This window comes from Bacillus cereus group sp. BfR-BA-01349 (genome assembly GCF_022663795.1).
Classification (GTDB): domain Bacteria; phylum Bacillota; class Bacilli; order Bacillales; family Bacillaceae_G; genus Bacillus_A; species Bacillus_A cereus.
This window is the reverse complement of record NZ_JAKUGE010000007.1, coordinates 1-57,671: the sequence shown is the minus strand read 5'-3', so window position 1 is coordinate 57,671 and position 57,671 is coordinate 1. Positions and strand designations below refer to the sequence as shown.

The following is a 57,671-nucleotide window of genomic DNA, read 5'->3' as shown; positions in this document are numbered from 1 at the left end:
GTCATTACAACCAAAACCAGGTCTTGCGTTTTCTTCAGATAAACCACTTTATATTGTGCCTGATATGGCGGTGAAAAAAGATGGCGATCGCCTCGTTTTACAAATGAATGAGAGAAATATGCCGAGAATTGAAATTCACTCTGAATATAGTGCGCTTCTTAATAATAGTGAAAGTGAAGTAGCATCTTACGTATCAGAAAAGTATCAGCATGTGCAGTGGATTATGCGCAGTTTGAAGCAGAGAAAACAGACATTGTTGCAAGTAATGACTATTATTATGGAAAAACAACGTGATTTCTTCTGGAAAGGTCCAGAGTATTTAAGACCTCTCGCTTTAAAAGAGGTAGCGGAAGAGTTAAGTGTGCATGAATCGACAATTAGTCGTGCGACGCGAAATAAATATGTGCAAACACCACACGGTTTATTTGAGATGAAATCGTTCTTTAGCAATGCCGTTTCGACGACTGAAGATGAAGCAGTTTCTACAAAACGTGTAAAACAATTTATTCAAACGCTAATTGGGGCAGAGGATAAGAAAAAGCCACTTTCAGATCAAAAGATTTCAAAATTATTAGAAGAAGAGCATGAAATTGTTATTTCTCGAAGAACAGTGGCGAAGTATAGAGAACAAATGCATATCCCAGCTTCGTCATTACGAAAAACGATCGGATAGGTGAAGAAGATGAAAGTTGTACTGTATACTAAAAAAGATTGTGGCCTTTGCGTGAAGGCAAAACAAGTTTTACAGGAAGTACAATGTGAATATTCTTTTCAAATCGAGGAAATAGATATATATGAAGATAATGACCTTTTAGAAAAATATCACTTAATGATTCCGGTTGTAGAAATGGACGGAAAACAAGTAGAATATGGTAACATTCACAAAGGTGTCATAATAAACTATATAAAGAATGCAGTTAAGAGTTGAATAAGTTTCTATCTCCTGTTACAATAATACACGTAGCAGGGATTATTTTTTTAACCTATGTGGGACACAAAATGTCACTACGGGACGTAAAGTGACCACGAGGGAAAATGAACCGATGTAGTGAGGAGAAAAGATATGCGCTCATGGATTCAGAACACAAAAAAATTATTACCTGATCTGCTACCTGTTATGCAAACGAGAATGCAAATTCTTCAATACATTAGGCTCATGCAGCCGATTGGAAGAAGAAACTTATCAGCAAGTCTCGGTATGACAGAACGAGTATTGCGAAGTGAAGTTCAAGTTTTGAAAGAACAAAACTTAGTTCACGTCGCTTCTTCTGGAATGACTTTGACAGAAGAAGGAACAGCTTTAGTTCTTGCATTGGAAGGCTTTATGAAAGAAATTTCCGGGTTAAAGGTTTTAGAAAAGCAACTTAAGGAAACATTAGACTTGGATGAAGTTTTCGTTGTCCCTGGTGATAGTGATGAATCACCTTGGGTCAAACTGGAGATGGGCCGTGCTTGTGTGACTTGTATAAAAGACCGTCTGACAGCGAATAATATCGTTGCTGTGGCTGGAGGAACTACGCTAGCTGCTGCTGCGGACATGATGCAACTTGATTGCAAAGATTTACATATGCTGTTTGTCCCAGCACGTGGTGGAATTGGAGAAGGTGTTGAATTAGAAGCCAATACCATTTGTGCCAAGATGGCGCAAAATACGATGAGTAATTATCGCTTATTGTATGTTCCAGACCATGTTAGTAGCGAAGCATATGCGTCTATTGTGACAGAGCCTTCCGTGAAAGAAGTTCTTGAGTTGATTCGATCTTCCAATATCGTCATTCATGGAATAGGTGATGCGTTAACAATGGCACGTCGCAGAAGTACTTCAGAAGCAGATTGGTTAAAGATTCAGGCAAGCGAAGCAGTTGGCGAAGCTTTCGGTTACTACTTTAATGAAGAAGGAAATGTTGTTCATAAAGTAAGAACAGTTGGTATGCAACTAGAGGACTTACAAAATGTATCTCATGTTGTTGCAGTCGCTGGAGGTTCTTCAAAGGCAAAAGCAATACAGGCTGTAATTAAACAAGGGCACACTTCAATTCTAATTACAGATGAAGGTGCAGCAAAACAGTTAACAAAGGGTTTTACCCTTTAATATAATCCCCCAAGGAGGAAATTCAAATGACTAAAATTGGTATTAATGGATTTGGACGTATCGGACGTAACGTATTCCGCGCAGCTCTTAACAACTCTGAGGTAGAAGTAGTAGCAATCAACGACTTAACAGATGCTAAAACATTAGCTCACCTTTTAAAATATGACACAGTTCACGGAACTTTAAATGCAGAAGTATCTGCTAACGAAAACAGCATCGTTGTTAACGGTAAAGAAATTAAAGTTATCGCTGAGCGTGATCCAGCTCAATTACCATGGAGCGACTACGGAGTAGAAGTAGTAGTAGAATCTACTGGCCGTTTCACTAAAAAATCAGATGCTGAGAAACACTTAGGTGGATCAGTTAAGAAAGTTATCATCTCAGCTCCAGCTTCTGACGAAGATATCACTGTAGTTATGGGTGTTAACCACGAACAATACGATGCAGCTAACCACAACGTAGTATCTAACGCTTCTTGTACTACAAACTGTCTAGCTCCATTCGCTAAAGTATTAAACGAAAAATTCGGCGTAAAACGCGGAATGATGACAACAATTCACTCTTACACTAACGACCAACAAATCTTAGACTTACCACACAAAGATTTACGCCGTGCTCGTGCAGCAGCTGAAAACATGATCCCAACATCTACTGGTGCAGCTAAAGCTGTAGCATTAGTATTACCAGAACTTAAAGGTAAATTAAACGGTGGCGCTGTACGTGTTCCAACTGCTAACGTTTCTCTAGTTGACTTAGTTGTTGAACTTGACAAAGAAGTAACAGTTGAAGAAGTAAATGCAGCATTCAAAGCAGCAGCTGAAGGCGAATTAAAAGGTATCCTTGGATACAGCGAAGAGCCATTAGTATCTATCGACTATAACGGATGTACAGCTTCTTCTACAATCGATGCATTATCTACAATGGTAATGGAAGGTAACATGGTTAAAGTACTTTCTTGGTACGATAACGAAACTGGTTACTCTAACCGCGTAGTAGACCTAGCAGCTTACATGACTTCAAAAGGTCTTTAATTCTTAATTATATAAGTTATCAATGACAAAACGAGGGAGAGGGTTTGTTCCCTCTCTCTCTTCTTTCGTTTTAAAAGCAAATGTGTTAAGCTTTTGAGTGGGTTTTGTCAATCCTAACTAGTAGTCGGAGGGAAATCCAATGAACAAAAAATCAATTCGTGACGTAGATTTAAAAGGTAAGCGTGTATTTTGCCGCGTTGATTTCAACGTACCTATGAAAGAAGGCAAAATTACAGATGAAACTCGTATCCGTGCAGCTCTTCCTACAATTCAATATTTAGTAGAGCAAGGTGCGAAAGTTATTTTAGCAAGTCACTTAGGCCGTCCAAAAGGTCAAGTAGTAGAAGAAATGCGTTTAACTCCAGTAGCAGCACGTTTAGGCGAGCTTCTTGGTAAAGACGTTAAAAAAGCGGACGAAGCATTCGGACCAGTTGCACAAGAAATGGTTGCAGCAATGAACGAAGGCGACGTATTAGTTCTTGAAAACGTACGTTTCTATGCGGGCGAAGAAAAGAACGATGCAGAACTTGCGAAAGAATTTGCAGCACTTGCTGACATCTTCGTAAACGATGCATTCGGTGCAGCTCACCGTGCTCACGCTTCTACAGCAGGTATCGCAGACTACCTACCAGCAGTATCTGGTCTATTAATGGAAAAAGAGTTAGATGTACTTGGTAAAGCACTTTCTAACCCAGAACGTCCATTTACAGCTATCATCGGTGGTGCGAAAGTAAAAGATAAAATCGGTGTAATTCGTCATCTATTAGACAAAGTAGATAACTTAATCATCGGTGGTGGACTTGCTTACACATTCGTTAAAGCTTTAGGTCATGAAATTGGTCTATCTCTATGTGAAGACGACAAGATCGAACTAGCTAAAGAATTTATGCAACTTGCAAAAGAAAAAGGCGTAAACTTCTACATGCCAGTTGATGTTGTAATCACTGAGGAATTCTCTGAAACTGCAACAACTAAAATCGTTGGTATCGACTCTATCCCTTCTAACTGGGAAGGCGTGGACATCGGTCCTAAAACACGTGAAATTTATGCAGATGTAATTAAAAATTCTAAGCTTGTTGTATGGAATGGACCAATGGGTGTATTCGAAATGACTCCATTCGCAGAAGGTACAAAAGCAGTAGGACAAGCATTAGCAGATGCAGAAGATACATACTCTGTTATCGGCGGTGGTGACTCTGCAGCAGCTGTTGAAAAATTCGGTATGGCTGATAAAATGAGCCACATTTCTACTGGCGGCGGTGCGTCATTAGAATTCATGGAAGGTAAAGAGCTTCCAGGTGTAGTTTGTCTTAACGACAAATAAGTAGCAGCCAAAGAAAAAGGACGGTGCAAAGCATGCGTAAACCAATTATCGCAGGTAACTGGAAAATGAATAAAACTCTATCAGAAGCAGTTAGCTTCGTAGAGGAAGTTAAAGGTCAAATCCCAGCAGCTTCAGCTGTTGATGCAGTAGTTTGCTCTCCAGCTCTATTCTTAGAGCGCCTTGTAGCAGCAACTGAAGGGACTGACTTACAAGTAGGTGCACAAAACATGCACTTCGAAAAAAATGGTGCATTCACTGGCGAAATTAGCCCAGTAGCACTTAGCGACTTAAAAGTTGGCTATGTAGTACTTGGCCACTCTGAGCGTCGTGAAATGTTTGCTGAAACAGATGAGTCAGTAAACAAAAAGACTATCGCAGCATTTGAACATGGTTTAACACCAATCGTATGTTGTGGTGAGACTTTAGAAGAGCGCGAAAGCGGAAAAACATTTGATCTAGTAGCAGGTCAAGTGACAAAAGCACTTGCAGGTTTAACAGAAGAGCAAGTTAAAGCAACTGTTATCGCTTATGAGCCAATCTGGGCTATCGGTACAGGTAAATCTTCTTCTTCTGCAGATGCAAACGAAGTATGTGCGCACATCCGTAAAGTTGTTGCAGAAGCTGTTTCTCCAGAAGCTGCAGAAGCTGTTCGTATCCAATACGGCGGTAGCGTAGAACCAGAAAACATTAAAGAGTATATGGCACAATCTGACATCGACGGCGCTTTAGTTGGCGGTGCTAGCTTAGAGCCTGCTTCGTTCTTAGGTCTTCTGGGGGCGGTAAAATGAGAAAGCCAACAGCTTTAATCATTCTTGACGGTTTCGGACTTCGTGAAGAAACTTACGGGAATGCTGTAGCACAAGCTAAGAAACCTAATTTTGATGGTTACTGGAACAAATTCCCTCACACAACGCTTACAGCTTGTGGTGAGGCGGTAGGTCTTCCAGAAGGTCAAATGGGTAACTCTGAGGTTGGTCACTTAAATATCGGTGCTGGCCGCGTAGTATATCAAAGCTTAACACGCGTTAACGTTGCAATTCGTGAAGGTGAGTTCGATAAGAACGAAACTTTTCAAAATGCAATTAAAAGCGTAAAAGAAAAAGGTACTGCACTTCATTTATTCGGTTTACTTTCTGACGGTGGTGTGCACAGTCACATGAACCATATGTTTGCTCTTCTTCGCTTAGCAGCAAAAGAAGGCGTGGAGAAAGTTTATATCCATGCATTCTTAGACGGCCGCGATGTTGGACCACAAACAGCAAAAGGTTATATCGATGCAACGAATGAAGTAATTAAAGAAACAGGAGTAGGACAATTCGCGACTATCTCTGGTCGTTATTACTCTATGGACCGTGACAAGCGTTGGGATCGCGTAGAAAAATGTTACAGTGCTATGGTGAATGGTGAAGGCCCTACTTATAAATCAGCAGAAGAGTGTGTAGAAGACTCTTATGCGAACGGTATCTATGATGAATTCGTATTGCCGTCTGTAATTGTTAACGAAGATAACACGCCAGTTGCAACAATCAATGATGATGATGCAGTTATCTTCTATAATTTCCGTCCAGACCGTGCAATTCAAATTGCTCGTGTATTTACAAACGAAGACTTCCGTGAGTTCGATCGTGGTGAAAAAGTACCTCACATTCCAGAATTCGTATGTATGACACACTTCAGTGAAACTGTAGATGGATACGTGGCATTCAAGCCAATGAACCTTGATAACACTTTAGGTGAAGTTGTTGCGCAAGCGGGATTAAAGCAACTTCGCATCGCGGAAACTGAAAAGTATCCGCACGTTACATTCTTCTTTAGCGGTGGTCGTGAGGCTGAATTCCCAGGAGAAGAACGTATCTTAATTAACTCACCAAAGGTTGCAACGTATGACTTGAAACCTGAAATGAGCATTTACGAAGTAACGGACGCTTTAGTAAATGAAATCGAAAATGATAAACATGATGTTATCATTCTTAACTTTGCGAACTGTGATATGGTTGGCCATTCTGGGATGATGGAACCAACAATTAAAGCAGTAGAAGCAACTGACGAATGTTTAGGAAAAGTTGTAGAAGCGATTCTTGCAAAAGATGGTGTAGCACTTATTACTGCTGACCATGGTAATGCTGATCAGGAGTTAACTGCTGATGGCGGTCCTATGACAGCTCATACAACTAACCCGGTTCCTTTCATCGTTACAAAAAATGATGTAGAGCTTCGTGAAGGTGGTATTTTAGGAGATATCGCTCCAACAATGCTTACACTTTTAAATGTGGAACAACCGAAAGAAATGACAGGTAAAACAATTATTAAATAATTTGCTTATATAAAAAGGAGAGAATTTATTATGCCAACAATTATTGATGTTTATGCTCGCGAAGTCCTTGACTCTCGTGGTAACCCAACTGTAGAAGTAGAAGTTTATACAGAAAGCGGCGCTTTCGGACGCGCTATCGTACCAAGTGGTGCATCTACTGGTGAGCACGAAGCAGTAGAATTACGTGACGGTGACAAATCTCGTTACCTTGGTAAAGGTGTTATTAACGCAGTAAACAACGTTAACGAAATTATCGCTCCAGAAATCGAAGGTTTCGATGTAACTGACCAAGCTGGTATCGACCGTGCTATGATCGAATTAGATGGCACTCCAAACAAAAGTAAACTAGGCGCTAACGCTATCCTTGGTGTATCTATGGCAGTAGCTCACGCAGCAGCTGACTTCGTAGGTCTTCCATTATACCGTTACCTTGGTGGATTCAATGCAAAACAATTACCAACTCCAATGATGAACATCATCAACGGTGGTTCTCACGCTGATAACAACGTTGACTTCCAAGAGTTCATGATCTTACCAGTTGGTGCTCCAACATTCAAAGAATCAATCCGTATGGGTGCTGAAGTATTCCATGCACTTAAAGCTGTATTACATGACAAAGGTCTTAACACTGCAGTAGGTGACGAAGGTGGATTCGCTCCAAACCTTGGTTCTAACCGTGAAGCTTTAGAAGTAATCATCGAAGCTATCGAAAAAGCTGGTTATAAAGCTGGCGAGAACGTATTCTTAGGAATGGACGTTGCTTCTTCTGAGTTCTACAACAAAGAAACTGGTAAATATGACCTTGCAGGTGAAGGCCGTACTGGCTTAACTTCTGCAGAAATGGTTGATTTCTATGAAGAGCTTTGCAAAGACTTCCCAATCATCTCTATCGAAGATGGTTTAGACGAAAACGACTGGGATGGTCACAAATTATTAACTGAGCGTATCGGTGATAAAGTACAATTAGTTGGTGACGATTTATTTGTAACTAACACTCAAAAACTTGCTGAAGGTATCGAAAAAGGTATCTCTAACTCAATCTTAATTAAAGTTAACCAAATCGGTACTTTAACTGAGACTTTCGAAGCTATCGAAATGGCTAAACGTGCTGGTTACACAGCAGTTGTATCTCACCGTTCTGGTGAAACTGAAGATGCTACAATCGCTGACATCGCAGTTGCAACTAACGCTGGCCAAATCAAAACTGGTTCTATGAGCCGTACTGACCGTATTGCTAAGTACAACCAATTATTACGCATCGAAGACGAACTAGGCGAAATCGCTGTTTACGATGGTATCAAATCTTTCTATAACATCAAACGATAATTGTAGAAAATAAACGACAGACCGTGAGAAATCACGGTCTGTTTTTTTATGCTAAAATTGTTCACCCGTCATAAGTGACATGAAATGTTTGAAGAAGCGGTTATAGTCAAAATCAATTGCAATTTGATGAACCGGCCAATCAATAAATGGCTTCTGGTTCACTAAAGAGCGAAATTCCCCTATGCTTGCTCCTTGTGCAGAGGATTCTGTCATGACAACAATAGGTGATTTATGATACGTGAACATAGAGTTATCAAATAAAGCGAGTATTGGAATTGTGTCATGGAAAGGACTCCCCTTTAAATGTGGTAGAGCGTCTTTATAATATCCGTAGTAATAATGATCAAATAACGGTTTGACAAGTGGAGCTTTTCCTTTCGCCTCAATGTATTCTGCCATTTCTGGTGTAATGATGGAGTATTGAGTGACGTTTAATGGGTATATGTACATGTTAACTGCGGATTGAAGGACTATATTAGCGGCAGTAGGATCGCCATAAAAGTTTGCTTCGGAAATAGGGGTAACATTACCAGGATGTAAAAAGGCACCGCCCATTACGTAGTAAGATTTAATTTGTTTCATTAACTGTTTGCACATGATAAACAAAATTGCTAGGGAGGTAAGTCTTCCTAAACTTACAATGATTAATTCATCTTTATACTGTTCAATAAGAGGAATGACTTCAAAAAAATTCTCCATTTCTCCGTTAGTCACATTCACCTTTGGAATAATTGGACCGAGCCCCTGTTTCCCATGTACATCCGTAAAAAACGCAGGTGGGGCACCAGTAAGGGGACGTTCTGAACCACCGAATATCTTGATATTTCTATTCTTTGTTTCGTTATTAAAAAAATGAGCATTTTCTACGGCTATTTTTTTTGGAACATTGCCGTAATCAGCAACGATACCGACGATTTCTATTTCATCGATAAAGAATGCTAAGAGGAGAGCCATCGTATCATCAATCCCAGGATCACAAAAAATGAGAACTTTTTTGGGCATATGTTCACCACCTATCTTGTTTATCCCGTACAAATCCGCTTGGTGAGGGCTAATAATTAATGAAGATGAGGAAAACCTCATTGATTAAAGTTTCACTTTATATATATGTAAGTTTAAGAATAAAAAGATTATTTTATTGAAATAATAATCTTTTAAATTCAGAAAATAAAAACTTTTTATATTAGGTCAAGGATTTTGACATAATTTTCGTTTGGAAATGTAGTCATATCAAGGTTGTAAGCGTATAACATAGGCTGTTTTTGCTGTCAAGTTGATAAATTGCAGCTTTTTACAATTTATACTATGATAAAGATATTAACAGAAGATCGTATAAACATGAGGGATGATGAACATGAAATTTACAAAGATTCTTGTCCAAATTGCTGCTCTTTACGTGTTTTATATGGTTGGAACTTGGGTGCAAGAAATGCTAAATATTCCGATTCCAGGAAGTTTGATTGGAATGTTCCTCTTACTTGTTTTACTTAGCCTAAAAGTTCTTCCAGTGAAATGGTTCGATTTAGGAGCAGAAACACTCGTTGCTATTATGCCGTTTTTATTAATTCCGCCAACGCTTGGCCTAATGAATTACGGTGCTTTTTTTATGAGTAAAGGAATTTCTCTTTTCATTACAGTTGTAGCGAGTACATTTTTAATTATTATTGTCGCAGGACATACAGGACAATATCTTGCAAATAGGAAGGAAAGAGAGTCGCGATGAGCCAAATATTAATCGGAATCGGTTGGGTTCTTTTTACGGTGCTATTATATCAATTATCTAAAAAAATCTATAAATTATTTCCAACACCATTCACCATTCCAATGCTTGTAGCAACTGGATTAATGGCTTTCCTATTTATCGTGCTTGATATACCATATCAACATTATATGGAAAGTGGTGGTGGCTGGATTGCAAAGCTACTTGGACCCGGTGTTGTAGCATTTGCAATTCCTCTTTATAAACAACGTCATGTTCTGCAAAAATATGTTGTACCGATTGCTGGCGGGGTATTAGTAGGTACAACAGTTGCAATCGCTAGTGATTTTGCGATTGCTTCACTTATGGGAACGGATAAAAGCTTAATCTTATCGTCATTACCAAAATCGGTGACAATGCCAGTTGCGATGAGTGTTTCTGAACAAGTCGGTGGTGTACCTTCCTTAACAGCAGCTTTCGTTGTTATCGCAGGTATTACTGGAACGATTACAGGACCCCTTTTATTAAAATGGAGCCGTGTTACAAACTCAGTTGGTAAAGGTATCGGATTTGGAGGTGCTTCTCATATTATGGGCGTGATGAGAGCGATGAAAAATAACGAGCATGAAGGTGTTATTGGATCGGTAACAATGACATTAACAGCAATTTTGACATGTTTACTTGGACCGTTATTTGCGATGATGTTTATGTAATAGAAGAAAAGCGAGAGCGCCTCTATAGCTCTCGCTTTTCTATAGAATTTATGCTACAGTTACAATAACTGAATCTTTGTAGGAGGTACGCCAAGTGCATACGTTATTATCAGTTTTACTTATTATTGTATCGATTTTAATGATTGTTATGGTACTTATGCAATCTAGTAATAGCTCAGGCCTTTCAGGTGCAATTTCAGGCGGTGCGGAGCAATTATTTGGTAAGCAAAAGGCACGTGGAATTGAAGCGGTATTAAACCGTATTACAATTGTTTTAGCTGTATTGTTCTTTGTATTAACAATTGGTGTTACGTACTTCAATTTATAGAATTGAAAGAAGAAGCGTTAGTGAATGGTACTAATGGTTCTTCTTTTTTTGTTTTGCTATTTGAAAGATGTTTCTAATTAGATTATAGAAATACAAATATGGTACACTAGATATAGAAAGAATACGACTAGATTACAGAAGAGAAAGAGGAGAAATACATGATGAAATTAGCATCTCCGAAACCATTTACATTTGAGGGTGGAGACCGCGCTGTTTTATTACTACATGGATTCACAGGGAACTCAGCTGATGTACGTATGTTAGGGCGTTTCTTAGAAAAGAAAGGCTATACTTGTCATGCGCCAATTTATAAAGGGCACGGTGTACCACCAGAAGAGCTTGTTCATACAGGGCCTACAGATTGGTGGCAAGATGTAACGGAGGCATATCAGCTTTTAAAAGATAAAGGTTTTGAGAAAATTGCTGTTGTTGGATTGTCACTTGGCGGCGTATTTTCTTTAAAATTAGGTTATACAGTACCGGTTTTAGGTGTAGTACCAATGTGTGCACCGATGTATATTAAGAGCGAAGAAACGATGTACCAAGGTATATTGGCATATGCCCGCGAATATAAAAAACGTGAGCAAAAATCACCTGAACAAATTGAACAAGAAATGTTGGAATTCCAAAAGACACCGATGAATACATTAAAAGCATTACAACAATTAATTGCTGACGTACGTAACAATGTGGATATGATTTATGCGCCAACATTTGTTGTACAAGCACGTCATGACGAAATGATTAATACAGATAGTGCTAACATTATTTATAACGGTGTAGAATCTACGTTAAAAGACATTAAATGGTATGAAGACTCTACGCATGTCATTACACTTGATAAACAACGTGACGAGCTACATGAGGATGTATATAACTTCTTGGAGCAACTAGATTGGTAAGATCTAGTTGCCTCTTTTTTTCATAAGGAATTTTTTGTTAAAACTGTAAAAATCATAAGGGGAGTATTGAAGTTTCACTTTATACATCCCCTATCTTTCGGATACACTAAATAATATAAGGTTTTAAAGGAGGTATTTTTGCTTGGAAGAAATCATACAAGAACATATTGATAAGTTGTTATTATTTATGAGAGAAGAAGCGTATAAACCGCTAACGATACAAGAGTTAGAAGAGGCATTTGGAATTGAAGGTTCTGAGGGTTTTAAAGATTTTGTAAAGGCACTTGTAACGATGGAAGAGAAGGGACTTGTTATTCGTACACGTAGCAACCGTTACGGTCTTCCTGAAAAGATGAATTTAATACGCGGTAAATTAATTGGACATGCACGTGGTTTTGCATTCGTTGTACCAGACGAGAAGAAAACAGGAGACGATGATCTTTTCATCCCACCTACAGAATTAAACGGTGCACTTCATGGCGATACAGTATTAGCACGCCTTAGTTCTCAATCGAGCGGTTCGCGTCAAGAAGGTTCAATTGTACGCATTTTAGAACGTGGCACGAAAGAGCTAGTTGGTACATATACAGAATCGAAAAACTTTGGATTTGTTATACCTGACAATAAGCGCTGGACGAGTGATATCTTTATCTTGAAAAGCGCATCAATGGGTGCTGTAGAAGGTCATAAAGTAGTTGTGAAAATTACGAGCTATCCAGAGAATCGTTTAAGCGCAGAAGGTGAAGTTATTCAAATTCTAGGTCATAAAAATGATCCAGGAGTAGATATTTTATCTGTCATTCATAAACATCATTTACCTTTAGCATTCCCTGAGGAAGTGATGGAGCATGCAAACAGTGTACCAGAAACGATTTCAGAAGAAGATTTAAAAGATCGCCGCGACCTGCGTGATCAAATGATCGTAACGATTGATGGTGCAGATGCGAAAGACTTAGATGATGCTGTTACAGTAACGAAGCTTGAAAATGGTAACTACAAGCTAGGCGTTCACATTGCGGATGTAAGTCATTACGTTCAAGAAGGCTCTCCAATTGATGTTGAAGCAGCGGAAAGAGCGACAAGTGTGTATCTTGTTGACCGTGTAATCCCGATGATTCCGCATCGTCTATCTAACGGTATTTGTTCATTAAATCCGAAAGTAGACCGTCTGACATTATCTTGTGAAATGGAAATCAACAACTTAGGTGATGTTGTTAAACACGAGATTTTCCAAAGTGTGATTAAAACGACAGAGCGTATGACGTATGCTGACGTAAGAAGCATTTTAGAAGATGAGGACGAAGAGTTAATTAAGCGTTATGAGCCGCTCGTACCGATGTTTAAAGAGATGGGTCAATTGGCACAAATTTTACGTGAAAAACGTATGCGCCGTGGTGCAATTGACTTTGACTTTAAAGAAGCGAAAGTATTAGTAGATGAAGAAGGAAAACCGACAGACGTTGTCATGCGCGATCGTTCTGTATCAGAGAAGTTAATTGAAGAATTTATGCTTGTTGCGAATGAAACAGTAGCAGAGCACTTCCACTGGATGAACGTACCGTTTATGTACCGTGTCCATGAAGATCCGAAAGAAGATAAGCTTGAGCGTTTCTTCGAGTTTGTAACGAACTTCGGATATGCGGTAAAAGGACGTGCGAATGAAGTGCACCCTCGTGCGCTGCAACAAATTCTTGAAATGGTTCAAGGACAGCCAGAAGAAGTAGTTATTTCAACAGTTATGCTTCGTTCTATGAAGCAAGCTCGTTACGATGCGGATAGTTTAGGACATTTCGGTTTATCAACTGAGTTCTACACACACTTCACATCACCAATTCGTCGTTACCCAGATACAATCGTTCATAGATTAATTCGTGAATACATTATTAATGGTAAAGTCGACAACGAAACGCAAGCAAAATGGCGTGAAAAATTACCTGAGATTGCAGAGCACTCTTCTAATATGGAACGCCGTGCTGTTGAAGCAGAGCGTGAAACAGATGAGATGAAAAAAGCAGAGTATATGGTTGATAAGATCGGTGAAGAGTATGACGGTATGATTAGCTCTGTAACAAACTTCGGTTTATTCGTAGAGCTTCCAAATACAATTGAAGGTCTTGTACACGTTAGTTATTTAACGGATGATTACTACCGTTATGACGAGCAGCATTTCGCTGTGATCGGAGAACGTACAGGAAACGTATTCCGCATCGGTGATGAAATTACAATTCGCGTTATTAACGTAAACAAAGACGAGCGTGCAATCGACTTTGAAATCGTTGGCATGAAAGGCACACCTCGCCGTAAGTTCAAAGATCGTCCAGTCGTTATCGAGCAGCCAAGAACAGGCAGAAAGAAACGCGGTGGACGTAGCGAGCGCAGTAATGAGCGCGGCGGTGAACGTGGCACAGGTAGAAAATTTGACCGTGGTGGTAAAGGAAAAGGAAGAGGATCTGCATCCGCATCCGCTTCTGCTAGCCAGCCAGGAAAAAAAGATGGTAACGGTAAGAAGAAAAAAGCATTCTTCGAAAACGTACCAGGATTCAAGAAGAAAAAGAAAAAGCGTAAGTAAGAAAAGAGTGGCTTCGCTTTGATGAAAAGCGGGGCCTTTTCTTTTTTTATTGGTGGCTTGAGAACGAGCCACTTTCGCTTTTTAATGGAATCTAGCTACAGTGGCTAGAATGTTCGGCGGCTTCGCTTCTTCCCGAGAGGCAAAGAGCGCCTCAAGGTCAGAAGCTCCATCCACCTCACATTCTGAGCGAGCCACTTTCGCTTTTTATTAACATTTGTTACAATAGTAAAAATAGAGGAGGGACGTTATATGCCAAAGGGTACAGGTAAGGTTATTGCACAAAATAAAAAAGCATTTCATGATTATTTCATCGAAGAAACATACGAAGCAGGGCTTGTCCTTCAAGGAACGGAAATTAAGTCGATTCGCGCTGGACGCGTAAACTTGAAAGATGCGTTTGCACGTGTACATAATGGTGAAGTATGGGTTCATAATATGCACATTAATACGTACGAACAAGGGAATCGTTTCAACCATGATCCACTTCGTACGAGAAAATTACTTCTGCATAAAAAAGAAATTGATAAACTAGCGGGCGCTGCGAAAGAAACAGGTTACGCATTAGTTCCACTTAGAATTTATTTGAAAAATGGATTTGCAAAAATGGCACTTGGTTTAGCAAAAGGTAAGAAACAATACGATAAACGTCACGATTTAAAAGAGAAAGAAGCTAAACGTGAAATTGCACGCGCGTTCCGTGATCGCCAAAAGATGTAATACAGATATTTACATTTGTAAAATGGAGCTCGTATGTTATAATAACTTATGTAAGGTTGTTGCACATTGAAAAACAGCTCTTAGTAGCTATCACGATATTTTCTTCGTATGCTCCATTTTTATCATGGGGACGTTACGGATTCGACAGGGATAGTTCGAGCTTAGGTTGCGAGTCGAGGGGATCGGCCTCGTTAAAACGTCAAAGCCTATAATTGGCAAACAAAACAATCTTTCTTTAGCTGCTTAATTGCACTAAAGGTTCCTCCCTCCATCGTCCATGTGGTAGGGTAAGGGACTCAAACTAAGTGGACTACGCCGGAGTTCGCCGTCTGAGGACAAAGGAAGAGAACAACCAGACTAGCAACTTGGAAGCCTGTCGATAGGCCGAAGAGTTCGCGAAATGCTAATATATCGACTACACTCGTAGAAGCTTAAGTGCCGATATTTTTGGACGTGGGTTCGACTCCCACCGTCTCCACCAATACATATTTGGTGGTTTTTTATTTTGTATGATATGAACCATAATTTTGCCAGGTTGGCGAGGTTATGGTTCTTTTTGTTTATGGAAAAGTTATAGTTCTAAAAATAGAATGTATCTAATTCTTTGGTTCTTTCACTTACATCCTCAATGTATCTTGTGTGTTATCCCTTAATGATCACAATTTTATCCCGTCAAAGCCTGAGTGGTGAGGACTGATAATTAGTGGGGATGAACATCCCTGTTTGATTAATTAATACTTCACTTTATTTGGATCTTCATATGTTTTGTGTTTTTATCCATACCTATTGTAAGATTATATAGAGTTCTCCTAATAAACTGTTTTAATGGATTATTTAGGGGGGGGAATTTGTAAATCATAAATTGTTTTTTCGGAATAATTTTTTATATAAATAAGTTATATTGAAGTAGAGGTGAACCATCGGTGAAGCAGGTGTTGGTGATTAAAAATGAACGGTCTTCAGCAAAGAAAATCGTAAGCGGTCTAACGCAAGAAGGCTATTTCATTTTAAAACTTCACAATGAAAACGAAGGTTTAAATATAATATATGAACAAGATTGGGATATTATCATATTGGATTGGGATTCATTAAGTATATCAGGACCAGAAATTTGCAGACAAATACGACTTGTTAAAACGACACCGATTATTATTGTGACTGACAATATTTCTAGTAAGGATTGCGTTGCAGGGTTACAAGCAGGAGCAGATGATTATATAAGAAAACCATTTGCGAAAGAAGAATTAGTAGCAAGGGTTCAAGCAATTTTAAGGAGAAGTGATTGTAACCAGCAAAAGGAGATAAACTTTTTTCAGTTTAAAGATCTCTTTGTTGATGCATCAAGCAATATTGTGAAAAAAGGTGGCGAAAATCTCTCACTTACTAAGCGTGAGTACGATTTACTTGTATTTTTAATCAAAAACAAAAACACGATATTGAGCCGTGAAATGCTTTTGAATCAAGTTTGGGGATATAACGTAGTAGTAAATCCAAATGTAGTAGATTTATATATTGGGTATGTAAGAAAAAAGTTAAAGTGCGAGAAGAAAGACAGATATATTCAAACGATACACGGCAGAGGCTATTCAATGATTGAATGATAAAATAAGGTAATAGAAAACGAGTAAAACTATTTCATTCAGTTTTACTCGTTTTCTATTAAATCTAATAATCAAATAGTTTCTTAGAAGTATTAAAAGACGTAAAAAATGGATTATGAAAATATTAGCTATTAATGGGCGTGTTTTGTAGAGGAAATCATGGTTAATCAATACGCCCGACTTCACATATTACTTTCTATGCCTGATTTTATGAATTCGCACCATTCACAAGATTTTCACAGAATTAATGACTATACTAATTAACAGGATGTTCAAATGAAAATGGTTATCAATAGCGATTCAATTGAATAAAAGTTACTTTCTAATTCAATCTATGGATGTCATCATTTTCGAAATAAATCACACTATAAGGAGTATACATATGAAAAAATCTATGCTTTTAAAATTAGTGAGTATTCTAGCAATTTTCACTTTAATGTTAGTGGCTTGCTCAGATTCAAGTAAAGAAACTTCGAAGGCTAATAATAAAGATAATGGTAGTGATAAGCCAAAAACGGTTGAAATCACTGATGCTCATGGAACTGTTAAAGTACCTGTAAACCCAAAGAATGTAGTTGCTTTGGATAACAGAACTTTTGAAACTTTATCTGATTGGGGAATTAAACTAGCGGCTGCTCCAAAAGATATCATGCCTGCAGATTCAGCATATAAAAAGGATGATTCAGTTCAAAATATTGGAAATCACCGTGAACCAAATCTTGAAATTATTGCAGCGGCAAACCCTGACCTTGTAATCGTTGGTCAAAGATTTGCTGATCATTACGAAGAAATTAAAAAATTAGTGCCAAATGCAGCTGTTATTGATCTTAATTTTGATGTTTCTGAGAAGGCTAATAAGCCTGGAGAAAACTTAGTAAAAGGACTTAAAGATTCTACAACTACTTTAGGTAAAATCTTTGCTAAAGATAAAGAAGCTAAACAATTAATAGCTGATTTCGATAAATCTATTGAAAAAGCAAAATCTGCTTATAACGGAAAAGATAAAGTTATGAGTGTTATCGTTACTGGTGGAAATATCGGCTTTGCAGCTCCACACTCTGGTCGCGTTTGGGGACCTATGTATGACATTTTCGGTTGGACTCCAGCATTAGAAGTTTCGAATTCTACTGCAGGTCATAAAGGTGATGACGTTTCTGTTGAAGCTATTGCACAAACAAATCCTGATTGGCTTTTCGTATTAGATCGTGATGCTGCAACATCTGATGCAGCTAAGTCAGCTCCAGCTAAGGATGTTATTTCTAAATCACCAGCTCTTCAAAACACAACTGCTGTTTCTAAAAAACAAGTTGTTTATGCACCAGAAGATACTTACACAAATGAATCAATTCAAACTTATATAGAGTTATTTGGAGATCTTGCAAAAACTTTAGCTAAGTAGTGTAAAGGGGTACGAAGCAGTGTCAAAAAATATGATTTCTAGGGTTGAGAATATTTCTCAACCCCAGTTTTATAATCAAAATAAAATATGGACAAAACCTTTTATAATAGCAGTTATAGTTGTTATAATTTTAGGGATTATATCACTGTTTACTGGAGTTTATGATATACGTGGACAAGAGGACGGAATGGAGATGTTTTTCATCACTCGTGTTCCGAGAACGGTTGCATTAATGCTTACTGGAGCTGCGATGGCAATGGCAGGGCTCGTCATGCAACTTATTACACAGAATCGTTTTGTTGAACCTACTACAACGGGGACGATTGAATGGTCAGGCTTAGGCCTGCTTTTTGTGTATTTACTATTTCCTGCCCCGACTTTAGTTCAAAGAATGACTGGTGCAATCATTTTTTCTTTTATAGGAACTATGATTTTCTTTTTATTTTTAAGAAGAGTTAAGCTTCGTTCGTCTTTAATTGTTCCGATTATTGGATTGATGCTTGGAGCAGTTATTTCTGCAGTGTCTACTTTTTTAGGACTCCTTTTTCAAAAGACACAAAGTATTGAAACTTGGTTTGTCGGTTCATTTGCTAACGTTCAGGTCGGAAGATATGAATATTTATGGCTGATTGTTATCATTACTTTTCTTATTTTTATGTATGCTAACAGATTGACTTTAGCTGGACTAGGAGAAGATGTCGCAACGAGCCTTGGAGTTAATTACAATAGAATTGTTCTTTTTGGGACTGCTCTTATCTCGGTTGCAGTTGGAATTGTTGCAGCTGTTATTGGACACTTGCCTTTCTTAGGATTAATTGTGCCAAATATCGTTTCAATGTTTAGAGGTGATGACCTTAGGAGTAATTTACCTTGGGTTTGTGTGATCGGAATGGGGGCAATAACTGCCTGTGACATCATTTCTCGAACAATTATACAGCCTTTTGAAGTACCTGTTTCTTTAATACTTGCAACAGTGGGAGCAGTCGTGTTTATTACTATTTTATTGAGAAAAAGAAAACCAAGGAGGCTACGATGATCACATTAGAATATAGAAAAAAAGAAAATGTCGAAATCGATTCTAGCCTTCATAATGAAAGTAGATCAGCTAGTGCTTTTCGGTCTAAGAAGGAAGCAAGACGTTATTGGATTTTACTGATAACATTGATTGCTTTAGGTCTTCTTTCTTCATATGGACTTTTAGTTTATAACAATCCAGTTCCGATAGATTCACCTTCTTTTATCCCAGTTGTTAAGAGAAGGATAGTAGCTATTGTTGCAATGATTATCGCTGCAGTTTGCCATAGCTTGTCGACAGTTGCTTTCCAATCTATTACGAATAATAAGATTATTACTCCGTCACTTTTAGGTTTCGAATCACTTTATTCAGCAATTCAAACGAGTACAATATTCTTCTTTGGTGCTAGTGCATTAATAAATTTTAATGGAATTGGCTCATTTTTATTCCAAGTTGTTGTTATGGTCTTCATGAGTTTGATACTTTATGGATGGTTACTTTCCGGTAAATACGGGAATTTACAACTTATGCTTTTAGTTGGAATTATTATTGGTACCGGGTTAAATTCTGTGTCAACTTTCATGAGAAAACTACTTGCGCCTTCAGAATTTGATATTTTACAAGCAAGATTATTTGGTTCTGTTAATCATGCAGATCCTGCATATTTTCCTATTGTAATTCCGATGATCATAATTGTAGCAGTATTAATTTTTGCTCATTCTAAGAATTTGAACGTTTTGTCACTAGGAAAGGATGTTGCTACTTCTTTTGGGGTTAAATATCAACCTAGTGTAATTTATACGCTTGTATTAGTTGCTATTTTGATGTCCATTTCAACCGCTCTAATTGGGCCACTTACTTTCTACGGCTTTTTAGTAGCAACTTTGAGTTATCAGGCAGCGGCAACTTATGATCATAGATATATTTTTCCGATGGCTTTTGCTATAGGATTTTTAATAATGACGAGCGCATACTTTTTAATGTATCATGTATTCCATGCTCAAGGTGTAGTTTCAGTTATTATTGAATTATTTGGTGGAATTATATTCTTAACTATAGTTTTAAGGAAGAGGGCTTTATGATAAAAATTGATAATGTTAAAAAGTTCTATACTGATAAGGTAAAAATAGGACCTTTGGATATTGAAATACCAAAAGCAGGCTTTACTTCTTTAATTGGACCAAATGGCGCTGGAAAGTCCACGACACTTTTGATGATTGGCAGACTTTTAGATATGGATGAAGGCCAAATTCAGGTAGCAAATATGGATGTTTCTGAATCCAAATCAAAAGACTTAGCAAAAGTTTTGACTATATTGCGACAAGAAAATCATTTTGTAACTAGGCTTACAGTTAGACAATTAGTTGGATTTGGGCGCTTTCCTTATTCAAAGGGAAGATTGACTAAAGAAGATGAGGTTATCATTTCTAAATATATCGATTTCTTAGATTTAACTAGTTTAGAGAATAGATATTTAGATGAGCTTTCTGGTGGTCAAAGACAAAGGGCATATGTAGCGATGGTATTGTGCCAAGAGACGGAATATGTACTTTTGGATGAACCTTTAAACAATCTTGATGTTGCTCGTTCTGTTCAAATGATGGAGCATTTAAGACGTGCAGCTAATGAATTTGGACGAACAATTTTGACTGTTATGCATGACATAAATTTTGCAGCTAAATACTCGGATAAAATTTGTGCTATGAAAGATGGACAAATTGCTGCTTTCGGAATAGTAGAAGAAGTTATGGACCCAACACTTTTGACAGATATTTTTGAAACAAAAATAGAAATTATTAATGGTCCTTATGGGCCAATCGCAGTTTATTAGTTATAAAATGTAAAAAATACCGTAGCCAAGCTACTCTAGTTGAAGTTGCTGTCTATATTTTATAGGCAGCAGCTTTTTTATGTGACTACTCATAAAATGCAAAAGAATGCTTCACCTTTTCAAGTATGTACCAAACGAAAAAAATATCTCTGTATAACTTTTTAAAAGAATTCAGCTTGTTTTTTGTATATGTAATATTGCATATCAGAGTGTATTGATAAAAGTGTAAGGGGTCACTATAATGAGGGCATAAAGATAAATCAAAATTTCGTAGCAATAAAAAGAAAGCATTTATGTAAATTTATTAGTTAGCTATCATTTATCAATCATTATCATATTTTACTAAAAAAAGAACGGGTGATTTTTCTGAATATTAAGAAAAACACTAAAAGAAGAAAGTTCCTTACATGTTTATTAGTTAGTCTATGCACTATTAATTATTCATCTATTTCCTTCGCAGAAACACAAGCAAGTAATGTAACTGATGTAACCAAAAATGCTAGTGGCATTAATACTGGTATAGCAAATCTTAAATATAATAATCAAGAGGTTTTAGCTGTAAATGGTGATAAAGTAGAAAGTTTTGTTCCGAAAGAAAGTATCAATTCAAATGGTAAATTTGTAGTAGTGGAACGCGAGAAAAAATCACTTACAACGTCACCAGTCGATATTTCAATTATTGATTCTGTAGTGAATCGCACGTATCCAGGAGCTGTACAACTTGCAAATAAAGCTTTTGCAGACAATCAACCGAGTTTATTAGTGGCTAAGAGAAAACCTTTGAATATTAGTATAGACTTACCGGGCATGAGAAAAGAAAATACAATCACTGTCCAAAATCCGACATATGGTAATGTAGCTGGAGCAGTAGACGATTTAGTATCTACTTGGAATGAAAAGTATTCTACAACACATACGTTACCTGCAAGAATGCAGTATACGGAATCTATGGTTTATAGTAAATCACAAATCGCAAGTGCTCTTAATGTTAACGCTAAATATCTTGATAACAGTCTAAACATTGATTTTAATGCGGTTGCAAATGGAGAGAAAAAAGTGATGGTAGCGGCGTATAAGCAAATATTTTATACGGTAAGTGCTGAACTACCTAACAATCCATCCGACCTTTTTGATAATAGCGTTACTTTTGACGAGTTAACTCGAAAAGGCGTAAGTAATTCGGCTCCACCTGTTATGGTTTCAAATGTAGCTTATGGTAGAACGATTTATGTAAAATTAGAAACAACATCTAAGAGCAAAGATGTACAAGCTGCTTTTAAAGCCTTACTTAAGAATAACAGCGTTGAAACAAGTGGACAGTATAAAGATATTTTTGAAGAAAGTACCTTTACTGCTGTAGTATTAGGCGGAGATGCGAAAGAGCATAACAAGGTTGTTACTAAAGATTTCAATGAAATCCGAAATATCATTAAAGATAATGCTGAATTAAGTCTTAAAAATCCAGCATACCCAATTTCATATACAAGCACTTTCTTAAAAGATAATGCAACTGCTGCTGTTCATAACAATACAGATTATATTGAGACGACAACTACAGAATATTCAAGTGCTAAAATGACACTTGATCATTACGGTGCTTACGTTGCTCAATTTGATGTATCTTGGGATGAATTCACATTTGACCAAAAGGGTAACGAAGTATTAACACATAAAACGTGGGATGGTAGCGGAAAAGACAAAACGGCTCATTACTCTACAGTTATCCCTCTTCCACCGAACTCAAAAAATATAAAAATTGTAGCAAGAGAATGTACAGGTCTTGCATGGGAATGGTGGAGAACAATTATTAATGAACAAAACGTTCCATTAACAAATGAAATAAAAGTTTCAATTGGAGGAACAACATTATACCCAACAGCTAGTATTAGTCATTAAGTATAAAACAAGCGCCCTATAAGTAGGGCGCTTTTTACTCTTTCCAAAATTGTTCTAATAGAATGACAAGCATGGTACCCACAAGTAAGCCATTACTTAAAACATATTGTAAGGAAGAAGGAATTCCGCTAAATGCACTTTCTGGAAGAAACAATATTCCTAAACTGATTAATAATGAAATTCCTAATATAGTTAATCGGCGTTGATTTACTGCTTCACGTAAAATGGATTGAAATGAAATGCCTATTACTTGGACAAATGTTGCTAAAAGTGCAGCATTAGCAATAGGTCCTGGTAGCAAGGATATAAAGTTTACAATTGAGGGAATAAAAGAAATTCCTGCTAATATAAGACTTGCTATAAGGAACGACTTCACTTTTCTTTGTCCTGTTAGTTGGATAAATCCTGCTGATGCAGGTAATGGTACAATTCCAATTATAGAGAACAACGACGAGATAATATGTGATATACCTCCGACCCATACACCACGGTTCAGTGTTTGCTTTTCATTTTCTTTAGATAATGGAGCCACTTGTTTTACAGCCGAAATAGCAGCGATTGTATTTGCAACTAAAAGAAATGTAAATAAAGTTGCAGTTAGAGTCATTCCAATATCGAATCTAGGTGTGCCCCAAGCAAATATCTCTGGTAACTTAACTAGCGTTGTGTGCGAAGGGATATGAGATGATTTTCCTAATACTGCATACAAAAGCCAACCGCATGAAATTCCAAGTAATACAGCGTAACTTTTCATCCACCCTTTCCCTTTAATTGATAAGAAAGTAATAAGGGCAAAAATAAAGAGAGCAATAGTAGCTGTTGTATAGTCAGGATGAGTTGCAGATCCTTGTAATCCTATCATTCCTTTTAGTAACACACCACTAAGCTGAAGTGCTAAGATTAAAAGAAAAGTTCCTGTAACTAAAGGGGTAAATAAACGTAAGATTCGATGAATAAGTCCTGTTATACCAAGAATGAAGAGTAATATACCTGCAATAATTAACCCGCCTTCTAAAAGTTGCAACACGTCTTTTGCACTTTGTCCCTGATGCATAGCGATTTGTCCCTGATGCATAGCGATTTGTCCCAATATGACAAATATACTTACCCATGAACCGGCTGGCCCGTCCGCAATGGGGTAACGATGCCCAAACCACGCTTGTAGAAACGAACTTACTCCCACGACTAAAAAAGTCCGCTGCATTAATGTTGAGACATCCTCTATTGGTAAATGGAATATGCCACCAATAATTATAGGTAATGCAATTGCATTTGCTAATAGAAACACAAACCATTGTAGAATATTAAAGCTCGTATCAAAGCATTTTTTATTCATATTATTCTCCTTTGCCGAAAAAGAATCTCATATTAAAAATCCATCCTTTCTACATAGTTAGATTAAAAAGGATGGATTTTGTAAATCTATAAAATCAATTTAATTGCATAGATAGATTTTTAATTAATTACCATGCACGGAATGGTAAGAATTTACCGTTAAGTGTAATCACAATACGAGGATCGCCACCTTTTGGATCTTCTTGTGTATCCACACCCAAGTTGAAGTTAATTGCACTCATTACACCTTCGCCGGCTTTTTCTAAGATTAATTCTCTAATAGTTGGTGCATATTGTAACATCATTTCATATAAACGATATGCAATCGGGTCCGTAGGAGGCATTTCCATTACTTGGCCGCGAAGTGGAACTACTGTTAATGCTTGAACTACTTCTTCATCTAATTCTAATAGTTTACCAATTTTTTCTGCTTCTGGACGTGTCATTGTAGCTTGTCCTAATAACGCTGTTACAACCCAAGTCTCAGAGTTTTCACTTACTTTTGCAATTTCTTCCCAAGTTAACCCTTTTTTAATTTTTGCCGCTAAAATTTTTTGCGTAGCTTCTTGTCTATTCATATCTAATACTTGTTTTTTCATATCTCATAACTTCCCTTCATATACGTGATAATTATTATTTTGTTTCACTATTTAACGCTTTATATCCATCAACCACTACATCTAATTTACCTGTGTGAGGGTCAATAACTAAACCATGTACAGGAACATCTTTTGGGATAAGTGGATGATTTCTTACTAAATCAACATTAGCTTGCGTTGAGTCGCAAACATCATCGAATCCGAATAACCATTTTTCAAGGTCAATACCAGCATATTCAATCGCTGATAAAATTTCTGATGAAGCTACTCCGCGATCTAATATTTTTTGAAGTGTTCCTTTTGGATTCGTTTGGCTCGCGCCACATCTATGGTGTCCAATAAGGAAGATTTCATCTGCATTTAAATCGTATACTGACGCTACAACACTTTGCATAACACTATCGAAAGCAGAAGCAATTTTACCACCTGCATTTCTGATAACTTTTGCATCACCATCGTGTATATCTAAAGCTTTTGGAAGTAGCTCAATTAAACGAGCATCCATGCAAGAAACAACAACCATACGTTTTTTAGGCATTTTTGTCGCTTCACGATGAGCGTATTCCTTATTTTCTACAAAGTGTTCATTGAACGCTAGAATTTCTTGTAATAACATATTTGTAACCTCCTTTAAATTTAGATGTATTTTTTTGTTGTGTCCTCTGTGTTATAAGTAAATATAGCTGATAAATAATGTGATGTAAGAGGATAAACTAAGTATAGTGAATTGTATCGATAAGCAGAATAAGTTGGCGAAACACTTTCGGGCTTTCTACTTTCACGGTGAAAGGATTGGTTTATATCATTGATCAAACAGATTTTGAGATACTGAAATTATTAGGAGAAAACTCAAGAATACAATGGAAAGAACTTGGCCAAAAAATACATATGACGGGGCAAGCTGTAGGAAATCGAATTCGAAGATTAGAGGATCTAGGGATTATTGAACAGTATACAATTGCAATAAACCGAATTAAATTAGGGCAAGTAGTGACTGCATTTGTTACTTTGTTCGTAACAACAGCCAATCACCAAGAGTTTATGAATTTCTTTCAAGGAGAAGAAGGGGTTTCTGAAGTACACCGTATAAGTGGTGAGGGGTGTTATTTATTAAAAACACATTTTGCTTCCAATGAAGACTTAGATACCTTTCTAGGACGACTATTAAGATACGGGAATTATCGTGTTAACTTATCAATAGGAAAGTTGAAATAAGGTTTCTTTTCCTTGGAGGGGATGATAATATCAGTTGTTAAACTTTATTTGTATAGATGGAATGAAGTCTTTTAATTTTTATCTTAAATAGTCAGAGCCTTACTACAATTTATGCGTAGTAAGGCTTTTTAAAGTTTTCATATTCAACAATCAAGCTGAAGTGTTGAGGGTGGATATGAGATGATTTTTTAAAGAGAATCATAAATGATTTTGTCTTAAGAAAGATCCTGTAACTCAGTACAGGATCTTTAATCAAACGTTTTTAAAAGCTAAATTGTGGTTTCATATCACCTTTATAAGGTTCATGTTCAACGAATATAGTTATATCCTTACCAGCTTGGTCTTTACCAGTTCTTTTATACGTAAATTTATTCTTATTTAGTTCAGTAAGTTCAAGAGCAGCACCGTATTTGTTATTTCCAATTGAAACATGGGCTCTTATTTTATTTTCGTGTACAACATCGAAGTAGCCATAGTCACCGCGGCTTTGACCTGTTTCGCTATTGAAAAACTCATATTTATTAGATTTGTCATCAAATTTTGCTAGACTTATAAAATTCGAATTAAACTGTGTTACATCGTTACCAGCGTCGTCTAATACCTTTGTTCCGTGCCAAAGGGTACCGCCTAAAATTTTATCTCCATCAACGTTTTTAACAATATCTCCTGTAGTCGTGTTCAGCTGCTTGTCCGGATCAGTGAAAGAAAGTTCTTTTTCTTTATATGGAACATGTTCAACGAAAACTTCTACATCTTTACCGTTAGCGTCTTTCCCCATTCGTTTATAAGTAAATACATTTTTATTTAGTTTTGTCATGTCAACGACAGCTTGATACTTCATTGATTCTGAAATTAATATTCTCTTTTTCCCATCATTTGTGATAAAGAAAGTTCCTTTATCGCCACGACTTGCACCTGTTTTAGCATCAAAAAATTCATATCTGCCTGACTTCGCATCATATTTTGCAAGACCGATGAAGTTTGCATTCTCTTTTGTTAAGTCATTCTTATCTTTGTCATACACTCGTGTACCTTGCCAATTTGTCTCGCTAAGAATATTAGCCATTTTTTGCCCTTTAGTTAATTTATTTTCCTTTTTTGTTTCTTTAGCAACTTGTTCTTGCTTTTGTTTCCCATGATTTTCTTCAGCTTTAGTACCAGCACACCCTGTTAATGCTAATGTGAATCCGAGCAGTATGGATGATAGTGTTTTTGTTTTTTTGTTCATGTTTTATCGTCTCCTTATTTTATGATTTTAGGTAGTACGGTTAGCGATTATAGTAGCAGTGCGTCATATACGAACTTAGTTGCTACGTTTCTTATGTTAATCCCCGACTATAAACTGCCTCTAAATAAAACATTAAAAAAAGATAAACTAATTCCTAAAATTTTTTCATACTTATAAAAAGGTCTTTTACATGGGGGTGAATGTAAATTTCTTATTTTGAAACTGGCGTAATCACATTGGGGTATACACATTATGCTTACATTGCGATTTTAGATGTGATGTTATACTGTGTATAAGATTTTATGTGTGTATGTTGTGTCGGTTTTTGTCGGTAAGTCGATATATTTCGAAAATCGCTGATATATTTGGAGTTGCGCCGATATATTTCGAAAATCGCTGATATATTTGGAGTTGCGCTGATATATTTGAAAAATCGCTGATATATTTTGGAGGGGGATAAAAATGATTGTGAAAGAGCGGAAAATGCCCGTATATTTGCTGCAATTAGAAGCTTTACTTAGAAGATTGCCTGCTCATCATCCAAAAAGGAATGTGGTGGTTGAAAGTCTAGCGAAATTTATGGCCGGCTATAAAGGAGAGCAGGCGATTGAGTATCCACTTAGTTTTTTACCCGAAACAGAATACAGTATTTTACATGATATTAGGTTATTTGATCAAAAACATTATTTCCAAATTGATACTCTCATAGTTTCATCTTATTTTCTTCTTTTTCTTGAAATAAAAAATATTATTGGTACATTAATTTTTGATGCAAATTTCAATCAGCTTATTCGAATAGCAGATGGTACTACGGAAGAAGGATTCCCAGATCCGCTTTTACAACTGAAACGGCAAGAGATGCAACTGAGAAAATGGCTGAATCTACATGATTTACATAATATTCCGATTGAATCCCTCGTTGTAATTAGTTCCCCTCGTACAATTATTAAAACTTCAGATGAAATACTGTCTAGCAAAATTATCCACAGTGCAAATTTACCTAATAGAATAAAACAGATTAAAAATCAATATAAAGAAAAAGTGATTGATAATATAAATGGACTTATAGGCCAGATTATGAATGAGCACATTCCGCAACGTCAAAATGTTCTTGCGCAATATAAAATTAAAAAAGAGGAATTGCTAAAGGGTGTACAGTGTGAGGAATGTTTTACAATGGCAATGTTAAAAGAAAGACAGGGATGGCGTTGTTCAAATTGCAATAGTATGTCTAAACATGCTCATTTACGTGCTGTACAAGATTACACACTTCTGTTTAGTGTGATAACTACTAATAGCGAATTGAGGGAATTTCTTAATATGGAATCTAGTTCTGCGGTTAAAAGACTCCTCCAAACAATGAACATCACCTTCACTGGCAACAACAAAGGACGAATATATGATTTAACTTCTTTCCAATCGTAATTTTGCTATAATAAATAAGTACTTATACGAAGGGGAGTCTAAAGAGAAAATGAAGTCATTTAATATCGATCATGTTATAGCTAGTGTTTTGCAATGGATATTAAATATAGCCTTAATTATATTATCCATTGTGTTATCAATTTTCTTAGTGAATGAGACAATTACGTTCGTGCAGTATATTTTTTCGGCAAAAGAGTATACGTCTTATAAATTGGTTGAAAGTATCATCGTCTATTTCTTATACTTCGAGTTCATTGCATTAATTATTAAGTATTTTAAATCGAATTATCATTTCCCGCTACGCTATTTTATTTATATCGGAATTACGGCCTTAATTCGATTAATTATTGTGTCTCATGAGGAACCGATGGAGACGTTATTATACGCAGGAGCAATTCTTGTTTTAGTTATTGCTTTATACATATCAAATATGAGAGATTTGAGAAAAGAGTAGTAGTGCAGACATAAGTCAGCACTACTTTTTTACGTCTTGACCTTCAAGTTGCTTGAAAGTTTACAATGAAATTAGGGCGTTTGAAATCGAAAAAAATTGAGAAATTAAGTGAAGAGGTTTCTTTTACTTGGAGGTTATAGGAATGAATCAGGAATTGAAGTTACGTCCATTAGAACGAGAAGATTTAAAGTTCGTACACGAACTGAATAATAATGCACATATTATGTCGTATTGGTTTGAAGAGCCGTATGAGGCATTTGTAGAGCTGCAGGATTTATACGATAAACATATACATGATCAAAGTGAACGCCGATTTATCGTTGAGAAAGATAATGAGATGGTTGGATTGGTCGAGTTAGTGGAAATTGATTATATTCATCGTAGAACAGAATTCCAAATCATTATTGATCCGAATTATCAAGGTTATGGTTATGCAGTGGATGCGACGCGTTTAGCAATGGATTACGCTTTTTCCGTACTAAATATGCATAAGATTTATTTAGTTGTGGATAAGGAAAATGAAAAGGCAGTACATGTTTATAAAAAAGTTGGGTTTATGGTAGAAGGTGAGCTTATCGATGAGTTTTTCGTTGATGGTAACTATCATAATGCAATAAGAATGTGTATGTTTCAGAAGCAATATTTTGAAAGCAAGTAGTTGAAAGATTCGGAAGTAATGTTGACGCTTCGTAAAACCGTATGCTAAAATCCTTTTTAAGTATTAAGGAAGGTGCATAATATGCTTTATATAAAATTTGTAAAACTCATTAGAAAACTTTGCTCCGCACAAATGTATACGGTGAAGCGTTGTACGGAGCTTAATCAAGGGGTATAAATCCCTTATATTCATCGGCTGAATAACTTTTCTAAAAAAGTATAGTGTATCTATGCTTATTTCGTTATGGTTTTTCAGCTGGTGTATAAAATAGATTAAGGGGCCATAGACAATGCTTTGTCTATGGCCCTTTGTGTATATTATTCCGATGAGTCTTTACTGTAAATTGGAGTAGTATAGGAAAAACCACGAAGCAGAGGGCTAGTGTCGAATGACGCTATCTCTCTGCTTTTTTTAATTTCAGGAAAAGAGGAATAAAAATGAGTTTACTTAAAGTTGAAAGTTTATCACATAGTTTTATAGATAAAGTATTATACGAAAATGCTTCTTTTGATTTGCATAAAGGGGAGCATATGGGAATTGTTGGACAGAATGGTGCAGGAAAAAGCACATTAATGAAAATATTGGTGGGGGAAATTATTCCTGATAAGGGAGACATAAAGTGGCAACCTAATATTCAAATTGGACATCTTGATCAATACGCAGAAATTGATGAGGGTTATACCATTTCACAATATTTAAAGAGAGCCTTTTATGATTTGTATGCAATGGAAAAGAGAATGAACAAGTTATATGAAGAAAGTGCGATGACTGGAGATGAAAATCAACTATTGAAAGCGGCAGAAATTCAAGAACTGCTCGAGGCCCGTGATTTTTATTCAGTAGATAGTATTACGAATAAGGTGGCAGCCGGTTTAGGTATTGATGTGATTGGGATGGATCGTGTGATTGGTGAATTAAGCGGAGGGCAGCGTGCAAAGGTAATTTTAGCAAAGCTCTTATTAGAAGAGCCTAATATTTTATTGCTAGATGAACCGACGAATTTTCTCGATAAGGAGCATGTGGAGTGGCTTGCTAATTATTTAATTAATTTTGAAGGAGCGTTTATTGTCGTATCACATGATTTTGATTTTCTGGAAAAGGTAACTTCTTGCATATGTGATGTAGAGTTCGGAACAGTTAAGAAGTATTACGGCAAATACTCAGATTTTGTAAGACAAAAGGAGCATTTGCGAAAAGATTATATTCGCCAATATTATGCACAGCAAAAGAAAATTGAAAAAACGGAAGAGTATATTCGTAGAAATATTGCTGGGGTGAATTCAAAAATAGCGCAAGGTCGTAGAAAACAATTACAGCGTATGGAAAGAATTGCGCCACCAAGTTTTAATCATAAACCGTCTATTCATTTTCAGGAACTTCCCATTTCAGTTCAGACAGTTCTTGAAGTAAATAATCTTGAAGTTGGTTACGACTTCGCTCTCTTACCAAAGTTGAATTTTTCAGTAATGGGTGGACAAAAACTTGTTATTACAGGCTTCAATGGAGTGGGGAAATCTACTTTATTAAAAACAATCGTTGGAAATATTGCTAGTATTTCTGGAGAGTTTCACTTTTCAGAGCAAATAAAGATTGGATATTATGAGCAAGATTTAAATTGGAGCAATGATTCTTTAACACCGCTTCAAATTATTTCAGAACAGTTTCCTAAACTGAATATGAAGGAAATACGCCATCATTTAGCTGCGTGTGGAGTGAAGGATACGCACGTTTCGCAAGAAATTCGTACGTTAAGTGGTGGTGAACAATCGAAGGTGAAACTGTGCGGATTATTACTATCACCTTGTAACTTCTTAATTTTAGATGAGCCAACAAATCATTTAGATGCAGAAGCGAAGGAAGCTTTGCAAAAGGCACTAATTAAGTTTAAGGGCAGCATTATACTCGTATCTCACGAAGCAAGTTTTTATCTTGATTGGGCAGATAGCATCTTTCATATAGAGACAGGATTAGTTAAGGGGGTGTGAAACATATGAGTGAAAACAATTGGAAAACGAAAATTATATTATTTTTGACCGCTCAAACTATTTCGTTGTTCGGTTCCTCTCTCGTGCAATACGCGATTATATGGTATATCACCCTTACAACATCATCAGGAGTGATGTTGACTATTTCAACTGTTTGCGGTTTTCTGCCACAAATTGCGATATCTTTGTTTGCTGGTGTTTGGATTGATCGTTATGAACGTAAAAAGATGATTATGTTATCGGACGGGATTATAGCGATTGCGACGTTAGTTTTAGCGATTTTATTTTTAACAGGATATAAAAGTATTTGGTTACTTTTTATTGTGTTACTCATTCGTTCAGCTGGAACAGGGGTACAAACTCCAGCTGTGAATGCATTAATTCCGCAAATCGTTCCGAAAGAGTATCTTATGAAAGTAAATGGAATAAATAGCAGTATTACATCTTTAATTTTTTAATTGGTATAACAATGCCGTGCTTCAATACACCAGTTACTGTGTTATTGCAAGAGAAAGTAGAACCATCAATGCACGGACGGATGTTTAGCCTGGTACAAATTGCGAATTCATGCGCGCTTCCTTTAGGAATGATAATATTTGGTCCGTTGTCGGATATGTTTAGTGTAGAGATTTTGTTAATTTATGCTGGGATATTCGTGCTATTTTGCGCAATGTATATTGTATTAAGCAAGAGGTTTGAAGTGTAAATATTTATCCCGTTATTTGCGAGTCGGGCTGCCCGTAAACGCCCAATTGGTGAGAGCTGATTAAAGTTTCACTTTATAATTTAGAAGGTTTGCAAAGTGATTTAAGATGCTTCGCAAACCTTTTTGTTATTAGTTTAGTCAATAATTATTTATTGCTAAACAATAAATAATTATTGATTGTTAATGTCATTTTAGATAAAATGATGTTAACGATCCAAGGAGAATTACACGAGTAGAGGAGAATTTGAAATGAAAAACAAATACGTAGTAGTTATTTCTTTCATGATTTTAGCGATTATTTCTTTAACGATACATGCTTCAAACAGTAAAGTGGGAGCGAATGGATTCCTTGAAGAACCTTTCTTTTTCCTAGTACCGATAAGTTATGTATTGTTCCTTAGTGGTATTGGTGTATTATTATTTGGATTTATTACTTCAAAGCTGAAAAAGGGCAATAGATAGGGACAAAACACTCACTATGAAATAGAAACATACCATATGGAAGAAAAAGAATAAGTGAGATGAATCATGATGAATCATTATTTTTATAATGGTAGACAAGTAGGAGCTGCTATTACGCTGGCTGGGGCACAAGGGACAATTCATGCTGTGAATCAAGCTATTCAAATGCAGCAACAAGCATATTTTGCACAAATGATGCAAAGTCAGTATATGCCCTATTCACAACTTCCGATGCAAATTATACATTACGATGTACATCCAGCTGGTTTATTTTCCATTCCATATGGCGGGACATATTTCTTATGAAAAAAAGCGACTCAATAGAGTCGCTTTTTTATATTCCGCCTAACTTCATTCCAAGGAAGGCAAAGGCGATACCAATTATGTAAGTAGCATTTAAATATAAAAGAAAGATGTATAGTTTTTTACGATTGAGAAGCTGAACAGATTCTAATTTAAACGTAGAAAATGTAGTGAATGCGCCCATAAATCCAGTACCTAATAATAGTTGCCAGCCTGTAGTGAATCCGTTGCCAATTATATATCCAAGTAAAAATGCCCCTGTTATATTAATAAGGAATGTAGCAATTGGAAATTGTGTTTTATTTCTTTTCTTAAACCAATTGCTAATTGCAAATCGTGTAATCGCACCGAAAAATCCTCCTGTTGCGACTAATAAGGCTTCTATCATGAGTAATCACCTTCCGTAAGAGATTTCTTAATTAAGAAATCTCCAATTGTATAGCCAAGGCCAGACATAATGAGGCCACCAAGTATGCTACATGATACATATAAGAAGGCTATGCTCCACTCAGAATGATTGATCAATTGCACAGTTTCTACACTAAATGTTGAAAAAGTCGTAAAGGAACCGATGAATCCAGTTCCGATGCCTGTGATAATCTCTGAAGGTAAGATGTTTAGCCGAGCGATATAAGTAGTTAGCCACGCTAAGAAGAAGCAACCAATTAAGTTAATGAGTAATGTTGCTAATGGAAATGAATGATGCCAAAATGTGGTGATATTAAGGCCTAAATAATAACGAGAAAGAGCTCCTAATATACCGGCAATGCCGACGATAATATAAATCAATTTTCTCACCTCTTTAAATAGCTTGCTCAAAAAAATAGACTCCTACCAGTATGTATACTGGTAGGAGTCATTAGCTAAGCAGCGTTTATGGCGAACTCCATCGCCTATGATTATTACATATAGTGTACTAAATATACCGTTTAATTTCCAGTGAGGAGGTGGGTGTAACTTTTCTTTTTTTGATGTCTGAAGGTTTTTTAAGTAATTAAAATGGGATATATTACTTATCAACTAAATATAATGATATAAGGGTTTAATTGTGATAAAATGTTTCTTATGTGTGTCGTTTTGTTTCATTTGACTGAAAATAAAGAAAAATAAATTCGCGTGAAAAGGAGTCATTTATTTGAAGAAATTTTTAAAAATTGTATTTATATGTGTTTTAGTAGTAGCGGGCATTGTAGGAGGGTTTCTAGCGTATATGACACTTACTAAAGAACAGCCTGCTGATGTTATAAGCTTGAAGGTGGAGAATAATAAGGAGCGCGTATTAGCGACTGGAAATGAATTTAAAGTTACAACATTTAATATTGGATATGCTGGGTTAGATAAGGACCAAGATTTCTTTATGGATGGTGGAAAGGGATCTGGTTCAAGTAGTAAAGAGCAAACGGAAACTAATTTAAAGAATATGCTTTCGTTTTTACAAAATGAGAATAGTGATTTTGCGCTATTACAAGAAGTTGATATAAAGTCACTTCGTTCATTTGATGTAAATGGACATGAATTTTTGAAAAAAGGATTACCTGATTATGTTTCGTCATTTGGCAAGAACTACGATACGAAATGGGTTCCAGTGCCAATAACAAATCCAATGGGATATGCGGAGGCTGGATTAAGTACGTTTTCTAAATACACTGTTCAAGAAGCGAAGAGGTTCCAGCTGCCTGGAATGGAGCCTTGGCCAAAGCGTTTGTTTGATTTAGATCGAGCAATTGTGGAATATAAAATTCCTGTTAATAATGGAAAACATGTTAGACTCGTAAATTTACATTTGTCTGCTTATGATGAAGGCGGGAAAATTAGAAAACAGCAAGTAGAGTATTTAAAAGAATATATGAACAAGCATTATGAAAATGGTGATTACGTAATAATGGGTGGAGATTGGAATCAATTGGTTTCGAACGCTCAATTAAGTGATCCGAAGTTCGTGAAAGAGCGTCCTGAGTGGTTAGTAGAGTTACCGAAGGACTTTACAGACGGTGGCTTTAAGTGGGCTGTAGATCCGTCTGTTATGACTGTAAGAGATGATGTAAAGAAATATGTAGAAGGTGAAAATTTCGTCACTATTATTGATGGCTTTATCGTTTCACCGAATGTAGAGATTGTAAATGTACAAGGGAAAGATTTAAAGTTTGAAAATAGCGATCATAACCCAGTAAGTGCGGTATTTAAACTGAAGTAATTGATATGTATAAGTAGAAGGTGGGGCTTCATATGGAGTGGTTAAAGAGGACTTGTTTTTCTAACCTTGAGAAAGAATCACAGAAAAATCATTTATTACTGTTTATAACGATTTGTAGTTTCTTCCTTGGGATAATCGCGATTGGGTATTATGGATATATTTTTACAGAGAGAGCAATAGCATTTTGGATTTGTGGTATTTCTGTCGTTGCATTTGGAACGCTTTTTACTTTTATAAAAAGTATGGAATCAGTGTATAAATATATCATGACATTTATGTTGCTTACAATGTCTTACATTATGGTACAAGCTTTTAATGAAAGCCCGGCTGTATTTCAAATGGTCTATTTTACATTAGCTGTTTCACTTATTTACTTAAGTGAGCGCCTCATTTTAATTCTTGGCGGGATAGCTGTTGTGATCACATTTATCCTTTGTAGCTATTGGCCGGAGCAATTTTTTGCTTATACAGCCTCGTCTGAAGCTGCTAATTTCGCAAGTTTGTTAGCGATTGTAACAATCGCTATGTGGGGCGTCACGAAAATCGGTTCTAATCTGCTCCTTCGTTTAAGTGATGAGAAGCAAGAAGTAATGAGAAAAGCTCAGGAGTTAGAAGAGACGCAAAGACTTATTGAAGAAACAGTTGTGAAACTAGATAGTAATTTCAATCATTTAAGACAAAATATGAACACGTCGATGGAATCGATGAGTGAAATTAATTTTGCCTTTGAAGAGGTGGCAGTTGGTACGCAATCACAATCAGAGATGATGTATCGTTCGGTAGAAGTATTGAATGATATGGAGGGAAATATTGAAAAAATCATCTCTCAAGTAAGAACTGCATCGGCTCATGTGGATGAAAGCTAAAAGGTAGTGTACATACTCTAAGAAATTTTGAAACTAACATGAGAAGTTTAAATGATGTTGTTTCACAGTCTGGAATTATATTTAGAGATTTAATGATGCAATCGAAACAAATTAATGAAATTGTAGATGTAATAACGAATATTTCAAGTCAGACGAGTTTGCTAGCTTTAAATGCAAATATTGAAGCTGCGAGGGCAGGCGAGCATGGAAAAGGTTTTGCTATTGTAGCGAGTGAAGTGTTAAAGCTTGCTGAAGAATCAAATCGTTCTGCGGGAAGAATTCAAGGGATTTTGAAGGAGTTTAGTAATCAAGCAAGTAAGGTAGAAGTGCAAGTAGAGAAGTCAGAAAGAGTACAAGAAGAATGTAACGAGATGTTAGCAAGCGTTTTAACAAATGTAACTGATTTAGGGAAGTTTATTGATGCGATTAATGAAGTAATGCGAGAGGTTGTTGTTCAACAAGAAAGTTTCCAAGTTAAAACGACGAATATCGTAAAGGATGTTACGCATGCTTCTAACGTAATTCAGCAAACTTCTACAGCTACAGAAGAAGTGCTAGCGAGTGTGGAAGAAGAAAAACATCGAAATGATACGTCAGTGAAGACGTTACAAACTGTTAGCGAGCAAGTGAAGTTGTTAGAAGATATTTTAGAAAAGTAATATTGCTTAGAAAGAGCACGAGTGATGTGCTCTTTTTTCATTGAAACGAATACTTGATAGGAATTTAATTGCTTTTCTGCGCGTTTTCTGCCAAGCTTAAGGAGATAAAGTGAGACTAGTACATACTGATTATTAGCCCTCACCAATCAAGCTATCCGCAAATAGCGGAATAAAATACTTCAAAGAAAGAATTATATAGGTGACGCATATGATCGAAGTTAAGACTTCTGAACTTAGTGATGGAGAATTTAATAGAGGTGTATTTGCAACTCGTGATATTAAAAAGGGTGAGTTGATACACGCCGCACCAGTTATCTCTTATCCGAATGAACAGCATGAACATATTGAGAAAACGGTACTTGCTGACTACGCATTTGAGTATGGAATCAATCATACGGCAATCCTTTTAGGATATGGTATGTTATTTAATCATTCATATACACCGAATGCAACGTATGACATCGTTTTTGAGAATCATACATTTAACTTCTATGCTTATAAAGATATAAAAGCAGGAGAAGAAATTTTAATCAATTATAATGGTGAAGTTGATAACGATGAGCTGTTATGGTTTGATAAAGAAAAAGAAGAGAACGAAAAGTAATATAAAGAGTATAGAAAGAGCACATTCTGTGGGATGTGCTCTTTTTTATTGATGTAAATAAAGTAAAAAGTACAAAAAAATACCACTTTCTTTTTGTGTGGTATAGTAAGATACTGAGGGATAGTGTTTTGAAAAAGTCACATATTTTACAAATTGTTGTCTTTCTGATGACATGTCAAGTTTAGTAGTCCATTTGGGTTGCTTTATTATGCAATATATATTTTAATATGAGTGGCACCTCTTATAAATTAAGAGGTTTATAGGTGTCTCGAATTGATTTTGGGTACACTGTATCCACCACTTTAGGTTCTTTCATGTACGTGGGGATATTATGGGCCCGTATAACGGGATAAAATGAATATAGAAATAGAGGAATCGTAAAATGAATATGCAAGAGGTTTATAAATATTTAAGTACGGTATTGCCTGAAGGACATGTTAAACAAGATGAAATGTTAAAGAATCATACGCATATTAAAGTTGGCGGAAAAGCAGATGTTTTCGTTGCGCCTACAAATTATGATGAAATTCAAGAAGTTATTAAATATGCGAACGAATATAATATTCCAGTTACGTTTTTAGGAAATGGATCGAATGTCATTATTAAAGATGGTGGAATTCGCGGGATTACAGTAAGTTTAATTCATATTACAGGTGTTACTGTAACAGGTACAACGATTGTAGCACAGTGTGGTGCAGCAATTATTGACGTATCACGTATTGCCTTAGACCATAACTTAACGGGTCTTGAGTTTGCTTGTGGTATTCCAGGTTCAGTTGGCGGAGCATTATATATGAATGCTGGTGCATACGGCGGTGAAATTTCGTTTGTATTAACAGAAGCTGTCGTAATGACAGGTGATGGAGAGCTACGTACTTTGACGAAAGAAGCATTTGAATTTGGATATCGTAAGAGTGTATTTGCGAACAACCATTACATTATTCTTGAAGCGAGATTTGAACTTGAAGAAGGTGTACATGAAGAAATTAAAGCCAAAATGGATGATTTAACGTTTAAACGTGAGTCAAAACAGCCTCTAGAATACCCTTCATGTGGTAGCGTATTTAAGCGTCCACCAAATAACTTTGCTGGTAAGTTGATTCAAGACTCAGGACTACAAGGTAAGCGAATTGGTGGAGTAGAAGTTTCTTTAAAACACGCTGGATTTATGGTGAATGTTGATAACGGAACAGCACAAGATTACATCGATTTAATTCACTTCGTACAAAAGACAGTTGAAGAGAAATTTGGCGTGAAGTTGGAGCGAGAAGTAAGGATTATTGGAGAAGATAAAGAATAACGAAATACGTATGAAGATATGAATTATTTTAAAATAACGTTTGGGTATTGTTGACAATTTGTTTTCAATTCAATATAATGGCTAATAATTTAACAGATAACATACGTTGAAAGAGCCCAGTAGCAGTTTGTCACTGTTAACGAGAGAGCTAGGGGTTGCTGGAACCTAGCACAAACAAACTTGCGAATTACACTCTGGAGTATCTTAGGTAATGCTAAGCGGACTAGCAATCGATATTATTGCTAAGAGTGGTATGAGTAGCTATGCTATTTATGCAAACTGGGTGGTAACACGGTGAATAATCGTCCCTATGTCTATCGTAGACATAGGGGCTTTTTTGTTTTTAAAAAATAAAGGGGATGACAAAAGATGAATATTATTGATGAATTAGAATGGCGCGGCGCCGTTAATCAGCAGACTGACGAAGAAGGCTTACGTAAGCTAGTAGAAGAGAAAAAGATTTCACTATACTGCGGAGTTGATCCAACTGGTGATAGTATGCATATCGGACATTTGATTCCGTTTATGATGATGAAGAGATTCCAATTAGCTGGCCATCATCCTGTTATTTTAATTGGCGGGGCAACAGGAACAATTGGTGATCCGAGTGGACGACAATCAGAGCGTCAGCTTCAAACGTTAGAAGTGGTTCAACATAATGTAGATGCGTTAACAGCACAAATGAAAAAGCTATTTGATTTTGGCGGAAATAGCGAAGTGAAGATGGTAAATAACTATGATTGGACACATGAAATAAATATTATTGAGTTTTTACGTGATTACGGGAAAAACTTTAGTATCAATAGCATGTTAGCGAAGGATATTGTAGCAAGCCGCTTAGATACAGGTATTTCTTTCACAGAATTCACGTACCAAATTTTGCAAGCGATGGATTTCCACCATTTATACACGAAAGAGGATGTTCAGCTGCAAATTGGTGGTAGTGACCAATGGGGAAATATTACGAGTGGTTTAGATTTAATTCGTAAGTTAGAAGGTCATGAGTCGAAAGTATTCGGATTAACGATTCCGTTATTATTAAAATCGGACGGTACGAAGTTTGGTAAATCAGCGGGTGGTGCGGTTTGGCTTGATCCTGAAAAAACGCCACCGTTTGAATTTTACCAGTTCTGGGTAAATACAGATGAACGTGACGTAATTAAATACTTGAAATACTTTACGTTCTTAACGAAAGAGCATATTGATGAATTAGCAACGAAGGTAGAAGCGGAACCTCATAAACGTGAAGCGCAAAAAGTGTTAGCGGAAGAAATGACGAAATTTGTTCATGGAGAAGAGGCGTTCCTGCAAGCTGAGAAAATTACAGCAGCGTTATTTAGCGGAGATATTAAATTGTTAACAGCTGATGAAATTGAACAAGGCTTTAAAGAAATGCCAACATTCCAGTCTTCAAAAGAGACGAAAAACATCGTAGAGTGGCTAGTCGATTTAGGGATTGAACCATCTAGACGACAAGCACGCGAGGACATTAATAATGGTGCGATTTCTATGAATGGTGAGAAAGTAACAGATGTGGGTACAGATGTTACTGTAGAAAATTCATTTGATGGAAGATTTATTATTATTCGTAAAGGGAAGAAGAACTACAGTCTTGTGAAATTAGGATAATAAGTAAGGCTGGAAAATATATCGGCGATTTTCGAAATATATCAGCGCAAATCCGAATATATCAGCGGTTTTCCCAATATATCGATTTACCGACAAAAAGCGACAATAAGAGCTGTTCCGAACGGGACAGCTTTTATTGTAAAAAGTCAGTATATTTAGAAAAATTTAAAGGGTATATAATTTTTTTGACGAATAAATAAGTTAGAGAAAATTACGGATAAAAAATAGCCCGAACCATGCAGGGCATGATTCGGACTTATATTCAGATTAGTAAGCTAAGCTGAATAGACCTTTAATGTGTGATAAGTAACGAACGTTACTTGCTTCTTTCATTAATGATGCTGGTAAGCCTTTAAGTGGAGTATTGCTTGCTCCAATTGTAGCAACCGCATCTTTACGTCCTAGACTAGCAAGTGTTCCAGAGTTTACAGGTGCGAACTCTTCCAATGCTTTGCCTTCTAGTGCTGCGTATAAGTTGTATCCAATTAACTCACCCATTTGCCAAGCGATTTGTGCAGTTGGTGGGTATGGACGTCCGTCTGGAGCGAAGACAACAGCGCTGTCTCCAGCAACGAATACGTCTTTGTGAGAAGTAGATTGTAGGTATGCATCAACTGTTGCACGTCCACGGTTAACTTCAAGACCTGATTCACCGATTAATGGGTTACCTTGTACGCCGCCTGTCCAAACGAATGTGTTAGCAACAAGTTTTTGACCATCTTTTAAGTCGATTTCATTGCCAGCAACGTTTGTTACAGGAAGACCAGTTAAGAATGTAACACCGCGTGCTTCTAGGCTAGTAGTTGCACGTTCGATTAAGTGGTCTGGTAATACTGGAAGGATTTTTGGACCTGCTTCAACAAGAAGAAGTTTCACTTCTTTTGGATTTACGCCGTGGCTTTTTGCAAGTTTAGGCATAATGTCAGCAAGCTCACCAACTAGCTCAACGCCAGTTAATCCGCCACCACCGATTACGATTGTAGCATCAGCTTCGTTTTTCGTTTTCGCGTATTCACGAATACGGTCTTCAACGTGTTTGTAGATTTTGTTTGCATCAGCAGCCGATTTTAATACCATGCTGTTTTCTTCTAGTCCTGGAATACCGAAGTAAGCAGTTTTACTTCCTAAAGCAACTACAAGTGCATCGTAAGATAAAGTAGTGCCACCAGCTAGTTTGATTTCTTTGCTATCAACTGAGAATGACTCAACTGTTGCGATTTTAAGATCGATGTCTTTCCCTTTGAAAAGCTTTGTAAGTGGCATTGCAACTGCTTGCTCAGACACGTTACCAGCTGCAAGGCGGTGTAGTTCAGTGATGATTTGGTGTGTTGGGTATTGGTTAATCACTGTAACTTGTGCTTCTGATTTGCTGTAATATTTACGTACGTTTAAAGCGGCAAGAAGACCGCCATAACCAGCGCCTAAGATGACAATTTGTTTTGACATAGTATGATATCCCCCGTCTTTACTAATTGTTGTTATAAGTTAAATTATTTATTGTTACGTTCTGCACTAATTTGAAGATATGCGTTCACAAAGCGGAACATTTTTTGTGCTTGTGGATCTTTTAGTAATTTTAACAGACCGAATAGGCCGATAACTTCGTTGCTTTCTTCAGCACGATCTTTCGCTTCGATTGCAGTTGCAGCCATGCTTTTCACTGTATCTTTTACAGGTTCTACAAGCTCTGTAATTGCACCAACAGTGTCGCTTTTTAATACTTCATCAGTAGCAACAGTTTGAGCGAAGTCATAAGACTTAGTTAAAATGTTAACAAGCTCAGTTAATTTTGGAAGCTGTTCTACTAGTGTTGTTAATGATTCTTGTACCTCAGGTTTTAACAACTGATCAAGTACATCAAGTTGTCCTTGGCTAGCAGAAATTTGTACAGTTTCTTGTTCTGGCTTTGTTTGAGTCATAGTTTCTGGCATCTCCAATTCTCCTTTACGATAGCAATACTCTTATTTTTTATAAGTAAGATAGTAAACGTTTACGAAACTTTATACAAAGTTTCACAAAACACAATAAAATGCCTTTAAATTTATGACAGCAAGTAAGCTGCAAACATAAATCTAAAACCATAACGTCTTACTTATTATTTATGAACTGTCCGATACATGGCTTGTCCGCATAATGGAAAAGCTCCGTTACCGGAAAGTGTATATAATATATATCCTATATTATATACTATATACACCTATGTTAACATAAAAATGATTCCTAATTATTTGATATTGAGTGTATAACGTAGTGCTGACAAGGTATGAAAGCGTATAAAATATTTTGTTCCAGTTAGAAATGTATATACATATAAAGAAAAAAAGGAAAAAATGAACAAATTCATGTTCGTTTTTTCCTTTTTCCTATTATTCACCTTCTACAATTAGCATCGATGTGTTACCGCTTTTTTCAAGATGGCATTCGCCCCAAGTACAAAGAGAATCAAGAATGGACTCTAAAGACCAACCGTATTCTGTAAGTGAATATTCTACTTTTGGTGGTACTTGATTGTATACCTTTCTTTGAATGACCCCATCGTCTTCTAATTCACGTAATTGCTGAGTTAACATTTTTTGTGTAATCCCAGGCATTAAACGTTTTAGTTCACTCGTTCTTTTTGTGCCTTTCGTTAGATGACAAAGGATAACAACCTTCCATCTTCCACCGATAACCTCTAAAGTCGCTTCAACGGGAATACTATATTTCTTCATATAAAAATCTCCTTTGATGAATGTAGATTTAAGTTCTCCAACAAAAGAAGCTAAATAATTAAATGTTACTAAAAAGTGCCTATAGCACTTTAAAGTACGTACTTTTTATCATGTTGAATATGTTCCATAATAGCATACGTAAGAGGGAAATGAGTAGTACGGTACTAAAAAGTGCCTATGTTACTTTTAGGTACCTATCGTACTTTTAAGTGCGTTCTTCAAAAAAAGAGTAAAGCCATTCATAATAGCGTATATCAACAGTAAAGTTATTTTTGTAGAAGATAAAAAGGCCTTTTTATCATACTATTATGATTGGAATTCTCGCATTAAGGAGGAGTTCAATTGAATTCATATACAGTATCTTCTTCGGTTATGCAGACGAATCGGAGAAGTATGTTTGCTTTATTAGCACTAGCAATTAGTGCGTTTGGAATTGGTACAACTGAATTTATTAGTGTCGGCTTATTACCATCTATCTCAGAGGATTTACATGTTTCTGTTACAACAGCGGGGTTAACTGTTTCTTTATATGCATTAGGAGTAGCGTTTGGTGCTCCAGTATTAACGTCATTAACAGCTAGTATGTCGCGAAAGACGTTATTAATGTGGATTATGATTATTTTCATTATTGGTAATGGAATTGCGGCGGTAGCAACAATTTTTACTGTGTTACTTATTGCGAGGGTTGTATCTGCATTTGCGCATGGTGTTTTTATGTCAATTGGATCTACAATTGCGGCTGCGCTTGTACCTGAGAATAAACGTGCAAGTGCAATAGCATTTATGTTTACTGGTTTAACTGTTGCGACTATTACAGGTGTACCAATTGGAACATTTATCGGTCAACAATTTGGCTGGAGGGCCTCGTTTATTGTTATTGTGGCCATTGGAATCGTTGCTTTAATCGCCAATAGTATGCTAATTCCTTCTAATTTAAAAAAAGGTACGTCTGTATCATTTCGCGATCAATTTAAGCTGATTACGGATGGAAGACTGTTACTTGTATTTATTATTACTGCATTAGGATACGGGGGAACGTTCGTAACATTTACGTATTTATCTCCGTTATTACAAGAAGTAACAGGATTTAAAGCAAGTACCGTTACAATTATTTTGTTAGTATACGGAATTGCAATTGCGATTGGGAATATGGTCGGGGGAAAATTATCAAATCATAATCCGATTCGAGCGTTATTTTACATGTTCTTTATTCAAGCGATTGTATTATTTGTTTTAACATTTACAGCGCCATTTAAAGTCGCTGGATTCATCACAATTATTTTCATGGGACTATTCGCATTTATGAATGTTCCAGGGCTACAAGTGTATGTTGTTATATTAGCTGAGAGGTTTGTACCTAGCGCTGTTGATGTAGCATCGGCGATTAACATTGCAGCATTTAACGCAGGAATTGCTCTTGGTGCTTACTTGGGCGGTATTGTAACGAACTCGTTAGGATTAATTCATACGGCTTGGGTAGGTGGAATTATGGTAGTAGGTGCTGTTGTTTTAACTGCGTGGAGTATGACATTAGAAAAAAGAGATCAAGTAAAATAAAAGGAGAGAAAATAAAATGAAAAACTTACAAAGTAAAACAGTATTAAATAATGGTGTAGAAATGCCTTGGTTCGGTTTAGGTGTATTTAAAGTAGAGGATGGACCAGAACTTGTAGAAGCAGTGAAATCGGCGATTAAAGCGGGATACCGCAGCATTGATACAGCTGCAATTTACGGAAATGAAAAAGCTGTAGGTGAAGGAATCCGTGCAGGTATTGAAGCGACTGGTATTTCAAGAGAAGAATTATTTATCACTTCGAAAGTATGGAACGCAGATCAAGGATACGAAGAAACAATTGCTGCATACGAAGAGAGCTTAAAGAAATTAGAGCTAGATTATTTAGACCTATATCTTGTTCACTGGCCTGTAGAAGGAAAATATAAAGATACGTGGAGAGCGCTAGAAACACTTTATAAAGAAGATCGCGTACGTGCAATTGGTGTGAGTAACTTCCAAATCCGTCACTTACAAGATGTAATGAAAGATGCAGAAATTAAACCAATGATTAACCAAGTAGAATACCACCCTCGTTTAACACAAAAAGAATTACAAGCTTTCTGTAAAGAACAAGGTATTCAAATGGAAGCATGGTCACCACTTATGCAAGGTCAATTATTAGATAATGAAACATTACAAGAAATTGCTGAGAAACACGGTAAAACAACAGCGCAAGTTATTTTACGTTGGGATCTTCAAAATGGAGTAATCACTATTCCGAAATCAACGAAAGAACACCGCATTATTGCAAATGCCGATATATTTAATTTCGAATTAACGAAAGAAGATATGGAAAAAATCGATGCGTTAAATCAAAATCACCGCGTTGGTCCGGATCCTGATAACTTCGATTTCTAAGATTAAAGTAAGAAAGAAGAGTGCGTAAAAGCACTCTTTTTTTGTGCATAAAAATAGTTTCTAAATAAATACTACTTAGTATTAAGTTTGTGATAAGGGGCTGTAAACATGAATATAAAGCAATCGTTCAAGATTTTAGCTATGTTTTTAAGTGTTTTATTTGTGTTATTCCCGCTTCAAAAAGCATTTGCAGAAGTTATGGACCATACAAAGTATGAAATGAATTGGAGTTATAGTAAGTCAAAGAAGAAACCAATTCGAACAGAGCTTATTAAAACCGCAGATGGCAAAATTGCTTTTTGCTTAAATGTAGATTTGAAATCTCCAAGCGGTCAAGATTTACCGGAAATGGGGAAAGTGGATATTAACGTATACCGTGTACTATTGAATGGATATCCACAAAAGAGTCCACAAGAATTAGGTGTTTCTGATTGGAGAGAAGCACATTACGCAACGCAGCTTGCAGTGTGGAATGCGTTAAAACAAATCGATATTAATGATTTGGATTTCCGCAATAAAAATGTAGAGAAAGTAACGAAAGACATCGTTGCAAAAGCAAGCGCTAGTGAAGAGTTACAAGAAATTACGATGAGTGTAACTCCTACAGAAGAACAAGAAGCAGTATTAAAAAATGATTTTTTTGAAACAGGTTTATATACAGTAGAAACAAATGCAAAAAGCGGAACGTATAAAGTGCAAGCAACAGGTGCACCAGCGGGCGTGAAATTTGCAAATGAAAAAGGCGAAACAAAAACAGAATTTAATGTAGGAGAAAAGTTCCGCATTTTAATTCCGAAACAAACACCAGCTGGTGGATTTAGCTTTAAAGTATCAGGAAATTTAACGAAATTACAAGGGATTGCGCATAAAGGTACACCGACTATTCAAAATGCAGTAGTATTACTTGAGCGTAGTGAAGAAAAAACAAGTCCAGAGTTAGCGGTAAGTTGGAAAAAGGCTGAGGCTCCAAATAAACCAAATAAGCCATATACTCCAAATGAACCGCATAAACCGAATCAAAAGAGATAATAAAAAAGCATTGGCGTATGCCAATGCTTTTTGTATGTGAGGATAAAAGTTATATTGAAAAAAATAAAATGGATAGAAATAGTGTTTTTAAAGGTTAAATTATATTTAAAAATAATATAAATATAATAAAATCCTGACGTTACGATTAATAGATTAAATTCACAAAATTGTAATATTATTCTTGGGGGGAGGCTATTAAATGAAGGTAAAAGCGTGTAAAATTCAGTTGGAAAAACTACCTATAGATGGTCATATATGAAGAAAATGTAAGTTTTTATTGCTATTTTTATTTTTAGATGTATAGATGACAATACTGACAAATATCTTTTACTATTCTCTTTTTTATGTAGCAAGAGAACTCATCACAAATAGAGAGAAGTGAGGAGGGCATATTACATAAAAATTTTACAATGTAAGAAAGCGAATGCATGGAGAGAAATGCGGTAGTAATAGATACAGGTGCGCGAGGTGTTAGTCCATTCATCAAATGTTTTTATAGAAATAATAGGATTACTTATTGGGTGAATATATAGGATAGTTTATCTAAATAAAGGAACAGGGGACACAGATTATGTCGAAGAAAAAGACAAGTAGGGTATTAGTAGCTAGTGTTTGTTTAGCTACGTTATTGACGCCATATGGACTTGAATTACCTAAGGTGTATGCAGAGATGACGATTGAAGATAAGGAGAAACAGCAAGAAGAGCGAGTGTATCAATTGCTGCCAAAAGGTGATGTAGAAGGGATGCGTGAGTTGCATCAGCGTCGAATGAGTTTTTCTCCTTATGAACCAACTGGCATTTATGTAAAGCCAGGTGAAGAAGTAGTTATTCAAGTAGAAGGGACTCAACAGATTAAAGCTTATATTGGTACATATTCTTATGAAAAAGAAGAACCTAAACAATTCAACTTAAATTCTGGTGAGAATAAAATTTCTTCTCCAAATGGGGGGCTATTATACTTTTATAATTATCACAACACAGGAGAAGTAGTGGCTAAAGTGAAAAAAGGTGGTACATCAAATCCTTTATTTATTTTAGGAAAGCATACGACAAAAGATTGGAAGCGTATGTTGGCAGAGAATCCTGATCCATATGCAATAGAAATGAAGGGAGAAAATAGTTTATTAACTATGCATCCTGAAACTGTGGCGGAACATTTGAAGCAAGAAGATCCAGCTGAGTTATTAAAGAAGCACGATGAAATAATTAATATAGAACATAAGATATCAGGTTTATCAAAAGATGGTGCGGGTGTTGCGAATCAAGGTAAACATTCCATTCATTTTGTTGAAGACTGGTATACAGACGATTATATGTATGCGACTTATTATCGAACAGCTTATAGTAAAGGCAATTTAGAGTCAGTACTAAATCTAGAAGAGTTAACTAATGATGGATGGGGGCCTTGGCATGAAGTTGGACATCAACATCAACAAGACACTTGGTTATGGGATGGACTTGGAGAAGTAACCGTTAATATTTATTCTTTGGCAGTTCAAACTACATTCGGGCATAAAACAAGGTTAGAGCAAGAGGGGCGCTATGAAGCTGCATTTGCTTATTTAGGTAAACCGGATGCACAAGAAAAGATGGATGTATTTGAGAAATTAGTTATGTTTTGGCAGTTACATTTAGCTTATGGGGATCAATTCTATCCGAATTTACATCAAATGTATCGTTTGTTACATGACACAGAACTGCCTAAATCTGATGAAGAGAAAAAGCAGATGTTTATTTATATGACGTCAAAAGTGGCAGGACAAAATTTAATTCCTTTCTTTGATAAATGGGGATTATTTGCAAATGATGCTACGAGAGAAAAGATTGAAAAATTAAATTTACCAAAATTAGAAAAAGAAATATGGTTATCTACAGATAGCAATCCAATTCGTGAAAAACAAACTGAGTTATATGAAGTTCCATATGGCGAGCCAAATAATGAAAAAATACAAAATGTAGTAATCGGTACTACACATGATGAGAAAAAAGCAAAGGAACTTGTACAGAATTTAGGAGAAGGTGTAAAGACAACAGGTGTGATTATGCAAGATAAGCCTGAAGTTGGAGAAAAAACTGTAAAAGTAGAAATTGTAGATAGAAAAGGGAATAAGAATTTTATTCCAGTTGTAGTGAATGTTGGATATGGGGATAGCCTACTTGTATATGGATTGAACTATACTAGGGAGGGAGATTTGAAGTCAACCGTAACTCTACATCATGGTACAAAAAAATTTAGTGCAACAGATACAAAAAATTTAATTCATGATTACTTTAAAGATGAAAAGTATTTTGAGTTCACACTGTACGATAAAGAAGGAAGAGAGAAGAAAAATGTAGCGGTAAAAGGCTTGGAAAATACAGAAGTTCTTGCCAAGGAATTAAATGGGTTAGCATTTGAATATGGAGATGTGGTGAAAGTATACCATGCAGAGTCTTCACGTTTACATTGGTATCAAAAAGGTTTATATGTGGGAGAAGGAAAAAATAAAGAAATAAAAGAATTATTCTTCAAAATTACTGAAAATGGATTTGAGAGATTAAAATCATTGCAAGAAGTAACAGCAAAGCCACAAACAGTAGTAGTCGGAACAGAAGCAGAAAAGCTAGAAGCGAAAAACTTTGTTGAAGTGAAAGACGGAGAAGTAATTGGCTTTGTAGAAAAGCCAACTACAACGAAAATCGGAAAACAAACAGCCAAAGTAGAAACGAAAGATCGTTTTGGAAATAAGCAAGTAACAGAAGTACCATTAGAAGTGGTTTATGGAGATAGCATTGCATATGCAGGATATGGAAATGATATTGCTTCAATTGTAACTTTAAAGCACGAAGAGAAGAGATTCCATGCAACTGATATGGATAGCGAAATTCATGAGTATTTTAATAAAGAGCTATACATGGGGATTACGTTATACGATGGAGAAGGAAAAGAGAAAAAACATGTAACAGCAGAGGGACAAGAAACATCAGAGAGCTTTGCGAAGCAAGTGAATGGTATGCAGTTCGAGTATGGAGATGTAGTGAAAGTATTCCACGCAGAACCGATTCGTTTGAAATGGTATCAAAATAATACACTTACTGGTCAAGGTGAGAAAAAAGGGGCAAAAGAACTATTCTTCAAAGTAACAGAAAAAGGCTTTGAGAGAATGGATATGTTGCAAGAAGTAAAAGCAGTGCCACAAAAAGTAGTAATTGGAACTGATAGCGAACAGTTAGACGCGAAAAATTTTGTTGAAGTAAAAGATGGAGAGGTAGTTGGATTTGTAGAGAAACCAACTACATCAAAAATCGGTGAACAAAAAGTAAAAGTAGAAACGAAAGATATGTTTGGAAATAAGCAAGTGACAGAAGTTCCTCTAACAGTAACGTATGGAGATAGTCTTGTATACCAAGGGCTGGGTGATGATATTCGTTCTATTGTAACGTTCAATCATGAAGATAAGAAGCTACATGTAACGCATACAAATGAACAAATTCATAGTTACTTTAAAAATGAATTATATATGGGAATTACCCTATATGATCAAAATGGAACGGAGAAAAAACATGTAACAGCAGAAGGACAAGAAACTTCAAAGAATTTTGCTGAGCAAGTAAACGGAACTTCCTTCCAATATGGAGATGTAGTGAAAGTGTATCATGCGGAATCAGATCGTTTGAATTGGTATAAAAATAGTGAGTTAGTTGGAAAAGGAGATAAGAAAAAGTTTAAAGAAATTTCCTTTAAGATTACTCCAAATGGTTTAGAGCAAGTGCAATAATAAAAAAAGCTCGTAAAACATTATGTTTTACGAGCTTTTTCTATTATTCAGCTTCAGAAACAACTGTGAAGCGTTCGTTTACATGTTTTGGATTTTCGATTTCATCAAGTGCTGCAACTGCGAAGTCTTCGTAACTTACGTAGCTATCACCTTTTGCGTTAACAAGAAGGTTGTCTTTGCCAGCTTTGTAAGAACCAGTGCGTTTTCCTAATGCGAATAGTGCAGAAGGGCTGATGAATGTCCAAGTGATATCATTTGTTTGCTTTAAGATTTCTAAGTTTTTACCTTGGTTTTGAGCTGTTGCAAGGTATTCGCTCGGGAAACCTGGTGTATCAAATACACGTGTTGTTTTTTCTTCGTCTACAAATAAGCTTCCAGCGCCGCCAACTACAAGTAATTTTGTGTTAGGGGCACCTTTCATAGCTTCAATTAGTACGTTTCCTGCATCTACGTGAAGGTGTTCTTCGCCTGCTGGAGCACCGAATGCATTTACAACGACATCGAATGCTTGCAAGTCGTTAGATGTAAGAGAGAATACATCTTTCTCTAAAACTTTTACGTTTTCTTCTGTAATTTTTGCAGCGTTTCTTACGATTGCAGTTACTTCATGTCCGCGATCTAATGCTTCTTTTAAAATACGACTTCCTGCTTTACCAGTTGCTCCGATGATTCCGATTTTCATAATAAATCCCTCCAAAGTGTTTTGTTAAAGTGTATATCTGAAAGTAAATGAATTTGTTGTAATAAAGTTTGTTACAACCTGATGTAATCATTATAGTTACAGGTAGACACTTTTGTCAATGGGGTAGTTTGTAGATTTATTTTTTGTCTTAGTATACACAATTAGAGGGAGGGTAGTCATAAAGGTATTATTACTGCGATCCTGTCTAATATTTGGAAATTGCAAATTGTCGAAAAATGTTGATTTTTGAATGTTTTTTAAATATAATTCGTTTTATGGAGAAAAGGAGGGGGTAATTGTATGAATATTTTGGAACAATTCGTTTCGTCAACGAATACAATTCTTTGGTCATATATTCTTATTGCAATGTTAATTGGTTTAGGTCTTTATTTTTCTATTAAATTGAAATTCGTACAAATTACTCATTTAGGGGAAATGGTTCGTTTAATGAGTGATGGGTTAACTGGAAAGACGCGTAAAAAAGGCAGTGTATCTTCTTTCCAAGCATTTTGTATGAGTTCTGCAGCTCGTATTGGTATCGGTAACTTAGCTGGTGTAGCGTTAGCTATTTCTATGGGAGGACCTGGAGCGGTATTTTGGATGTGGGTTATTGCGATTGTCGGAGCGTCTTCAAGTTTCGTCGAAAGTACGCTTGCACAAATTTATAAAATAAAAGATGGCAGTGGCTTCCGTGGTGGTCCTGCTTATTATATGGAAAAAGGTTTAAATAAACGTTGGATGGGAATTTGGTTCTCTATTCTGATTACAATTAGTTACGGTTTAATTTTCAACTCAGTACAAGCAAATACAGTTACATTAGCGTTTAAAAATGCATTTGGTATTGAGCGTTACGTTGTTGGGATTGTATTAGCAGTATTAGTTGCGGTTATTATTTTTGGTGGTGTAAAAAGTATCGCGCGTATGTCGGAAATGATTGTTCCACCAATGGCAATTCTTTATATTGCAGTAGCGATTTTTGTTGTTATTAAAAACTTCTATTTACTACCAGATGTGTTTACAGAAATCTTTAAAGGTGCATTCGGTTTAGATTCAGCTGTAGGCGGTGGTATCGGTGCTGCGATGAAATATGGTATTCAGCGCGGATTATTTGCGAATGAAGCAGGTATGGGTAGTGCACCAAACGCGGCAGCGACGGCTGATGTAACGCATCCAGCTAAACAAGGTTTTATTCAAACAATTGGTGTTTTAGTAGATACATTCTTAGTATGTACATCAACAGCATTTATCGTACTATGTTCTGGTGCATATAAAGCAACGAACTTAGAAGGTATTGAATTAACACAAAATGCATTAAGCTCACAAATTGGCCCATGGGCGAGCAGTTTCTTAGCGATTATTATTTTCTTATTCGCTTTCAGTTCACTTCTAGGAAACTACTACTATGGTGAAACAAATATTGAATTTATTAAGCAAAGCAAAACGTGGTTAACAATTTACCGTATTGCGGTAGTTGGAATGGTATTATTCGGTTCTGTTGCGACGCTTCAAGTTGTATGGAATATGGCAGACTTATTTATGGGTCTAATGGTAATAACGAACTTAATTGCGATTACACTTCTTGGTCGATTTGCGTACGCAGCATTAGCAGACTATGTAAGGCAAAAGAAACAAGGGAAAGATCCAGTCTTCAGTGCAGATTCTATTCCTGGTTTAACGAATACAGAGTGCTGGGATAAGCCAGTGGACAGATAAAGAAAAAGCAGTGTAATTGAAAAGGCGAGCATCGAGGTAAATTTGATGCTCGCCTTTTTTGTTGTAGTAAATGATGAAAAGGGTGAGGGGTAATTATTAATATAACTTTTTGTTTGTTCCTCTCGTTATTTGTGGGGAACGTACTGTTTTAAAAGTATGGCTGGTCGAAGAGGATAAGAGATTGAGTATTGGATAAATGCATGTAATAGCTATATTTTTATGAAAAAAACACGTATGTTAAGATAGTTAACGCAATCATGTCATAAAACCTAACATAAAGTTCTTGATTACTAAAAGTTTTTAGAATATAATTTTCTTATTGTTAGGAAGAGGGGGCAATGCAAATATGGATTTTTTAGCTAGGGTAATTGGGGATGTAAATAATATCCTTTGGTCATATGTCATTATTGCGATGTTAATTGGGTTAGGGCTCTATTTTTCATTTCGTGTGAAATTTGTCCAAGTTCGTTACTTCGGTGAAATGATTCGATTACTTGGGGATGGAGCAAGCTCGAAAACGAGGAAAGCGCAAAAAGAGAAGAGTGGCGTATCATCATTCCAAGCATTTTGTATGAGTACAGCTTCTCGTGTAGGTACTGGTAACTTAGCTGGTGTAGCTATCGCAATTTCAGCGGGTGGTCCAGGAGCAGTATTTTGGATGTGGTTAATCGCGGTAATTGGGGGTGCTTCTGCATTTGTAGAGAGCACATTAGCGCAAATTTATAAAGTGAAAGATGGGAATGCATTCCGTGGGGGCCCAGCGTATTATATGGAAAAGGGTTTAAATAAACGCTGGTTAGGTGTTGTGTTCTCTGTTCTAATAACAGTAAGTTTCGGATTGATTTTTAATGCTGTACAGTCTAATACTGTAGCGGCAGCTTTTGATGGGGCATTCAAAACAGATAGTAGATTAGTCGGTCTTGTTATGGCTGGTTTACTTGCAGTTATTATTTTCGGTGGAGTAAAACGAATTGCACGCGCGGTTGAAATGATTGTTCCAGTAATGGCAATTATTTATGTAGCAGTGGCATTATTCGTTGTCGTAACAAACATTACGTCAATTCCATATGTATTTAAAGAAATTTTCTTACATGCTTTCGGAATTAAAGAAGTAGTAGGCGGAGGATTAGGAGCTGCGATTTTATTAGGGGTAAAACGTGGGTTATTCTCAAATGAAGCAGGTATGGGTAGTGCGCCGAACGCAGCAGCGACTGCAAACGTAACGCATCCAGTTAAACAAGGTTTTATTCAAACTTTAGGGGTATTTACAGATACATTATTAATTTGTAGTTGTACAGCATTTATTATTCTTTTATCAGATGTGCATAATGCAGCTGATTTAAATGGAATTCAATTAACGCAGCAGGCGTTAAGTCAACATATCGGTCCATGGGCTTCTATATTTGTAGCAGTTGCAATCTTCTTGTTTGCATTTAGTTCATTAGTAGGTAACTACTACTATGGTGAAACAAATATTGAATTCTTAAATGGAAGTAAAGTGCTATTAACAGCGTACCGCATTGCTGTACTTGGTATGGTTATGTTAGGATCTGTAGCGACAATTCAAATCGTTTGGGATGTAGCAGATTTATTCATGGGTATTATGGCTGTTATTAACTTAGTGGCGATTGTATTCCTCTCTAAGTATGCTTTTGCGGCATTATCAGATTACGTAAAGCAAAAGAAACAAGGGAAAGATCCGGTATTCTATGCGGATTCTATTCCAGGTTTGAAAAATACAGAGTGCTGGGATAAGTCAGCAGTAGCTGATAAAGAAAAAGCAGTATAATGAGGTGAGCATCAAGTGAAACTTGATGCTCATTTTTTGTTTTATCCAGTTGTTTATAGATGGTAAAAGACGAACATTTATGAGCATTTCATAATTAAATGTAATTTTTTAAAGAAAAGTGCGGATATGAGTTGTGATTTATGTTAGAATGGAAAATGCCTTTGAAACAAAGAGTTTTTATGACATTTCCTATCCAATCGAAGGTTACGGAGGAGAAATGGAAAGTTCGGATTATTTCTTGTTTTGAATGGTCAGACGTTCAACGTTAATGAAGAGTTAAATGGAGGATTTTATTAATGAAGTTTGTTATGTTCCTTGTAGGATTACTCGTTGTGTTTGTACTCGGTTTTCTTATAAGTGCCGATCGAAAGAAGATTAAGTATAAACCAATCGCAATTATGCTTATTATTCAGCTAGCATTATCTTATTTCTTATTAAATACGCAAGTTGGTTATATTTTAGTAAAAGGAATTTCAGATGGATTTGGCGCACTTCTTGGATATGCGGAAGCTGGAATCGTTTTCGTATTTGGTGGTCTTGTTAATAAAGGAGAGGTTTCATTCTTCTTAACAGCGCTATTACCAATCGTATTCTTTGCGGTTTTAATCGGAATTCTGCAACACTTTAAAATTTTACCGATATTTATTCGTGCTATTGGTACGTTGTTAAGTAAAGTAAATGGTCTAGGAAAACTAGAATCATATAATGCAGTAGCAGCTGCCATTGTTGGACAAGCAGAAGTATTTATTACAGTAAAAGATCAATTAAGTAAAATCCCAAAACATCGTTTATATACATTATGTGCATCTTCTATGTCGACAGTGTCGATGTCAATCGTTGGTTCTTATATGAAAATGATCGAACCGAAATATGTAGTAACAGCACTTGTATTAAATTTATTTAGTGGTTTCATTATCATTCATATTATTAACCCGTACGATATTACAGAAGAAGAAGATACACTGAAATTAGAAAATAAGAAAAAACAATCATTCTTTGAAATGCTAAGCGAGTACATTATGCTTGGTTTCACGATTGCGATTACAGTAGCAGCTATGTTACTTGGTTTCGTAGCATTAATTACAGCAATTAATAGCTTGTTTGATTCAATGTTCGGTATTACATTCCAAGCTATTTTAGGATATATTTTCTCACCATTAGCATTCGTAATGGGTATCCCTCAAGCTGAGATGGTAACAGCGGGACAAATTATGGCAACAAAATTAGTATCAAACGAGTTTGTTGCGATGCTTGATCTTGGAAAAGTAGCTGGTGATTTATCGGCTCGTACAGTTGGTATCCTTTCTGTATTCCTTGTATCATTTGCGAACTTCTCATCTATCGGAATTATCGCAGGTGCAACGAAAGGTATCGATGAAAATCAATCAAATGTTGTATCATCATTCGGTCTACGCCTTGTGTACGGTGCGACATTAGTAAGTATTCTATCAGCGATTATCGTTGGTGTTATGTTATAAAGTGAAACTTTAATCAGTGGGGTGGCTTTATCCCACGATCATTATTAGCCCTCACCAATCGGGGTGAAAAAGGATGGTCCTAGCTCATAGCTAGGGCTATTTTTATGGTAAATTTGCATGAAAAAACCAATTAATTAGGAATATATTAACATATAAAAATCTTTTAAAATTTATATTGCATTTCGTCTAGATAACGCTTACAATTTGATTTGTAGGTGGTATCAATTTCAGACTTTCAATTATGGTAGGAGAGAAGAAGCTACCTTTTATAAATTGCAATTTATGTAAACGCTTACTGATTTTAGATGACAGTTGAATAGTTTTAGAGGGTTAAAATTTTTTTAACAACAATGGTCAGACGTCATTCGTTATACGTTATACGACCAATAACTCGTGGGAGAAGTGGAGGATTCACATATGAAGTTCGTAATGTTTCTAGTCGGTTTACTTGTAGTGTTTGTACTAGGTTTCCTTATCAGTTCAGATCGTAAGAAAATTAAATATAAACCAATTGCACTTATGCTTGTCATTCAATTGGTACTTGCGTATTTCTTACTAAATACAAAGGTCGGATTCGTATTAGTAAAAGGGATCGCAGATGGATTTGGCGCTATTTTAAAATTTGCGGAAGCTGGGGTTAATTTCGTATTTGGTGGTCTAGCAAACGATGGACAAGCACCATTCTTCTTAACAGTATTATTACCGATTATTTTCTTAGCAGTATTAATCGGGATTCTGCAACATATTAAAGTTTTACCGATTATCATTCGTGCAGTCGGTTTCCTATTAAGTAAAGTTAACGGTTTAGGAAAACTAGAATCATATAATGCGGTAGCAGCTGCAATCGTTGGTCAAGGGGAAGTATTCATTACAGTAAAAGATCAACTAAGCAAATTACCGAAAAATCGTTTATACACACTTTGTGCATCTTCAATGTCTACAGTATCGATGTCAATCGTCGGTTCTTATATGAAAATGATTGATCCAAAATATGTAGTAACAGCACTTGTATTAAACTTATTCAGTGGATTCATTATCGTTCATATCATTAATCCATATGAAGTAAAAGAAGAAGACGATATTTTAGAATTACAAGAAGACAAGAAACAAACATTCTTTGAAATGTTAGGCGAATATATTATGCTTGGTTTCTCAATCGCTGTAACAGTAGCGGCGATGCTAATCGGTTTCGTAGCATTAATTACAGCAATTAACGGTGTATTCGATTCAATTTTCGGAATCACATTCCAAAGCATTTTAGGATATATCTTCTCACCATTAGCATTCGTAATGGGTATTCCAACATCAGAGATGCTACAAGCAGGACAAATTATGGCAACAAAATTAGTAACGAACGAATTCGTTGCAATGCTTGACCTTGGTAAAGTAGCTGGTGATTTATCAGCTCGTACAGTAGGTATTTTATCTATCTTCCTTGTATCATTTGCGAACTTCTCATCTATCGGAATTATCGCAGGTGCAACGAAGAGTATCGATGGCAAACAAGCAAACGTTGTATCATCATTCGGTTTAAAACTTGTATACGGTGCAACGTTAGTAAGTATATTATCAGCGATTATCGTTGGGGTTATGCTTTAATAAATTAAGAAAAGCAATGAGCGTACGCTGGTCATCTCCCTGTCAAGTAGACAGTAATAAAAAGAGTATTATGCCACGGCCTTTTCCCGATATTCTATCGGGGAAAGGCCGTGAAGTT

49 protein-coding genes, 1 other RNA gene, 3 pseudogenes, 1 riboswitch and 1 other annotated feature (1 of these 55 running past the window's edge) are annotated in these 57,671 nt (G+C 36.2%); of the genes and pseudogenes, 42 read left to right on the top strand and 11 right to left on the bottom strand.

The features are described 5' to 3' along the window. The 8 genes from rpoN to eno form a co-directional block, all read left to right on the top strand. Positions 1-673: the 3' portion of an RNA polymerase factor sigma-54 gene (gene rpoN / locus MR169_RS06145; RefSeq protein ID WP_242319122.1), read on the top strand. The gene continues 635 nt to the left of window position 1, outside the view; 673 of the gene's 1,308 nt are visible here — the last part of the coding sequence; the start codon falls outside the window, past its left edge; it ends in the stop codon at positions 671-673. A gap of 9 nt (positions 674-682) precedes the next feature. After that, positions 683-928 carry a glutaredoxin family protein gene (locus tag MR169_RS06140; protein ID WP_000869730.1) on the top strand — a complete coding sequence of 82 codons (246 nt, stop codon included), beginning with the start codon at positions 683-685 and terminating at the stop codon, positions 926-928. Positions 929-1,063: 135 nt separating this feature from the next. Beyond that, positions 1,064-2,092, top strand: coding sequence for a sugar-binding transcriptional regulator (cggR, locus tag MR169_RS06135; RefSeq protein ID WP_242319121.1), 1,029 nt, complete (start codon positions 1,064-1,066; stop codon positions 2,090-2,092). Between the two features lie 26 nt (positions 2,093-2,118). Next, complete coding sequence (gene gap, locus MR169_RS06130) at positions 2,119-3,123, top strand: type I glyceraldehyde-3-phosphate dehydrogenase (RefSeq protein ID WP_000161236.1); 1,005 nt, start codon at positions 2,119-2,121, stop codon at positions 3,121-3,123. Between the two features lie 139 nt (positions 3,124-3,262). Beyond that, on the top strand, positions 3,263-4,447 hold the full coding sequence (locus tag MR169_RS06125; protein WP_001036350.1) for a phosphoglycerate kinase: 1,185 nt from the start codon (positions 3,263-3,265) through the stop codon (positions 4,445-4,447). A gap of 32 nt (positions 4,448-4,479) precedes the next feature. Further along, complete coding sequence (gene tpiA, locus MR169_RS06120; RefSeq protein ID WP_242319120.1) at positions 4,480-5,235, top strand: triose-phosphate isomerase; 756 nt, start codon at positions 4,480-4,482, stop codon at positions 5,233-5,235. Beyond that, positions 5,232-6,761, top strand: a complete 1,530-nt coding sequence (gene gpmI / locus MR169_RS06115; RefSeq protein ID WP_001231158.1) for a 2,3-bisphosphoglycerate-independent phosphoglycerate mutase — start codon at positions 5,232-5,234, stop codon at positions 6,759-6,761. Before tpiA ends, gpmI begins: the two co-directional genes overlap by 4 nt. 30 nt (positions 6,762-6,791) lie before the next feature. Next, positions 6,792-8,087 carry a phosphopyruvate hydratase gene (gene eno, locus MR169_RS06110; RefSeq protein WP_001142112.1) on the top strand — a complete coding sequence of 432 codons (1,296 nt, stop codon included), beginning with the start codon at positions 6,792-6,794 and terminating at the stop codon, positions 8,085-8,087. Between the two features lie 51 nt (positions 8,088-8,138). On the opposite strand, the gene MR169_RS06105 is transcribed toward eno, so the two are convergent. Next, on the bottom strand, positions 8,139-9,089 hold the full coding sequence (locus MR169_RS06105) for a nucleoside hydrolase (protein WP_001125046.1): 951 nt from the start codon (positions 9,087-9,089) through the stop codon (positions 8,139-8,141). Between the two features lie 352 nt (positions 9,090-9,441). Here MR169_RS06105 and MR169_RS06100 point away from each other — a divergent pair, with 352 nt between their 5' ends. From MR169_RS06100 to alo, 13 genes are all read left to right on the top strand, one after another. Next, the gene (locus MR169_RS06100; protein ID WP_000673222.1) at positions 9,442-9,810 is read left to right on the top strand and encodes a CidA/LrgA family holin-like protein; all 369 of its coding nucleotides are present in this window, start codon (positions 9,442-9,444) and stop codon (positions 9,808-9,810) included. Next, positions 9,807-10,499, top strand: coding sequence for an LrgB family protein (locus MR169_RS06095; protein WP_242319119.1), 693 nt, complete (start codon positions 9,807-9,809; stop codon positions 10,497-10,499). The genes MR169_RS06100 and MR169_RS06095 overlap by 4 nt, the downstream gene beginning before the upstream one ends. Before the next feature lie 94 nt (positions 10,500-10,593). Next, positions 10,594-10,827 carry a preprotein translocase subunit SecG gene (gene secG / locus MR169_RS06090; protein ID WP_000557264.1) on the top strand — a complete coding sequence of 78 codons (234 nt, stop codon included), beginning with the start codon at positions 10,594-10,596 and terminating at the stop codon, positions 10,825-10,827. A 161-nt stretch (positions 10,828-10,988) separates the two neighbouring features. After that, on the top strand, positions 10,989-11,729 hold the full coding sequence (estA, locus tag MR169_RS06085; protein ID WP_000761986.1) for a carboxylesterase: 741 nt from the start codon (positions 10,989-10,991) through the stop codon (positions 11,727-11,729). Between the two features lie 142 nt (positions 11,730-11,871). Next, positions 11,872-14,298: a ribonuclease R gene (rnr, locus tag MR169_RS06080; RefSeq protein WP_242319118.1), complete on the top strand. Its 2,427-nt coding sequence runs from the start codon at positions 11,872-11,874 to the stop codon at positions 14,296-14,298. A 249-nt stretch (positions 14,299-14,547) separates the two neighbouring features. Next, the gene (gene smpB / locus MR169_RS06075; RefSeq protein WP_001123919.1) at positions 14,548-15,015 is read left to right on the top strand and encodes an SsrA-binding protein; all 468 of its coding nucleotides are present in this window, start codon (positions 14,548-14,550) and stop codon (positions 15,013-15,015) included. 126 nt (positions 15,016-15,141) lie between these two features. Further along, positions 15,142-15,496, top strand: a transfer-messenger RNA (tmRNA) gene (ssrA, locus tag MR169_RS06070). Between the two features lie 442 nt (positions 15,497-15,938). Beyond that, entirely contained in the window at positions 15,939-16,616 is a 678-nt protein-coding gene (locus MR169_RS06065) for a response regulator transcription factor (RefSeq protein WP_000815815.1), read from the top strand. A 382-nt stretch (positions 16,617-16,998) separates the two neighbouring features. Then, entirely contained in the window at positions 16,999-18,015 is a 1,017-nt protein-coding gene (locus tag MR169_RS06060; protein ID WP_137074676.1) for a siderophore ABC transporter substrate-binding protein, read from the top strand. 19 nt (positions 18,016-18,034) lie between these two features. Further along, a complete protein-coding gene (locus MR169_RS06055) occupies positions 18,035-19,051 on the top strand; it encodes an ABC transporter permease (RefSeq protein ID WP_098283680.1) in 1,017 nt (338 codons plus the stop codon). Then, positions 19,048-20,112 (top strand): iron chelate uptake ABC transporter family permease subunit, encoded by a 1,065-nt coding sequence (locus tag MR169_RS06050; protein WP_000631241.1) that lies wholly within the window; start codon positions 19,048-19,050, stop codon positions 20,110-20,112. Before MR169_RS06055 ends, MR169_RS06050 begins: the two co-directional genes overlap by 4 nt. Then, positions 20,109-20,861: an iron ABC transporter ATP-binding protein gene (locus MR169_RS06045; RefSeq protein ID WP_242319117.1), complete on the top strand. Its 753-nt coding sequence runs from the start codon at positions 20,109-20,111 to the stop codon at positions 20,859-20,861. The genes MR169_RS06050 and MR169_RS06045 overlap by 4 nt, the downstream gene beginning before the upstream one ends. 357 nt (positions 20,862-21,218) lie before the next feature. Further along, positions 21,219-22,757: an anthrolysin O/cereolysin O family cholesterol-dependent cytolysin Alo gene (alo, locus tag MR169_RS06040; RefSeq protein ID WP_000576745.1), complete on the top strand. Its 1,539-nt coding sequence runs from the start codon at positions 21,219-21,221 to the stop codon at positions 22,755-22,757. Between the two features lie 34 nt (positions 22,758-22,791). On the opposite strand, the gene MR169_RS06035 is transcribed toward alo, so the two are convergent. The 3 genes from MR169_RS06035 to MR169_RS06025 form a co-directional block, all read right to left on the bottom strand. Beyond that, complete coding sequence (locus tag MR169_RS06035) at positions 22,792-24,093, bottom strand: purine/pyrimidine permease (RefSeq protein ID WP_242319116.1); 1,302 nt, start codon at positions 24,091-24,093, stop codon at positions 22,792-22,794. Between the two features lie 127 nt (positions 24,094-24,220). Beyond that, a complete protein-coding gene (gene cynS, locus MR169_RS06030) occupies positions 24,221-24,670 on the bottom strand; it encodes a cyanase (RefSeq protein WP_098390431.1) in 450 nt (149 codons plus the stop codon). A gap of 55 nt (positions 24,671-24,725) precedes the next feature. Next, positions 24,726-25,307, bottom strand: a complete 582-nt coding sequence (locus MR169_RS06025; RefSeq protein WP_098617075.1) for a beta-class carbonic anhydrase — start codon at positions 25,305-25,307, stop codon at positions 24,726-24,728. A gap of 167 nt (positions 25,308-25,474) precedes the next feature. Between MR169_RS06025 and MR169_RS06020 the strand changes: the two genes are divergently transcribed. Beyond that, positions 25,475-25,906: an Lrp/AsnC family transcriptional regulator gene (locus MR169_RS06020; RefSeq protein ID WP_242319115.1), complete on the top strand. Its 432-nt coding sequence runs from the start codon at positions 25,475-25,477 to the stop codon at positions 25,904-25,906. A 262-nt stretch (positions 25,907-26,168) separates the two neighbouring features. On the opposite strand, the gene MR169_RS06015 is transcribed toward MR169_RS06020, so the two are convergent. After that, positions 26,169-27,134 carry a DUF4822 domain-containing protein gene (locus MR169_RS06015; protein ID WP_242319114.1) on the bottom strand — a complete coding sequence of 322 codons (966 nt, stop codon included), beginning with the start codon at positions 27,132-27,134 and terminating at the stop codon, positions 26,169-26,171. Between the two features lie 462 nt (positions 27,135-27,596). Between MR169_RS06015 and MR169_RS06010 the strand changes: the two genes are divergently transcribed. From MR169_RS06010 to MR169_RS05980, 7 genes and pseudogenes are all read left to right on the top strand, one after another. Further along, positions 27,597-28,559 carry a nuclease-related domain-containing protein gene (locus MR169_RS06010; protein ID WP_109140420.1) on the top strand — a complete coding sequence of 321 codons (963 nt, stop codon included), beginning with the start codon at positions 27,597-27,599 and terminating at the stop codon, positions 28,557-28,559. 49 nt (positions 28,560-28,608) lie between these two features. Beyond that, complete coding sequence (psiE, locus tag MR169_RS06005; RefSeq protein WP_000834708.1) at positions 28,609-29,013, top strand: phosphate-starvation-inducible protein PsiE; 405 nt, start codon at positions 28,609-28,611, stop codon at positions 29,011-29,013. 142 nt (positions 29,014-29,155) lie between these two features. Then, positions 29,156-29,671, top strand: coding sequence for a spermidine N1-acetyltransferase (gene speG, locus MR169_RS06000; protein ID WP_086424197.1), 516 nt, complete (start codon positions 29,156-29,158; stop codon positions 29,669-29,671). 437 nt (positions 29,672-30,108) lie between these two features. Continuing rightward, positions 30,109-31,656 (top strand): ABC-F family ATP-binding cassette domain-containing protein, encoded by a 1,548-nt coding sequence (locus MR169_RS05995; RefSeq protein WP_242319113.1) that lies wholly within the window; start codon positions 30,109-30,111, stop codon positions 31,654-31,656. Positions 31,657-31,661: 5 nt separating this feature from the next. Beyond that, positions 31,662-32,362 (top strand): annotated as a pseudogene (locus tag MR169_RS05990) (MFS transporter). 249 nt (positions 32,363-32,611) lie between these two features. After that, positions 32,612-32,824 carry a DUF3955 domain-containing protein gene (locus MR169_RS05985; protein WP_242319112.1) on the top strand — a complete coding sequence of 71 codons (213 nt, stop codon included), beginning with the start codon at positions 32,612-32,614 and terminating at the stop codon, positions 32,822-32,824. Between the two features lie 66 nt (positions 32,825-32,890). Further along, positions 32,891-33,130, top strand: coding sequence for a DUF3947 family protein (locus MR169_RS05980; protein ID WP_000980955.1), 240 nt, complete (start codon positions 32,891-32,893; stop codon positions 33,128-33,130). Between the two features lie 28 nt (positions 33,131-33,158). On the opposite strand, the gene crcB (MR169_RS05975) is transcribed toward MR169_RS05980, so the two are convergent. Together crcB (MR169_RS05975) and crcB (MR169_RS05970) are read right to left on the bottom strand one after the other, a co-directional pair. After that, positions 33,159-33,515, bottom strand: a complete 357-nt coding sequence (gene crcB / locus MR169_RS05975; RefSeq protein ID WP_242319111.1) for a fluoride efflux transporter CrcB — start codon at positions 33,513-33,515, stop codon at positions 33,159-33,161. Beyond that, positions 33,512-33,916, bottom strand: a complete 405-nt coding sequence (crcB, locus tag MR169_RS05970; RefSeq protein WP_170964270.1) for a fluoride efflux transporter CrcB — start codon at positions 33,914-33,916, stop codon at positions 33,512-33,514. The genes crcB (MR169_RS05975) and crcB (MR169_RS05970) overlap by 4 nt, the downstream gene beginning before the upstream one ends. A gap of 54 nt (positions 33,917-33,970) precedes the next feature. Further along, a riboswitch (Fluoride riboswitch) is annotated at positions 33,971-34,030 on the bottom strand. A 232-nt stretch (positions 34,031-34,262) separates the two neighbouring features. Here crcB (MR169_RS05970) and MR169_RS05965 point away from each other — a divergent pair. The 5 genes and pseudogenes from MR169_RS05965 (at position 34,263) to tyrS (ending at position 40,379) form a co-directional block, all read left to right on the top strand. Beyond that, complete coding sequence (locus MR169_RS05965; protein WP_063263852.1) at positions 34,263-35,321, top strand: endonuclease/exonuclease/phosphatase family protein; 1,059 nt, start codon at positions 34,263-34,265, stop codon at positions 35,319-35,321. A gap of 32 nt (positions 35,322-35,353) precedes the next feature. Beyond that, positions 35,354-36,846 (top strand): annotated as a pseudogene (locus tag MR169_RS05960) (DUF4077 domain-containing protein). 208 nt (positions 36,847-37,054) lie between these two features. Beyond that, the gene (locus tag MR169_RS05955; protein ID WP_242319110.1) at positions 37,055-37,450 is read left to right on the top strand and encodes an SET domain-containing protein; all 396 of its coding nucleotides are present in this window, start codon (positions 37,055-37,057) and stop codon (positions 37,448-37,450) included. A 382-nt stretch (positions 37,451-37,832) separates the two neighbouring features. Continuing rightward, entirely contained in the window at positions 37,833-38,750 is a 918-nt protein-coding gene (gene murB / locus MR169_RS05950; protein ID WP_001057102.1) for a UDP-N-acetylmuramate dehydrogenase, read from the top strand. A 97-nt stretch (positions 38,751-38,847) separates the two neighbouring features. Next, positions 38,848-39,063, top strand: a binding site (T-box leader). 56 nt (positions 39,064-39,119) lie between these two features. After that, on the top strand, positions 39,120-40,379 hold the full coding sequence (tyrS, locus tag MR169_RS05945; RefSeq protein WP_242319109.1) for a tyrosine--tRNA ligase: 1,260 nt from the start codon (positions 39,120-39,122) through the stop codon (positions 40,377-40,379). 267 nt (positions 40,380-40,646) lie between these two features. Here tyrS and MR169_RS05940 read toward each other — a convergent pair whose 3' ends face one another. The 3 genes from MR169_RS05940 to MR169_RS05930 all read right to left on the bottom strand — a co-directional run bounded on the left by MR169_RS05940 (position 40,647) and on the right by MR169_RS05930 (position 43,090). Then, positions 40,647-41,825: an NAD(P)/FAD-dependent oxidoreductase gene (locus MR169_RS05940; protein ID WP_000043203.1), complete on the bottom strand. Its 1,179-nt coding sequence runs from the start codon at positions 41,823-41,825 to the stop codon at positions 40,647-40,649. 44 nt (positions 41,826-41,869) lie between these two features. After that, positions 41,870-42,310, bottom strand: coding sequence for a DUF1641 domain-containing protein (locus MR169_RS05935; RefSeq protein ID WP_001115311.1), 441 nt, complete (start codon positions 42,308-42,310; stop codon positions 41,870-41,872). Between the two features lie 435 nt (positions 42,311-42,745). Continuing rightward, positions 42,746-43,090 (bottom strand): winged helix-turn-helix transcriptional regulator, encoded by a 345-nt coding sequence (locus MR169_RS05930; RefSeq protein ID WP_242319108.1) that lies wholly within the window; start codon positions 43,088-43,090, stop codon positions 42,746-42,748. Between the two features lie 372 nt (positions 43,091-43,462). On the opposite strand from MR169_RS05930, the gene MR169_RS05925 reads away from it, so the two are divergent. The 4 genes from MR169_RS05925 (at position 43,463) to MR169_RS05910 (ending at position 50,292) form a co-directional block, all read left to right on the top strand. Next, positions 43,463-44,647, top strand: a complete 1,185-nt coding sequence (locus MR169_RS05925) for an MFS transporter (protein WP_242319137.1) — start codon at positions 43,463-43,465, stop codon at positions 44,645-44,647. Between the two features lie 16 nt (positions 44,648-44,663). Then, positions 44,664-45,503 carry an aldo/keto reductase gene (locus tag MR169_RS05920; RefSeq protein WP_016118862.1) on the top strand — a complete coding sequence of 280 codons (840 nt, stop codon included), beginning with the start codon at positions 44,664-44,666 and terminating at the stop codon, positions 45,501-45,503. A 108-nt stretch (positions 45,504-45,611) separates the two neighbouring features. Continuing rightward, on the top strand, positions 45,612-46,532 hold the full coding sequence (locus MR169_RS05915) for a thioester domain-containing protein (RefSeq protein ID WP_001022514.1): 921 nt from the start codon (positions 45,612-45,614) through the stop codon (positions 46,530-46,532). A gap of 571 nt (positions 46,533-47,103) precedes the next feature. Beyond that, positions 47,104-50,292 carry a putative mucin/carbohydrate-binding domain-containing protein gene (locus MR169_RS05910; protein WP_000038397.1) on the top strand — a complete coding sequence of 1,063 codons (3,189 nt, stop codon included), beginning with the start codon at positions 47,104-47,106 and terminating at the stop codon, positions 50,290-50,292. A 43-nt stretch (positions 50,293-50,335) separates the two neighbouring features. On the opposite strand, the gene MR169_RS05905 is transcribed toward MR169_RS05910, so the two are convergent. Further along, positions 50,336-50,974, bottom strand: a complete 639-nt coding sequence (locus MR169_RS05905; protein ID WP_086392864.1) for an NAD(P)-dependent oxidoreductase — start codon at positions 50,972-50,974, stop codon at positions 50,336-50,338. 300 nt (positions 50,975-51,274) lie between these two features. Here MR169_RS05905 and MR169_RS05900 point away from each other — a divergent pair. The 4 genes and pseudogenes from MR169_RS05900 to MR169_RS05885 all read left to right on the top strand — a co-directional run bounded on the left by MR169_RS05900 (position 51,275) and on the right by MR169_RS05885 (position 57,553). Further along, positions 51,275-52,703: pseudogene (locus tag MR169_RS05900) on the top strand (alanine/glycine:cation symporter family protein). A 330-nt stretch (positions 52,704-53,033) separates the two neighbouring features. Next, positions 53,034-54,476, top strand: coding sequence for an alanine/glycine:cation symporter family protein (locus MR169_RS05895; protein WP_000346417.1), 1,443 nt, complete (start codon positions 53,034-53,036; stop codon positions 54,474-54,476). A gap of 296 nt (positions 54,477-54,772) precedes the next feature. Continuing rightward, positions 54,773-55,954, top strand: coding sequence for a NupC/NupG family nucleoside CNT transporter (locus MR169_RS05890; protein WP_000673839.1), 1,182 nt, complete (start codon positions 54,773-54,775; stop codon positions 55,952-55,954). A gap of 417 nt (positions 55,955-56,371) precedes the next feature. After that, positions 56,372-57,553 carry a NupC/NupG family nucleoside CNT transporter gene (locus MR169_RS05885; protein WP_000673874.1) on the top strand — a complete coding sequence of 394 codons (1,182 nt, stop codon included), beginning with the start codon at positions 56,372-56,374 and terminating at the stop codon, positions 57,551-57,553. Positions 57,554-57,671: the final 118 nt, after the last annotated feature.

Bases quoted from the DNA above. Each gene is read 5' to 3' on its own strand.
- MR169_RS06140 (WP_000869730.1), top strand. From the start codon at position 683: ATGAAAGTTGTACTGTATACTAAAAAAGATTGTGGCCTTTGCGTGAAG.
- cggR (WP_242319121.1), top strand. From the start codon at position 1,064: ATGCGCTCATGGATTCAGAACACAAAAAAATTATTACCTGATCTGCTA.
- gap (WP_000161236.1), top strand. From the start codon at position 2,119: ATGACTAAAATTGGTATTAATGGATTTGGACGTATCGGACGTAACGTA.
- MR169_RS06125 (WP_001036350.1), top strand. From the start codon at position 3,263: ATGAACAAAAAATCAATTCGTGACGTAGATTTAAAAGGTAAGCGTGTA.
- tpiA (WP_242319120.1), top strand. From the start codon at position 4,480: ATGCGTAAACCAATTATCGCAGGTAACTGGAAAATGAATAAAACTCTA.
- gpmI (WP_001231158.1), top strand. From the start codon at position 5,232: ATGAGAAAGCCAACAGCTTTAATCATTCTTGACGGTTTCGGACTTCGT.
- eno (WP_001142112.1), top strand. From the start codon at position 6,792: ATGCCAACAATTATTGATGTTTATGCTCGCGAAGTCCTTGACTCTCGT.
- MR169_RS06105 (WP_001125046.1), bottom strand. From the start codon at position 9,089: ATGCCCAAAAAAGTTCTCATTTTTTGTGATCCTGGGATTGATGATACG.
- MR169_RS06100 (WP_000673222.1), top strand. From the start codon at position 9,442: ATGAAATTTACAAAGATTCTTGTCCAAATTGCTGCTCTTTACGTGTTT.
- MR169_RS06095 (WP_242319119.1), top strand. From the start codon at position 9,807: ATGAGCCAAATATTAATCGGAATCGGTTGGGTTCTTTTTACGGTGCTA.
- estA (WP_000761986.1), top strand. From the start codon at position 10,989: ATGAAATTAGCATCTCCGAAACCATTTACATTTGAGGGTGGAGACCGC.
- smpB (WP_001123919.1), top strand. From the start codon at position 14,548: ATGCCAAAGGGTACAGGTAAGGTTATTGCACAAAATAAAAAAGCATTT.
- MR169_RS06060 (WP_137074676.1), top strand. From the start codon at position 16,999: ATGAAAAAATCTATGCTTTTAAAATTAGTGAGTATTCTAGCAATTTTC.
- MR169_RS06050 (WP_000631241.1), top strand. From the start codon at position 19,048: ATGATCACATTAGAATATAGAAAAAAAGAAAATGTCGAAATCGATTCT.
- MR169_RS06045 (WP_242319117.1), top strand. From the start codon at position 20,109: ATGATAAAAATTGATAATGTTAAAAAGTTCTATACTGATAAGGTAAAA.
- MR169_RS06035 (WP_242319116.1), bottom strand. From the start codon at position 24,093: ATGAATAAAAAATGCTTTGATACGAGCTTTAATATTCTACAATGGTTT.
- cynS (WP_098390431.1), bottom strand. From the start codon at position 24,670: ATGAATAGACAAGAAGCTACGCAAAAAATTTTAGCGGCAAAAATTAAA.
- MR169_RS06025 (WP_098617075.1), bottom strand. From the start codon at position 25,307: ATGTTATTACAAGAAATTCTAGCGTTCAATGAACACTTTGTAGAAAAT.
- MR169_RS06015 (WP_242319114.1), bottom strand. From the start codon at position 27,134: ATGAACAAAAAAACAAAAACACTATCATCCATACTGCTCGGATTCACA.
- MR169_RS06010 (WP_109140420.1), top strand. From the start codon at position 27,597: ATGATTGTGAAAGAGCGGAAAATGCCCGTATATTTGCTGCAATTAGAA.
- psiE (WP_000834708.1), top strand. From the start codon at position 28,609: ATGAAGTCATTTAATATCGATCATGTTATAGCTAGTGTTTTGCAATGG.
- speG (WP_086424197.1), top strand. From the start codon at position 29,156: ATGAATCAGGAATTGAAGTTACGTCCATTAGAACGAGAAGATTTAAAG.
- MR169_RS05995 (WP_242319113.1), top strand. From the start codon at position 30,109: ATGAGTTTACTTAAAGTTGAAAGTTTATCACATAGTTTTATAGATAAA.
- MR169_RS05985 (WP_242319112.1), top strand. From the start codon at position 32,612: ATGAAAAACAAATACGTAGTAGTTATTTCTTTCATGATTTTAGCGATT.
- MR169_RS05980 (WP_000980955.1), top strand. From the start codon at position 32,891: ATGATGAATCATTATTTTTATAATGGTAGACAAGTAGGAGCTGCTATT.
- crcB (WP_242319111.1), bottom strand. From the start codon at position 33,515: ATGATAGAAGCCTTATTAGTCGCAACAGGAGGATTTTTCGGTGCGATT.
- MR169_RS05955 (WP_242319110.1), top strand. From the start codon at position 37,055: ATGATCGAAGTTAAGACTTCTGAACTTAGTGATGGAGAATTTAATAGA.
- murB (WP_001057102.1), top strand. From the start codon at position 37,833: ATGAATATGCAAGAGGTTTATAAATATTTAAGTACGGTATTGCCTGAA.
- tyrS (WP_242319109.1), top strand. From the start codon at position 39,120: ATGAATATTATTGATGAATTAGAATGGCGCGGCGCCGTTAATCAGCAG.
- MR169_RS05940 (WP_000043203.1), bottom strand. From the start codon at position 41,825: ATGTCAAAACAAATTGTCATCTTAGGCGCTGGTTATGGCGGTCTTCTT.
- MR169_RS05935 (WP_001115311.1), bottom strand. From the start codon at position 42,310: ATGCCAGAAACTATGACTCAAACAAAGCCAGAACAAGAAACTGTACAA.
- MR169_RS05930 (WP_242319108.1), bottom strand. From the start codon at position 43,090: ATGAAGAAATATAGTATTCCCGTTGAAGCGACTTTAGAGGTTATCGGT.
- MR169_RS05925 (WP_242319137.1), top strand. From the start codon at position 43,463: ATGCAGACGAATCGGAGAAGTATGTTTGCTTTATTAGCACTAGCAATT.
- MR169_RS05920 (WP_016118862.1), top strand. From the start codon at position 44,664: ATGAAAAACTTACAAAGTAAAACAGTATTAAATAATGGTGTAGAAATG.
- MR169_RS05915 (WP_001022514.1), top strand. From the start codon at position 45,612: ATGAATATAAAGCAATCGTTCAAGATTTTAGCTATGTTTTTAAGTGTT.
- MR169_RS05910 (WP_000038397.1), top strand. From the start codon at position 47,104: ATGTCGAAGAAAAAGACAAGTAGGGTATTAGTAGCTAGTGTTTGTTTA.
- MR169_RS05905 (WP_086392864.1), bottom strand. From the start codon at position 50,974: ATGAAAATCGGAATCATCGGAGCAACTGGTAAAGCAGGAAGTCGTATT.
- MR169_RS05895 (WP_000346417.1), top strand. From the start codon at position 53,034: ATGGATTTTTTAGCTAGGGTAATTGGGGATGTAAATAATATCCTTTGG.
- MR169_RS05890 (WP_000673839.1), top strand. From the start codon at position 54,773: ATGAAGTTTGTTATGTTCCTTGTAGGATTACTCGTTGTGTTTGTACTC.
- MR169_RS05885 (WP_000673874.1), top strand. From the start codon at position 56,372: ATGAAGTTCGTAATGTTTCTAGTCGGTTTACTTGTAGTGTTTGTACTA.